Below are 56,003 nucleotides of genomic sequence, written 5' to 3' on the forward strand. Positions count from 1 at the left end.
GCGCCGCGACCCCGAATTCACGCACCTGCCGCTGACACGCGTCGAGTTCGCGGACATGCCACGGGGCGAGCTGCGCTACCTGGCCTGCTCACGGCAGGTCACGCCCCAGACGATGGAGCGACTCGACCAGGCCATCCGCAGCCTCGCCCCCGAGGTGCAGGCGGATTGAGCATGAAAAAAGCCGGCGCTGGCGCCGGCTCTTGTCAAGGCCAGGAGCTGACCGGGCTCAGAAGCCCAGGCTGGCCAGCAGGTCGTCGACCTCGCCCTGGTTGGTGACGACGTCGGTGCGGCCTTCGGGGCTGACGACCGGACCTTGCAGGATGTTCGGGTCGACCTTCTCGCGCTGGTCAGGCGGCACCACCTGCACGAGCAGCTTGACAAGGCTGTCCTCCAGGTCGTTGGCCAGCGTCACGACCTTGGCGACCACCTGGCCGGTCAGGTCATGGAAGTCCTGCGCCAGCATGATGTCGGTCAGGTGGTTGTCGATGCTCGTGGTGCGGGTCTCGACGTCCTTGACGAAGTTCATGACTGCGCCGCTGGCCACCGCGCGCACCGGGTCGGCCACGATGGCGGCAGCCAGTTCCTGCGTGGCCTTGCTGATGCCAGCATGCTCGACCTTGGCCTGGTCGACCGAGTTCAACACCTTCTCGGCCGCGGCGGCCGTCTTGGTGGCGATGTAGTTCAGGCGGCTGCGCGCGTCGGGCAGGCCGTCGGTAGCCACTTGCAGCTTGGGCATGACGCCGAGGCGCTGCATGGTGTCGTGCAGCGTGCGCGTGATCGTGCCCAGTTGCTGGAACACCTCGGGAGAGACGAGTAGCGGCTCCTGCGCCTTGGCCAGTTGGTCCAACTGTTCCATCGACATGGCAGTCCCCTTTTCAGTTTGTTGTCAGATCAGGCCGCAGCGGCCAGCTTCTGCATGATCTTGAGGACTTTCTCTTCCAGCGTGGCCTTGGTGAAAGGCTTGACGATGTAACCCGCGGCGCCCGACTGGGCGGCCAGCACGATGTCTTCCTTGCGGGCTTCGGCGGTGACCATCAGCACCGGCAGGTGCTTGAGGTTGGGGTCTTCCTTGATGGCCTTCAGCAACTCGAAGCCCGTCATGTTGGGCATGTTGATGTCGCTGACGACGAAGTCGAACTTGGCGCCCTTGAGCATGTTCAGCGCTTCGACGCCGTCCTCGGCCTCTTCGCAGTTGTTGTAGCCGATCTCCTTGAGCAGGCCGCGCACGATGCGGCGCATGGTGGAGAAGTCGTCAACGACCAGGAATTTCATGTCAGCGCTCATGGCGATCCTCTCTCGATGCAGGCGGGGATTTCAGGGGTCAGCCCGCAGTCTAGTTTCTAGCGAGCCGGCACCGTGGACTGAGTTTGCGGCATTTTGCCGCTAGGCGGCATTTGCGTGAGGCCGGTCCCCGGCACTTGTGTGCTGTCGCTCTCCGCGGGCGGCGCGTCGGTATCGGTGTCGTCGGTGACGTTCTTCAGCACCGCGTCCTCGGCGTCACGGTTCATGACGATGATGCTGATGCGGCGGTTCAGTGCGCCGTTGGGGTCTTTCGCGTCCAGCAGCTTGCTGGCCGCCAGGCCCTGCACACGCAGCATGCGCGCGTCGGCCAGACCACCGGCCACCAGCTCGCGGCGCGACGCGTTGGCGCGGTCGGCCGACAGCTCCCAGTTGCTGTAGCCCTTGTCCCCGCCCGGGAAGGGCTGGGCGTCGGTGTGCCCCTCCACCGTCAGGCGGTTGGGCACCTCGGTCAGCACACTGCCGAGTTCACGCAGCAGCTCGCGCATGTAGGGCTTCACGACGGCGCTGCCGCTGTCGAACATGGGGCGGTTGCTCTCGTCGACGATCTGGATGCGCAGGCCTTCCTTGGTCATATCCAGCCGAATCTGCCCGCCGAGGGCTGCCAGCTTGGGGTTATCGGCCAGCACCTGCTCGACCTTGGTCTTGAGCTGCTCCAGCCGCGATTTCTCCGCCTTGCGCTGCTCTTCCTTCAGCGCGCGCAGCGTATAGCTGGACTTCTTGGCATTGCTGTCGCCCTCCTTGACCTGGCCGGTCTCGCGCGTGAGGTCCTTGCCGCCGCCGCGGATGACGCTGGACGAGTCGCCCGAGCCCGAACCGCCCAGCATCGCCACCTTCAGCGGCGACTGGAAGAAATCGGCAATGCCCTTCTTGTCGCCCTCGGTCGTGGAGCCCAGCAGCCACATCAGCAGGAAGAAGGCCATCATGGCCGTGACGAAGTCGGCGTAGGCGATCTTCCACGCGCCGCCGTGCGCCGCGTGGCCGCCCTTCTTCACCTTCTTGATGATGATGGGCTGGAGCTTTTTCGCGTCACCGGCCATGTCAGGCTTTCATCACTTCTTCTTGACGTGACCTTCGAGCTCGGTGAACGACGGGCGGTCACCCGAGAACAACACCTTGCGGCCGAACTCGATGGCCACCTGCGGCGCGTAGCCCTGCATGCTGGCCAGCAGCGTGGTCTTGATGCACTGGAATTCCTTGCCGGCGTCCTCGACCTTCTGCTCTAGCAGGCCGGCCAGCGGCTCGGCGAAGCCGTAGGCCAGCAGAATGCCCAGGAAGGTGCCGACCAGCGCCGAGCCGATCATGCCGCCCAGCACGGCCGGCGGCTGACCCACCGAGCCCATGGTGTTCACCACGCCCAGCACGGCGGCCACGATGCCGAAGGCCGGCAGGCCGCCCGCCAGGCGCTGCAGCGCGGCCACGGCGGCGTGTTCTTCCTGGTGGTGGGTCTCGATCTCGCTGTCCATCAGCGATTCGATCTCGTGCGCGTTCAGGTTGCCCGACACCATCATGCGCAGGTAGTCGGTGATGAACTCGGTGACGTGGTGGTCGTTGCCCACGGTCGGGTATTTCTGGAACAGCGGCGAGCTGTGCGGGTCCTCGACGTCCTTCTCGATGGACATCAGGCCTTCCTTGCGCGCCTTCTGCAGGATGTCGTACATCAGCGCCAGCAGCTCCATGTAGCGGGCCTTGCTGTACTTGCTGCCCTTGAAGCACAGCCCCAGGCCGGCGGCCGTGGCCTTGACGACCTTCATCTGGTTGTTGGCCAGGAAGGCGCCGATGGCGGCACCGAAGATGGTGATCATCTCGAAGGGCAAGGCGTGCAGGATCACGCCGATGTTCCCGCCGTGGGCGATGAACACGCCGAAGATGCAGGCCATGGAGATGGCCCAGCCGATGATGACGAACATGCGGTGTGGGGTTGAGGGTGTTCAGGCCATATCGGCCCGATAGCGGGGGGCTTGAGAAAGTATGCCGCGCCAAGAGCCGCTTGAACGCATCAATTGGCTGGCTTTGGCGCCACATTCCGCCCCGGGCGGTAAAGCCACACGAACTGGCCGTTGCCCAACTGCCAACTGGCCACCGGCGCCACATCGGGGACGGCGAAATCCAGGCTGACCAGCCAGGCCTCGGGCGCCAGCTCCGCGCAGGCCTTGGCCCACACGGGCGGCATGGACTCGGGCCGCTGGAACACGTAGACCAGCGCGAACGGCGCCCAGTCGTCGGCCCACAGATCACCCCGGCGCACGGCGGCACCGCGCGCCCGCCAGCGTGCGGCCCAGGCCAGCGGCCGGCTCCATTCCACGCCTTCGACGCGGGCGGCCGGATAGGCCCGCAGCAGCTCGCGCAGGCCGTCACCGACGCCGCAGCCGGCGTCCAGCACGCGGGCACCCGGCAGCAGCGGCGCATGCGAAGGCAGCTGCGCCAGCGCCCCACGCGGCGTGGGGAACAGCGGCGCCTCGCTCCAGCTGCGGCGCGGATACAGCCACCACAGCAGCGCCAGCGGCGCCAGCCACAGCAGGCCCGAGGCCTCGCCCTGCCATCCCAGCCCCAGCACCGACGCCGGGAAGCCCAGCGCGACGATGAGCCGACGCCAGCGCTGCGGCTGCGGCCAGCCCAGCAGCGCCCCCAGCGCCGCACCCAGGGCCAGCGCCGGCCCGGGTGCCAGGCCCGCCGCCAGCGCGCCCGCATAAAGCAGCCAGGCCGCCAGCCAGGCCAGCAGCGCCGGCAGGGGCCAGGTAGTGAGCAGCTTCACGGCCAGGGGTGGGCGGCGCGCACGGCCGAGGCCTCGTCGGCGCGGCCCGTGCCGTCCAGCACGACGGCCAGGTTGTGGGCCGCCAGGAAGCTGCCCCGGCCCGCCACGGCGCCGGGCTGCTCGGGATGCTCGCCCAGCTCCAGGCAGCGCCGGAAGGCGGCCTCCACCATCGGCAGCAGCTCGCCCGCCTGCCCGGGTTGCGTGGCCGCCATGTCCAGCAGCAGGTCGCCCAAAGCGAAGAAGAAGTCGGGCGAATCCGCGCCCGCCGCCATCTGCGGCTGGGCGAAGTCCACGGCGTGGGCATGCTGGCCCAGGCACTTCAGGCCGAAGATGCGGCGCACCGCCAGATCCAGCCACCAGGGCGACTCGGCAGCGCCCGGCAGCTCGCAGGCATGGGCGAACGCGGCTTCGGCGACGTCGTGCTCGTCGTAGACGGCGCAGTCCTTGCCGAGCTGGTACCAGAGGTAGGCGTCGTTGGGCGCGTCCTGCAGCGCCTGCTCCAGCAGGCGCCGATTGCGGCCGCGCTTGGTCGCCAGGCGCTCGTCGACATAGCCGTCATGCCCCACGACCAGCGGCAGCCGGCGCACCGGCAGGCCGTGCTGCGGCTGCTCGTGCACGCGGCCGTCGTAGCGCACCGTGCCGGGCAGCACGCGGCTCAGCCAGGCGATGGCCTCGGCGGACCGGCCCGGCGACTGGTCGAAGCGGTCGCGCAACTGCAGCGCGCCGACGAAGCCCGGCGGCGTGTCACGCAGCGCCCGCAGCGCTTCGCCGCCAGAGATCAGCCATTCGTCGGCGTCCAGCACCAAGTGCCAGTCGGCGCCGGCGAGGTCCAGCGCGCGGTTGCGGGCGGCGGAGAAATCGTCGCACCACGCAAAAGACTCGACGCGGGCGCCGTGTGCACGCGACACGCGCACGGTGTCGTCACGCGAGCCGGTGTCCAGCACCAGCATCTCGTCCACCCAGGGCTTGACGCTGTCCAGCAGCCGGGCGATGCGCGGCGCCTCGTCGCGCGCGATCACGACAAGGGCCAGGCGGTGCGGCACAGCGGCAGCATTCATGCCCGCATTGTGGTCACGCGCGTGAGGGCCTTGGCGCGCTTCAAGGCCGGAATTCCCCCATTCCACCGGGTTTCGCCCCGGCGCCTGCAGGCCTAGAGTGGCAGTCTCTCCAACGTCCGCGAGGCTCCCCATGATCCCCCGCACCCTGCATGTGATCTGGGTCGGCGACGAATCCAAGCGCCCCGACAACTGCATCGCCACCTGGCGCCAGCACAACCCCGACTGGACCGTGCGCGTCTGGGGCAACGACGACCTGGCCAGCTACGGCTGGGTCAACGCCGCGCACATGCGCGACATGGCCAAGCGCGAGCTCAACGGCGTGGCCGACCTGATGCGCTGGGAGATCCTGTATCACGAGGGCGGCTTCGTCGTGGACGCCGACAGCATCTGCAAGCGCCCGCTGGAGCCCTGGCTGTTCGAGGGCGAGGCCTGCGCCTGCTGGGAGAACGAGCTGATCCGCCCCGGGCTCATCGCCGCCGGCTACGTGGCCTCCAAACCCGAGAACCCCTTCTTCGGCCAGATCATCCTGGACCTGCAGAAGGAGCCCACCGTTGTCGACCGCATGGCCTGGCAGAGCGTCGGGCCGCTGTTCCTGACCGAGCAGGTGCGCATGCAGCGCTACTCGGGCCTGACGATCTGGCCCAGCCACTTCTTCATCCCGCGCCACTTCACCGGCCATGAATACACCGGGGGCGGCCCCGTCTTCGCAGCCCAGGAATGGGGCAGCACGCTGGGCAAGTACGACGAACTGCACAAAAGGAAAGTGGCATGACACCTCCCGCACTCGCAGCCGAACGCAAGCCCGTGGACGACCTGCCCGTCTCCCCGCTGGAATACGCCCACCAGAAGTACTTCGTGCAGAAGGTCAAGGTCGGCGAGGACTTCGTCGGCGTGCCGCGGCTGGACGCCTTCGTCGCGCTGTGCGCCGACAAGCGCGTGCTGCACGTGGGCTGCGTGGACTGGCCCATCACCGACCTGAAGCGCTCGCTGCACCTGCAACTGGACGCACATTGCCAGCTCGACGGCTTCGACATCCACGGCGAGGCCTTCGCGCTGATGCAGCCCCACCTCAAGGGCCGGCTCTACAGCGACTGGGCCGACGTGACCGGCGAGTACGACACCGTGCTGGTGCCCGAGGTGATGGAGCACGTGCCCGATGTGCAGGGCTTCCTGAAGTCGCTCGACGCTGTCGGCGCACAGCAGTACATCCTCACGGTGCCCGACGCCTACTCGTGCTTCCGCCGGCACTTCGACTACAACGCCGGCGCGCAGACCTTCGTCGAGGTCGTGCACCCTGACCACAACTGCTGGTACACGCCGTACACGCTGAGCAACGTCATCCGCAAGTACACCCCCTGGCAGATCGACGGCATGTTCTTCTTCAACGGCATGTCGCTGCTGGTCGCCTGCAGCAGGCCCGCCGCCGAGTGACTCCCGCTTCCCTGCGCAGCCAGGCCGAGGGCCTGCGCCTTGCCGGCCGCGCCGCCGAGGCGGTGGACCTGCTGATGCAGGCGCTTGCCCTCGCGCCCACCGACACCGCCACCTACCTGCAGCTCGGCTTCGCGCTGCAGGCGCTGGGCCTGCACAGCCAGGCCGCCGAGGCCTTCCGCACGCCGGCCATCCTGGCGCCGGGCAGTGTGATGGCCGCGGGCTACCTGATCCACGCGACGCAGAAGGCGGCGGACTGGTCGCAATTCGACGCCGACCTGGCCGCGCTGCGCCAGGCGCTGGCCGACAAGCCCGACACGGCGGACGACGAGTTCGGCATGCCGTTCGCCTTCGTCGGCCTGCCGCACACGCGGGCCGAGCTGAAGAAGTCCGCCGCGCTGGCCAGCCGCCACGTCGCGCGCGGCCTGCGCCCGCTGCCGGCGCGCCCGGCCATGAAGCGCGACCGCCTGCGCATCGGCTACCTGTCGGCCGACTTCCACGCCCACGCCACGGCCGCGCTGCTGGTGGACCTGCTGGAAAGCCATGACCGCGAGCGCTTCGAGGTGCGCCTGTATTCACACGGGCCGGATGACGGCTCCGCACTGCAGCAGCGTGTGCGCGCCGCTGCGGAGCACGTCGTCGACGTCACGCCGCTGAGCCTGGCCGCCACGGCCGAGCGCATCCGCGCCGACGGCATCGACATCCTCGTCGACCTGAAGGGCCACACGGCCGGCAGCCGCCTGGCCGCCCTCGCCTGCCGGCCGGCGCCGGTGCAGGTGAGCTGGCTGGGCTTTCCGGGCACCAGCGGTGCCGGCTTCATCGACTACGTCATCGGCGACCCCGTCGTCACACCGCTGGCCGACGCGGCCGACTACAGCGAAGCCATCGCGCAGCTGCCGCACTGCTACCAGCCGCAGGACCGCCGCTGCACGGTCGGCCCGGCACCGTCGCGCGCCCAGCTGGGGCTGAAGGACGGCGCGCTGGTGCTGCTGGGTGCCAACGCCGTCTACAAGATCACGCCGGCGCTGTGGGCTGCCTGGATGGACGTGCTGCGCCGGCTGCCCGAAGCGCAGCTGTGGCAGCTCAGCGGCGGCGAACAGGCGGACGCGCGGCTGCGCGAGGCGGCCGGCGAGCTGGCCGACCGCATCGTCTTCGCGCCACCGGTGGGCATGGACGAGCACCTGGACCGGCTTCAGGTCGCCGACCTGGCGCTGGACAGCTGGCCCTGCAACGGCCACACGACAACCAGCGACGCGCTGGCCGCCGGCGTGCCCGTCGTCACGCTGCCCACGGACACCTTCGCCGGCCGCGTGGCCGCCAGCATCCTGCACGCGGCAGGCCTCGCCGACTGCATCGCGGCCGACGCGCCGACCTACGTCGACCGGATCTGCGAACTGGGCCGCGACGCCCGGGCCCGCGCGGCACTGCGGGAGCGCATCGCGGCGCGGCCGGCGGGGCTTTACGACACCACGCGCTTCGCCCGCGAGCTGGAAGCGCTCTACCTGCGGATGTGGGCCCGGGCGCTGGCCGGCCAGGCGCCGTCGGCCCTGCCGGCCGATCAGCACGCCGCCATCAGCTCGACTGCCAACAAGCCGAAGCCGCACGACGCGGCGCTGGAATCGGCCGCAGCAGCCTACGCCGTGGCGCAATACGACCAGGCCGCCAAGAGCTGCCGGCGCGCGTTGAACCTCGACCCGCACAACACCGCGGCGATGAGGATGCTCGGCAGCATCGCGGCGCGGCAGAAAAAGCACGTCGAGGCGGTCAAGTGGTTGACGATGGCCTGCAAGCAGGCGCCGACCGATGCCGCCACGCTGTACGAGCTCGGGCGCGCGCAACGCGCGGCCGGCGACCGGGCGGGCGCCCTTTCCAGCCTGCAGCGGGCCTTGGCCGTCCAACCCGACCTGCTGGAGGCGCTGCTGGAAACGGCCCGGCTGCGGGTCGAGCTCAAACAGCTCGACGACGCGGCGGCGGTCCTTCAAACGGCGATCAGCCACCACCCGCTGGAGATCGGCCTGTATCTCGAGCTGGCCCGGCTGCTGCGGGGATCGGGCCGGACCGCCCAGGCGGCTGAAGTCCTGCTGCTGGCGCAAAAGCAGGCGCCCGATGATGCGAATGTCTATGCCGACCTGGGCAGCGACCTGGCGGGCCTCGGCAACTGGGAGGGCGCGGCGACCTGCTTTGCGGCGCGCTGCGGCCTGCTGCCGGGCGACGCCGTCAGCCAGTACAACTGGGGCGTCGCGCTGCACGAACTGAAGCGCCCCGCCGAGGCCATCGAAGCCTTCGAGCGCGCCATCGGCCTGAACGCGAACTACGCCGCGGCCTATTTCGCACTGGCGCTGGCCTACAAGGACCTGGGCGCCCTGGACGCCGCGCTGATGGCCCTCGATCTGGCGGTGGCCGCCAAGCCCGATGACCCGCGCTTTCCGCTCGAGCGGGCCCGCGTGCTGCTGTCGCTGAACAATCCGGCGCAGGCGCTGCAGACGCTCGACGCGCTGCTGCTCACCCACCCGAAATCGGCCGAAGCGCTGAACGTGAAGGGCGTGGCGCTGAAGGGGCTGTACCGGCAGGACGAGGCGCTGGCGGCCTACGACCAGGCCATCGCCCTGCAACCCGGCCTGGTCGATGCCCGCAACAACCGCGCGAACCTGCGGCTGCTCAAGCGCAACTTCAGCGCCGCGCTGGCCGATCTGGACGAGGTGAAACGCCTGCAGCCCGACAGCCCCGGCCTGGCGGGCATCCGGCTGTACACCGCCATGCACATCTACCGGTGGACCGATTTCAGCGACACGCTGCCGGCGCTGGTCCGGGGCGTCGAGCAGGGCCAGGCCAGCGTCCAGCCGTTGGCGATGGAGTGCTTCATCGACGACCCCGACGTCCAGCAGAAGGCCGCCCGCGCCTGGGCGGCGTCCATTGCCCGCCCACAGGGCGTCTGGCAACGCGCGCCGGGAACCCGGCGGCCCGGGCGGATCAGGATTGCCTACGTCTCCGGAGACTTCAAATCCCATCCCGTGTCGTTCCTGATGGCGGAAGTCTTCGCGCTTCACGACCGCGACCGGTTCGAGGTCATCGCGCTGAACTACGGCGCGGCCTCGAACGACCCCATGCAGGACCGGCTGCGGCAGTCGTTTGACCAGTTCTACGACGTCGAGCGCCTGCCGGACCAGCGGATCGCCGAACTGGCTCGCAGCCTCGACGTCGATGTCGCGATCGACGTGTCCGGCTTCACCAGCGGCGCGCGCACGACCCTGTTCGCCTGGCGCCTGGCGCCCGTGCAGGTCATGTACATCGGCTATCTCGGAACCTCCGGCGCCGACTTCTACGACTACGCCATCGCGGACCCGGTGATCATGACGCCCGAGGTCCGCCCGTTCTACGACGAGAAGGTCATCACGCTGCCCTGGTACCAGGCCAATGACCGCCAGCGCCCCCGCCCGCACCCGCAGGCTTCACGCACGGACCTCGGCCTGCCGGAGCAAGGCTTCGTGTTCTGCTCTTTCAACAACCCCACCAAGCTGACGCCGGCCACGTTCGACGCCTGGGTCGAGATCCTGCAGCGCGTGCCGGGCTCGGTGCTGTGGGTGCTGGGGGAGGAAGAGGTGGCGAAGCACAACCTGCGCGAGAACGCCATCGCCCGCGGGCTGGACCCGTCGCGGCTGGTCTTCGCGAGCCGCAGCTCGCGGGAGACCTACCTGGGCAACTTCGCGTCGGCCGATCTGTTCCTGGACACCCTGCCCTACAACGCCGGCACCACCGCCAGCGACGCGCTGTGGATGGGCCTGCCCGTGCTGACGCAAAAGGGACGCTCGTTCGCGGCGCGCGTTGCCGCCAGCGTTCTGGAGAGTGCGGGCCTGCCCGATCTCGTCGCGGCAACGACCCGCGATTACATCGACCAGGCGGTGCAGCTGGCCACGCAGCCGGGCCTGTTGAGCGGGCTGAAGCGCCGGCTGCTCGATTCGCGGGCCACCTGCCGCCTCTTCGATGCACCGGCTTTTACCGCGCATCTGGAGGCCGCCCTGGCCCGGGCGGTGGACCTTCACGAAGCCGGCAGCGCGCCGATGGACATCGACATCGCGCCCTGACCGGCTCGGCAGGCGGCCGACGGGCCGCCCGACGCCGTCAGTGCATCTGGATCGCGCCCTGGGCGCGGCCCTTGCCGGCGCGTGCCGGCGGGTTGCACAGGCCGCAGATGAAGTGGCGCGACATCTCGTGCGGGTGGGTGACGAACTGGCCGTTGCACTTGGAGCACTTGGTCAGCGTCAGCATGCCGTTGTCGACGAACTTCACCAGGCGCCAGGCGCGGGTGACGGACAGCATGGCTTCCAGGCCCTGAGCCTGCGTCTGCTCCTGGTAGAGCTGGTAGGCCTTGATGACGGTGTCGATCTCGTCCATCTCCGCGGCCTTGTTCAGGTACTCGTGGATGTTCAGGAACAGGCTGGCGTGGATGTTGGGCTGCCAGGTCATGAACCAGTCGGTCGAGAACGGCAGCTGGCCCTTGGACGGCGACTTGCCGCTCACTTCCTTGTACAGGCGCAGCAGGCGCTCGTAGGACAGGTCGGTCTCGGACTCCAGCACCTGCAGGCGGGCACCGAGGTGGATCAGCTGAACGGCACGTTCGATCTGCTTGGCTTCGGTGAGGATGCTCTTGACGCGCATGGTGTGGGCTCCGGAATCTGTGACTGGGTGGGCAGCGAAGGGGTCGCGAGATCAGGCGTGCTCGTGGCGGCCGGCCATCAGGATCGAGGCGTGGAGACGGGACACCGACTCGTTCGCGCCCGGCTTGCTGTGGTTGGTCAGCAGGCCCCACACCAGGTCGTCGCTCATGCGGAAGGCGCACAGCAGCGTGTTGCCGGAAGCGATCTTCATGATCTGCGCCGGGCTCAGCATACCGATCAGCGTCGCGGTCTCTTCGCTGATGCCCAGGCGGTACAGTGCCTGTTCGCGGTCCGCGCGGATCAGGCTCTGGGCCAGCATCAGGTAGGACAGGTTGGCTTCACGGATCTCGGCGAGCATTTGGTCGGCGTTCATGGCGGTTTCCGTTTCAGAGGTAGAGGGGTGTTGCGGATCAGTGAAACGGATTGTGTTGACCCGCCTTCTCGAGCGATATCAGGCAGCGTCGGTGCCCGGCGTCACCCTGGCAGGAAGGCCTTGTCAGGCAAATTCCTACAGCTGCGTCGGGCCTGAAAACACCGAGGCCCCGGCAGCTTGCGCTGGCGGGGCCTCGTAGAGAAATGGGTCTGGCGTGTCAGCCGCGCTCGCGCTGCAAGCGCTCCAGCTCGATCATGGCCACGGGCACCAGCTCCGGCGCTTCGGCCTGCAGACTGTCGCGGCCGGCGCCCTGCTGCAGCTCCGTCAGCACGCCGATGGCGCGGTCCGTCTCGCCCAGGCCCGACAGCGCGAAGGCCAGCGTGTAGAGGCTGGGGCCGTGCAGCGGCTGCGCCTGCAGCGCGCGGTCGGCATAGCCGGCCGCGTGCTCCAGCTTGCCGGCGGCCAGCAGCAGCGCGGCCATGTCGGACAGCAGGTCGTGGCTCAGCGGCTCGTCCTGCAGCGCGTTGTAGAGCAGGCCCAGGCCGCCACCGATGTTGCCCTTGGCCGCTTCCGCGAAAGCGGCGTTGCGGGCTCGCGCCAGCAGCAGCTTGGGGTCGTTGCTGGGCGCGGCGACCGGGCGGTGGGCTTTCTTGGCGGTACGGGTGGCAGTCGTCAGGGCTCGCATGGCGGGGCTCCAGGCCGGCGCTGGGGTTCGGCCGGGTTGGATCGCACTTTAGGAAGCAGCGATGGCACCGATCCCTGGAAAAGCCGGGGTTTCGGGGCGCGCTTTACAAACCAGTCGTCGATCCAAGGAACAGGCTGTTGCAGCGCCTTTTATTCAAAAGATCACGCTCTTGACAAATCGACCTAAAGAAACATCGGCCGCGCACCGATAGCCATTCCAACGGCGCTGCAAACAGTTCCGTGGTCCGGCTGGAAGGCCGAAGGGGTGTGACATTGCTCACAGGCGACGACTCGCCCCAACGGACGACCAGCGTCGGGCGTCGCCGCAAAGGCCTGCCGCAAGGCGAGCTGGAGCGGACCGCACGGGTGCCACACCCGGGCACCTGGGTCTTCGTCCGGCGCTGTTGCCGGGTTATCTCTAGCTAAAGGAAGCGCAAATCATGGCCTCGGTCATCAACACCAACCTGCTGTCGCTGAACGCGCAGCGCAACACGTCGGCCTCGCAGTCCGCGCTGGCCACTGCCATGCAACGCCTGTCGTCGGGCTTGCGCGTCAACTCCGCCAAGGACGACGCCGCCGGCCTGGCCATCTCGGAGCGCCTGAACGCCCAGGTGCGCGGCTCCAACGTCGCCATCCGCAACGCCAACGACGGCATCTCGCTGTCGCAGACGGCTGAAGGCGCGCTGTCCAAGGTGACGGACTCGCTGCAGCGCATGCGCGAACTGGCGGTCCAGGCCCGCAACGCCACCAACACCAGCGCCGACAAGGACTCGCTGGACAAGGAATTCGGCGAACTGTCCAAGGAAATCCAGCGCGTGCTGGGCGGCACGACCTTCAACGGCCGCGCCATCCTGGCCACGTCGGACGCGGGCACGCAGACCTTCCAGGTCGGCGCCAACGTGACCAGCAACGACCGCATCGACGTCGTCACGACCGACATGACGACCGCGTCTGAAATCACGCAGGTGGCCGGCACGGACAACACCGGCGCAGGCCGTGCGGTCATCGACAACACCGCCAGCGGCACGGGCATCGACACCGTCATCTCCAACATCGACACCGCCATCAACAAGGTCTCTTCCGAACGCGCCAACCTCGGCGCTGCGCAGAACCGCATGGACCAGGTGATCTCGAACCTGCAGATCTCGGTGGAGAACCAGAGCGCTGCGAAGAGCCGCATCACCGATGCCGACTTCGCGCAGGAAACCGCCAACATGTCCCGAGCGAACATCCTCCAGCAGGCAGGCAACGCGATGATCGCCCAGGCCAACCAGGTGCCCTCGCAAGTCCTGTCCTTGCTTCGATGAAGCCGGGCCAGCACCGCTGGCCCTGAGTGAAGCCTCCGCTCCGAAGACGGAAAAGCTCACGCCACCAGCACAAGCACCTTGATCGCCCTCCCGCCTGGCGCGGGGGGCGCTTTTGAGGCGCCGTGCAAAAAGGATTCAAGTCAATCCATCGTCTCGACGATAAGCATCTCAACGGGTTCGCGATTCATTCGAGGACTACGTACCAGACGCCTCGTCAACGAAAGGATTGAGTCATGCCCCAAATCATCAACACCAACCTCGCCTCGCTCAATGCCCAGCGCAACACGGCGATGTCGCAATCGTCGCTGTCGGTCTCGATGCAGCGTCTGTCCTCCGGCCTGCGTGTCAACTCGGCCAAGGACGACGCTGCAGGCCTGGCCATCGCGGAGCGCATGAACGCCCAGGTGCGCGGCTCGCAGGTCGCGATCCGCAACGCCAACGACGGCATCTCGCTGGCGCAGACGGCTGAAGGCGCCCTGTCCAAGGTGGGCGACTCGCTGCAGCGCATGCGTGAGCTGGCCGTGCAGGCCCGCAACGCGACCAACACCAGCGCCGACAAGGATTCGCTGGACAAGGAATTCGGCGAGCTCGCCAAGGAAATCCAGCGCGTGCTGGGCGGCACCACCTTCAACGGCAAGGCGGTGCTGGCCACGACCGACGCGGGCACGCAGACCTTCCAGGTCGGCGCCAACACCACCGGCAACGACCGCATCGACATCGTCACGACCGACATGACGACCACGTCGGAAATCACGCAGGTGGCGGGCACGGACAACACCGGCGCCGGCCGCGCGGTCATCGACAACACGGCTGCCGGCACTGCGATCGACACCGTCATCGCCAACATCGACACCGCGCTGGACAAGGTCAACGGCGAGCGCGCGACGCTGGGCGCTTCGCAGAACCGCTTCGACGCCGTCATCTCCAACCTGCAGGTCGCGGTGGAGAACCAGAGCGCCTCGCGAAGCCGCATCATGGATGCCGACTTCGCCCAGGAAACCGCCAACCTGAGCCGCGCGCAGATCCTGCAGCAGGCCGGCAACACGATGGTGGCCCAGGCCAACCAGCTGCCCAACCAGGTGCTGGCCCTGCTGCGCGGCGGCTGATCGCCGCCCGCAACACCCGGCGCCGCACCCCGAGGGGTGGCGGCGCCGGGCTTTTGATTGGCGGTGGTTTGGCCCGTTGATCGGGCTTTTGGGAATCAGGCGCACTTTCAGAATTCAGGCCATCGGATTGCCTTTCATGCGATCCGGACCGAATTCCCGAGGAGTGCGTAAATGCCCCAGACCATCAACACCAACATCGTCTCGCTAAACGCGCAGCGGAACCTGAACGCCTCGCAGTCGTCGCTCGCGACGTCGATGCAGCGGCTGTCATCCGGCCTGCGCGTGAACTCCGCCAAGGACGATGCGGCCGGCCTGGCGATTGCCGAACGCATGAACACCCAGGTGCGCGGCATGAACGTCGCCATCCGCAACGCCAACGACGGCATCTCGATGTCGCAGACGGCGGAAGGCGCGCTGGGCAAGCTGGCCGAGAACCTGCAGCGCATGCGGGAACTGACGGTCCAGGCCCGCAACTCCACGAACAGCAGCTCCGACAAGGACTCGCTGAACAAGGAATTCGACCAGCTGGGCCAGGAAATCTGGCGCATCGTCAACGCGACGACGTTCAACGGCAAGCCCATCCTGGCGGACACCAGCGGCCAGCCGCAGACCTTCCAGATCGGCGCCAACACGACGACGAACGATTCCATCTCGATCAGCTCAATGAATTTCACGGATCCTGCCGCCGATCCGACAAATCCAACGCAGCCGAACCCCATTGCCACCCTGCTTGGCGGCGGCACCAGCCCCTTCCCAGCGCTGATCGACAACACGGCCGACTTCGCGACGCTGGGCACAGTCATCGACAACATCGACCTGGCGCTGACCTCCGTGAACAACGCCCGTGCCGTGTACGGTGCGACGCAGTCACGCTTCGACGCCGTGATCTCCAACCTGCAGGTCGCCGTCGAGAACCAGACCGCCGCCCGCAGCCGCATCATGGACGCCGACTTCGCCTCGGAAACCTCCAACATGAGCCGGGCACAGATCCTGCAACAAGCCGGTAACGCCATGGTCGCCCAGGCCAACCAGCTGCCGCAGCAGGTGCTGGCGCTGCTGAAGGGCTGACACCGCCGCCGGCTACGCAAAAAATTTACAAACCGGGGCCTAAAGTTCCGGATCGGCCGGCCGATATCCCCCTGGCATATCGGCCTTTTTTGCATTGCTGAGCCATGGCCACAATCTCATCTCTCGGTCTAGGAAGCGGTCTCGACGTCGAATCCATCATCACCAAGTTGATGGCGGTCGAGCAGCAGCCCATCACCGACATCAACAACAAGACGACCGGTCTCAAGACCAAGCTGTCGACATACGGCCAGATCCAGAGCGCCCTGTCGACGCTGCAGACGGCCGCCAACAAGCTCAACGACCCGACCACCTGGGCCGGCACCAAGGCGACCACGAGCGACAGCACCGCCGCCTCCGTGACCGCGTCCAGTGGCGCGGCGGTCGGCACGGCGTCGCTCAGCGTCAGCCAGCTGGCCGCGTCGCAGACGCTGGCTTCCACCACCTTTGCCAGCAACACGGCCACCGTGGGCCAGGGCACCCTCACGATCGAACTCGGCACCTGGGGCACCGACAGCACCGGCGCCGCCACCTTCACGTCCAAGCCCAACACGACCGCGGTCACCGTCACCATCGGCACGGGCCAGGACCAGCTGGCCCAGGTCCGCGACCAGATCAACGCTGCCGGCGCCGGTGTCACGGCCTCCATCGTGACCGACACCACCGGCTCCCGGCTGACCCTCACGTCGCGCAACACCGGCGAGAGCAACGCCTTCCGCGTCACGGTCAACGATGCCGACGGCAATGGCAGCGACGCGTCGGGCCTGTCGCAGCTGGCCTACGACCCCAGTTCGTCCGCCAGCCAGATGACGCAGACGCTGCCGGCCGCCAACGCCCGCGCCATCCTGAACGGCCTGCCGATCAGCTCGGAGAGCAATTCGCTGACCTCCGCCATCGACGGGCTGAACATCACGCTGCTGCGGACGATCCCGCCGACGGCGCCCGTCATGCTCAGCGTGACGCAGGACGCCGACGCCATCAAGAAGGCCGTCACCGACTTCACGACGGCCTACAACGCCGTCAACGCGCTGCTGCGCAGCCAGACCAAGGTCGACACGTCCACCCTCACGGCCGGCATGTCGGCCGATGCGATCGCGGCCGCACAGGCGGCGCGTGCGTCCAGCCTGCAGGGCGACTCCACGGCCATCGGCCTGCAGTACCGGCTGCGTGGCGTCGTGGGCGGCGCGACGTCGCTGGGCGGCTCGCTCTCGCGCCTGGCCGACGTGGGCCTGGCACCGAACTCCGACGGGAGCCTGCCGACCGCCGGCGCCAAGCTCGACTCCGCCCTCGCCAACATCGGCGACCTGAAGCAGTTCTTCATGGGCGTGGACAAGAACGACGACAGCAACGACGGCTTCGCCCAGCGCATCAGCCAGCTCGTCAGCGACGCCCTCAGCGTGGACGGCAGCATCTCCACCCGCCAGAAGGGCATCCAGAGCAACATCGACAGCAACAACAAGCAGGTTGCCGACCTCACCGACCGCTCCGCGAACACCGAGAAGCGCTTGCGCGCCCAGTATTCGGCGCTCGACACCAAGATGAGCCAGCTGAGCAACCTGTCCACCTACATGACCCAGCAGATCGCCCAGTTGAACAAGTGACGGCGCGCCCTGCGCTCCTGACTCAGGCGACCTGCGGGTCGCCTTTTTGTTGCCCGTTTTTTGCCCAACACAGCGGCGCGGCCGGCGCCGCTTTTCAATCCAGCAAAAAAACCTCACAGTTGCCGCCGAGTTCCGGGATGCTCCGGCTCAAGTTCTCCCGGGGGGAGGCCGAAAAACAGTCAACACGACACGCCACCCTCCCATCCCATGTACGGCAACATGTCTTCCCCCTTCGCAGCCCGCAACCAGAGCGCGTCGATGTACGCCAAGGTCGGTCTGGAAACCGATGTGCATTCCGCGACGCCGCACCGCCTGGTGACCATGCTGTTCGACGGCATCTTCGATGCCATGGCCCAGGCCACGCAGGCCATCCAGGCCGGCAACGTCGAACTCAAGGGCCGGTCGCTGTCCCGCGCGGTGCGCATCCTCGACGAAGGCCTGCGCGCCGGCCTCGACCTGTCGGCCGGCCAACTGGCCACCGACCTGCGCGAACTCTACGGCTACGTCTGCATGCGCCTCACGCAGGCCAACCTCAGGGGTGACCTCGCCGCCATCCAGGAATGCCAGCGCCTGCTCAGCCCCGTGCGCGAAGCCTGGGCCGCCATCGGCAACACTCCCGCAGCCCTGGGCGCGAACGCTGCCCGCGCCGCTTGAGTGCCGCCTCCCGCACACATATCCGGTGACCCTGCCATGAACTCCGAACTGCTGAACTACTACGAAGCCATCGAGCAGGCCAGCGCCGACATGCTCTCGGCCGCACGCACGGGCAACTGGGACGAAGTCGTCAAGCTCGAAGGCGCCTGCGTGCTGCTGATCTCGCAGCTCAAGGCCGCCGCCAACCAGGCCCAGCTCGCACCCGGCGAGTCGCAGCTGAAGACGCGCATCATGCAGCGCATCCTGCTCAACGACGCCGAGATCCGCCACCTCGCCGAGCCCTGGCTGGAAGACCTCGACCAGGTGATGAAGGGCAAGAGCCGGATGGTGCATTGAGCCCCTCGTCCGGACTCGCCTGCTGAACGCGGCGAGTCCAGCCGGTCCCCCGAGGGGACGGCGATGCAAGCGGCATCGAGCCGCCTGCACATCGCCCAAGGCGAGCCGGCTTGGGAGCGGCCCGGCGCTCGGCCCGCAAGCGTGATGCGTGCACGCACCGAGCCTCCGCCTCGCGACTACCATCACCGGCATGAGCGCCCCTGAAGCCGCCCCCGAAGAATTGCGGGTCACCGCCGCCGCCGAGATTGCGGCTTACCTGCAGCAGCTGCAGCGCGAGAACGCCGCCGTGCTGCTGAACGGCCCGCCCGGGCGCAGCCTGAGCAGCCGCATCTGCGCGCTGGACACCGGCGCCGACGTGCTGGGCCTGGAGATCGGCGCGGACCCCGACGGCATCAGCCAGGCGCTGGTGGCCGGTGGCGAGATCACCGCCGTGGCCTACCTCGGCACCATCAAGCTGCAATTCGAGCTGGGCGCCGCCGTCCTCGTCAGCGGCGACCAGGGCGCCGTGCTGCGCAGCAGCCTGCCCGAGCGGCTCTACCGTTTCCAGCGCCGCCAGTCGTTCCGTGTGCAGCCGGCCGGCAGCGTCTACCCGCGCGTCATCGTGCCGGGCGGCGAAGAGTTCGGCCGTGCGCTGCGCGTGCTGGACATCAGCGTCGGCGGCCTCGCCCTGGCCCTGCCCGCGAGCTCGGGGCTGCCGCTGCCGATCGGCCAGGTGGCCGCCGGCCTCGTGCTGGAGCTGGACCGCATCACGGCGCTGCGCATCGCGCTGCTGCCGCACCACGCCAGCCCCATCGCCGACGACCCGCAAGGCACGCTGCAGCTCGGCTGCGCCTTCGTCGACCTCGACACCGCCGCCAGCCGCGCCCTGCAGGTCTACGTGGACCAGACGCAAAAGCGCCGCCGGCTGCTGAAGCTGGACGCATGAGGGCCACCCGCAGCCGCGGCTTCACGCTGATCGAGGCGGTCTTCGTGCTGGCCGTGCTGGGCATCGTGCTGTCCGCCGCCGTGCCCAGCTACGCCAGCTACCTGGCCCGCCAGCGCCTGCGCCACGTGGCCGAGCTGCTGGAGATGGACCTGCGCCGTGCCCGCGAGCTCAGCGTGAACGAGGGCCGCGACATCCACGTCAGCTTCCACAGCGGACCGCAGTGGTGCTGGGGCGCCAGCCGCGCGTCGACCTGCGACTGCGCCACGGGCCTGCCTCGCTGCGACCTGGGCGTCGTCGACCACCGCGACTACAAGGGCACGCTGCTGCAGTCGGGCCAGAGCATCACCTTCCAGGCCGGCCTGGGCCGCGCGCTGGACTGGACACGCATCGGCATCTCCAACGACAAGAACCAGCAGCTCTACCTGGACCTCAATCCGCTGGGCCGGCCGACGATTTGCGGGTCGGATGCCCGCAAGGGTGCTTGCTGACCACCGCTGGAGCCCCACGGTTTTCGGGCCGAGCGCCGGGCCGCCCCAAGCCGGCCCGCCTGGCGATGTGCAAGCGGCTCGATGCCGCTTGCATCGCCGTCCCCTCGGGGGCTGAGGCTGGACACATGGTGCCCAGTGGGCGGCATGTGCCTGCTGAAGGGCTGCGGCACTGCCGCAGCGCGGTCTGCAAGACCGACCGGGTTCGCCGCGTACAGCGGGCGAACGTGGGCGAGGGGTCCGTCACACTTGCATGTTCATGATCTCGGAGTAGGCCGAGACGAGGCGGTTGCGCACCTGCAGCGTGGCCTGGAAGCCGATCTGCGCCTTCTGCATGGAGACCATGGTCTCTTCCAGGCTGACGGTCGGGTTGTCCAGCTGCACCTCGCGCTGCAGGCGCGTGGCCTCGTTCTGCTGGGCGCTGACGTTCTTCAGCGCCTGCGTCATCGCATCACCGAAGCTGGCGCCCGTCGTGGCCGCGGGCTTGGCCGACAGCGGCGTGCCGTTCACCGCCAGGCCCGCTCGGGCGGCGGCCTGGGCAAAGTCGAAGGGGCGCAGCTTCATGTCCATGGGGCAGGACTGTGGCAGCTCGTCACACGCGCGAAACAACGAGATACGCGGGCGGGGTCGGCTACTTCGGCGCTTTCTTGAGGGGGTGCGGCACGAATAATTTGCGCCATCGGCCGATTCCCGGCCTTCCCTGCCGTCTCGCCCTCCGATGGACACAGCCCTGAGCGCCCCCGCTGCCACCGCCCCGGTGATGATCAACCCGGTCGAGGCGCAGCCCACCTTCGTGCAGCGCCTGAACGGCCTGCCGCTGCGCAGCAAGTTGACCATGGGTGCCGGCCTGCTGGCGCTGGCGGGCGCCGTGCTGGCCATCACGCTGTGGTCGGCCCAGGGCGACTACCGACCGCTGTACAGCGGCCTGGCCGACAAGGACGGCGGCGAGGTCATCGGCCAGTTGGCCGCGCTGCAGGTGCCCTACAAGCATGAAGCCGGCGGCACCATCCTCGTGCCGGCCGGCCAGGTCTACGAGCTGCGCATGAAGCTGGCGGCCATGGGCCTGCCCAAGGGTGGCGGCACCGGCGCTGCGGCCGGCTTCGAGCTGATGGACAAATCCTCCATCGGCCAGACGCAGTTCGCCGAACGCCTGAACTTCCAGCGCGGCCTGCAGGGCGAGCTGGCACGCACGATCAAGGAACTGGCTGACGTGGCCGACGCCCGCGTGCACCTGGCCATCCCGCAGCAGAACGGCTTCTTCCGCGAGCAGCAGAAGCCCAGCGCCAGCGTCATGCTGACGCTGCGCGGCGGCCGCACGCTGGACCGCAACCAGATCGCCGGCATCGTGCACCTGGTGTCCAGCAGCGTGCCCGAGCTGAGCCCCAAGAACGTCAGCGTGCTGGACCAGACCGGCGCCCTGCTCTCGCAGACCGGCAACGACAACGCCACCGGCCTGGACACGCAGCAGCTGCAGTTCAAGCAGCAGGTCGAGGCCGGCTACAACAAGCGCATCTTCGAGCTGCTGGAGCCGGTCGTCGGCCGCGACAACCTGCGCGCCACGGTCACCGCCGACCTGGATTTCTCGCAGACCGAGGCCACCGCCGAGGAATTCCGCCCGAACCAGGGCCCCAACACGCAGGCCTCGGTGCGCTCCAGCCAGAACAGCGAGAGCACCAACGCCAACGCCGCGCCGCCCACCGGCGTGCCCGGCGCCGCCACCAACCAGCCGCCGGTGCCGGCCACCGCGCCCATCAACGGCGCCAGCGCGCCGCTGCAGGCCGCCCAGGGTGGCGCGGGCCAGAACAGCAGCCGCAAGGAACAGGTCACCAACTACGAGGTCGACAAGACCGTGCGCGTGACGCGCGGCTCGGTCGGCAACGTCAAGCGCCTGAACGCGGCCATCGTCGTCAACCACCGCACGGTGACCGACGCCAAGGGCAAGACGACGACGCAGCCGGTGTCGGACGAGGAGATCGCCCGCCTGACCGACCTCGTCAAGGAGGCGATGGGCTTCAACGCCGAGCGCGGCGATTCGGTCAAGGTCATCAGCGCCCCGTTCATCGTCGACAAGACCGAGCCTGTGGACGTACCGGTGTGGAAGCAACCCTGGCTGCTGGACATCGCCCGCAGCGCCATCGTGCCGCTGGCTCTCGTCGCCATCGCGCTGATCGCCGTGTTCGGCATGATCCGCCCCGCCATCAAGGCCGCCATGCCCAAGCCGCCGGAAGAGAAGCCCGAGACGGTCGACGAGGTGGTGGACGACCCCGAACTGCTGCCGGGCGTCGCGGGCATGCCCAAGCTCGAAGCGCCGCTGCACAACGACAAGCTCGACCGCGCCCGTGCCCTGGCGCGCGACAATCCGGTCGCCGTCGCCAACATCGTGCGCGACTGGATGGAAGGCCAGACGGCATGAAGTTGAGCCCCTCGTCCGGTCACGCCGCGCTGAACGCGGGCGTGCCCAGCCGGTCCCCCGAGGGGACGGCGATGCTTGCCGGATCGACCGGCAAGCACATCGCCATGGCGGGCCGGCTTGGGAGCGGCCCGGCGCTCGGCCCGCTGAGGACGGCACGACGCTTCGTGTAAGGTTTGATCATGGACGACAAGGGCATCGAGAACGCCGCAATCCTGTTGATGTCGCTGGGCGAAGAGGAAGCCAGCGAGGTCTTCAAGCATCTGTCGCCCAAGGAAGTGCAGGCGCTGGGCGAAACCATCGCCAAGCTCAAGGTCATCAAGCGCGCCCAGGTCGAGGAGGTGCTCGACAAGTTCGACTCGGTTGCCGAGACGCACAGCACGCTGGTCACCGACACCGACGAGTACGTGCGCGCCGTGCTGCGCAAGGCGCTGGGCGAGGACAAGGCCAACCTGCTGCTGGACCGCATCCTGCAGGGCAGCGACGTGTCGTCCATCGAGAGCCTGAAGTGGATGGACGCCGCCAGCGTGGCCGAGCTGCTGCGCAACGAGCATCCGCAGATCATCGCGGCCATCCTGGCCCACCTGGACTTCGACCAGACCAGCCAGGTGCTGAAGATGTTCACTGAACGCGGCCGCAACGAGGTGCTGATCCGCATCGCGACACTGGACGGCATCCAGCCGACGGCGCTGAAGGACCTCAACGAGGTCATGAGCCAGATCCTGGCCGGCGGCGAGCGCATGAAGAAGAGCTCGCTGGGCGGCGCCAAGACGGCGGCCGAGATCATCAACATGATGGGCTCCAGCGTCGAAGCCTCGGTGCTGGACTACATCCGCGAAGCCGACTCCGACCTCGCGCAGAAGATCATGGACAACATGTTCACGTTCGACGACGTGAACAAGATCGACGACAAGGGCATCCAGGCCGTGCTCAAGGAAGTGCAGAGCGAGAGCCTCATCGTCGCGCTCAAGGGCGCCAGCGCCGACCTGCGCGAGAAGATCTTCCGCAACATGTCCAGCCGCGCCGCCGAGACGTTGCGCGAGGACCTGGAAACGCGCGGCCCGGTGCGGCTGTCCGAGGTCGAGGCCGAGCAGAAGGAAATGCTCAAGATCGTGCGCCGCCTGGTGGACGAGGGCCAGATCGTGCTCGCGGGCGGCGGCGACGACCAATTCGTCTGACCATGAGGCCCCTCGTCCAAGGAGTACCTTGGCCGGTCCCCCGAGGGGACGGCGATGCTTGCCGGATCGACCGGCAAGCACATCGCCCAAGCGGGCCGGCTCGGGAGCGGCCCAGCGCTCGGCCCGCGATGCGGCAAGATGCGCCAGGGAACAATTGAAATGGTCACACGACAACCGCCCCGCCAGGTGCCCCCGCCCGACCGCCGCGAAGGCGATCGGCGCGCCAGCTACGCCCGCTTCATCCCCGGAGAGGAAGTCCAGGGCGCCAAGGCCTGGAACCTCGACAACCTGGGCGACACCGCGCCCTCCCCGTTCGCGCCGATGCGCCCCGGCACGCCACCGGCGCCCCCGCCCGCCGCGGCTGCGCCGGTGCAGCCTCCGCCGCCGCCCGAGCCCAGCGTGCAGGAGCAGTTGCACGCCGCCCGCCAGACCGGCTACCAGGACGGCTACCGTGACGGCATGGCCGCGCTGGACGCCTTCAAGCAAAGCTTCGCGCAGCAGATCAGTGCCCAGATCGGTGTCGTCGTGAAGAACTTCGACGCCGAGATGCAGGCGCTGGAAGGCGAAATGGCCCAGTCCATCGCCCGCATCGCCGTCGAGCTGGCCCGCCAGGTCGTGCGCAGCGAACTGGAGCAGCGGCCCGAGCTGATCGCCCGCGTCGCGCATGACGCCGTCGAGGCGCTGCAGCTGTCGGCCCGGCATGTGCGCATGCGCGTGCATCCCGACGACTTCCCGCTCGTGCAGGAGGGCGCCGGCCAGGAGCTGCAGGCGCGCGAGACCCAGCTCATCCCCGACGCTGACGTCGCGCGTGGCGGCGTCAAGGTCGATGCCGACATCGCCAGCGTCGACGCGACGATCGCGACGCGCTGGCAACAGGCCGTCTCGGCCATCGGCCAGCAGTCGATCTGGGAAGACCGCCGCGGCGCGGACGACGAATGACGTCCGCCCGCGCCGACCGCTGGCAGCGCTACCTCGCCGACCTGGAGACGCTGGCCGGCAACCCCGCGCCGCTGGAGTCGCAGGGCAAGCTGGTACGCGTCGCCGGCCTGGTGCTGGAGGCGACCGGCATCAAGGTGCCGCTGGGGTCGGTCTGCCGCATCCAGATGCCCAGCACCGGCAACAGCCCGCGCCGCGGCATGGCGCCGGTGAACGCCGAGGTCGTCGGCTTCTCGGGCGACCGCGCCTACCTGATGCCCACCGACGAGGTGCAGGGCCTGAGCAGCGGCGCGACCGTCGTGCCCCGCCATCTGCCGCCGCTGGCGCCGCAGCTGGGCCAGCCGCTGCACCCCTGGCGCCGCGGCGAGGACCGCGGCCTGCACCTGCCGATGGGCGAAGGCCTGCTGGGCCGCGTCGTCGATCCGCACGGCCACCCGCTGGACCGCGGCGGCGACCTCACCAACATCCACAACGAGCCGATGGTGCGCCGGCCCATCAACGCGATGGACCGTGACCCGGTGCGCACGCCGCTGGACACGGGCGTGCGGGCCATCAACGCGCTGCTGACCGTGGGGCGCGGCCAACGCCTGGGGCTGTTCGCCGGCACCGGCGTCGGCAAGTCGGTGCTGCTGGGCATGATGGCGCGCTACACGCAGGCCGACGTCATCGTCGTCGGCCTCATCGGCGAGCGCGGCCGCGAGGTGAAGGAGTTCATCGAGGACATCCTGGGCGAGCAGGGCCTCAAGCGCAGCGTGGTGGTGGCCGCGCCGGCCGATGCGCCGCCGCTGATGCGCATGCAGGGCGCGCACTACGCGACCGCCATCGCCGAGTTCTTCCGCGACTCGGGGGCCCACGTCCTGCTGCTGATGGACTCGCTGACCCGCTATGCAATGGCCCAGCGCGAGATCGCACTGGCCATCGGCGAGCCGCCCGCCACCAAGGGCTACCCGCCCAGCTGCTTCGCCAAGCTGCCGCAACTGGTGGAGCGCAGCGGCAACGGCCTGCCCGGCGAAGGCTCGATCACGGCCTTCTACACGGTGCTGACCGAGGGCGACGACCCGCAGGACCCGATCGCCGACGCGGCACGCGGCATCCTGGACGGCCACATCGTGCTGTCGCGCGAACTCGCCGAGGCCGGCCACTACCCAGCCATCGACATCGAGCGCAGCGTTTCCCGGGTGATGACCAGTGTTGCACCCCAAAACCAGGTCGATTCCGCGCGTCGGTTCCGCCAACTTCTGGCGAAATACAACAAGGCCCGCGACCTGATCCAGCTCGGTGCCTACGCGCCTGGCGCGGACCCCGAGCTGGATCTGGCCGTTCGCCTGCACGCCGACATGACGCGGCTGCTGCAGCAGGACATGCACAGCCCGGCACTTCTTCACGCCAGCGTCAACCAGCTGCAGGCCGTGGTCCAGGGCGCCTAAACCTGCGGGTCGGGCGCGCCGATATCGACTGAGTGCCGGGGTCTCTCCGGCGCTGCGCTGGAGACCTGAATGAGTGCCACTGCGACCGACACCCTGAGCCTGCTGCTCGAACGCGCCGAGGGCGAGCGCGACGCTGCCGCGCGCGCGTTGCACGCCGCCGGCCAGCAGGCCGAGGCCGCGCGCGCCCAGCACGGCCAGCTGGCCGACTACCAGCAGGACTACCGCCAACGCTGGACGCATAGCTTCACCCAGGGCACGACGATGAGCATCGTCGACTGCTACCAGAGCTTCGGCCAGCGGCTGGAGCAGGCCGTCACGACGCAGCACCACGTCGCCAACCACGCCGACCAGCGCCAGGTGCGTGCCCGCGAGGCGCTGCGTGAGGCCGAACTGCGCGTCGCCGCGTTGCGCCAGCTGATCGCCCGCCGCCAGGCCGAGGCCGCCAAGGCGGCGCAGCGCCGCGAGCAGCGCGCCGACGACGAGTTCGCCGCCCGCGCCCACCTGCGCCGTACCGCCCACGCCTGACCCCACCATGCTCAGCAGCGCCCAGAACATCGCCCCCAAGCCGGCCGCCTCGCTGCCGCCCGCCGTGCAGGCCTCGCAGCCCGCCAACACCGCCGGCAGCGCACCCAAGTTCGCCCAGTTCCTGACCGACCAGGCCAGCCTGCCGACGCCGCCTGCCCACACCGAGCCCGAACCCACCCCGCCGGAAGCCGCCGCGCCGGCCGCGCCCGCGCCGCGCCGCGCCACGGCCCAGCCGGCCAAGCCCGCTGCGCAGAAGTCGGCAAGCGAGGCCCCGGCCAAGGCCGACGCCAAGACCGACGCGAAGGCCGATGGCGCCGACAAGACCGATGCCGACAAGTCCACCAACGCCGTGTCGGCCGACGGCGATGACGACGACACGCCCGATACGTCCAAGCTGAAGGAGTTCACGCAGCTCATCGGCATGAACGCCGCCGCGCAGCCCGATGCCGCCGCAGCCGCGGCCGCGGCCAGGCCCGAGCTGCATCGCGGCCACGCCGCCACGGCCAGCACTGGCGCTGACGACGACGCCACCCAGGGCCGCACGGCCCTGCAGGCCGCCGGCGACAAGGGTCGCGCCAAGGACAAGCCCGAGATCGCTACGGCCAAGCCCGCCGAGCTCCACGCCGACAAGGCCGCCGCGCAGGCCGCGTCCGAGCCGCTGCAGGCCACCGCCACGAAGCAGTCTGCCGACCTGCCCGCCGCGGCGGCGCCCACACAGGCCACCCCCAGCTTCGCGGCCACGCTGGCCCAGGCGCTGCCCCCGCCCGCCGCGACGCCCGACACCGCCCCCACGACGACGTACTCCAGCGTCCAGTCACCGGTGAACGGCTCGGCCTTCGCACCCGAGCTGGGCGCGCGGGTCAGCCTGCTGGCCGTGGACGGCGTGCAACAGGCCGAACTGCAGCTCAACCCGGCCGACATGGGCCCGGTGGCCGTGCAGATCACCGTGGACGGCAACCAGGCGCAGGTGTCCTTCCACGCCGCGCACGCCGAGACGCGCCAGGCGCTGGAGCAGAGCCTGCCCGACCTCGCGGCGGCACTGCAGGGCCAGGGCCTGACGCTGTCCGGCGGCGGCGTGTTCCAGCAGGCGCAGCGTGACGTGGATCACGGTGAGCCGCAGTCCGGCAACGGCGGCACGACCCGCAGCGCACGCGGCAGCAACAGCCGCGTGGACGGCACGACCGCCAGCGCCGCGCCCGCGGCGCGCCGCTCCGTCGGCCTGCTCGACACATTTGCCTGAGCATGAAGCGGAAATAGCCACGCCACGCGCGGCCTAATCCACGCTTGCGGGAGTGGACCGAAGTCAATAATCGGGCATAGCAACGCCCACCACGTGCGGTGGGCGCCAAGTTCAAGGAGTTCTCATGGCGACTGCGCCGGCTGCCGAAGAGGCCGCGCCCAAGGGCGGCGGCAGCAAGAAGCTGATCATCATCCTGGCCGCCGTGCTGGTTCTGGTGCTGGTGGGCGGCGGGGCGGCCGTCATGCTGCTCAAGAAGAAGCAGGCTGCCGACGACAGCGAGGACGGCGCCGACACGGCCGAGGCCGCGCCCAAGGCCAAGGCGCACCCCAAGAGCGACCACCCGCCCACCTTCGTGCCGCTGGACCCGTTCACGGTCAACCTGGCCGACAAGGACGTGGACCGCTTCGCGCAGATCGGCATCACGCTGCAGGTCGACGACCCGCACTTCGCCGACCAGATCAAGGCCTACATGCCCGCCATCCGCAGCAATGTGCTGATGGTGCTGTCGCACAAGACCGCCGTCGAGCTGCTGACCCAGGAAGGCAAGGAAAAGCTGGCCAAGGACATCATGCGCGAGTCGGTGCGCCCGATGGGCATCGAGCTGGACGACGAGGACGAGGACGAAGCCCCCGCGGCCGCGGACGCGCCGAAGAAGAAAAAGAAGAAGAAAAAGGCCCACGTCGAGAGCCCGGTCACCCAGGTCCTGTTCTCCAACTTCATCGTGCAGTAGTCATGTTGACCCCGGCCAACTTCGTTGCCCGCCCCCCGAGGGGGCTGCGGCCCTCACCTTGGGGCGGCCCGGCGGTTCGGTCCGTATCGGATTCACCATGAATCAGCAGATTCTTTCGCAAGACGAAGTCGATGCACTGCTCCAGGGCATCACCGGCGAGAGCCAGAAGCTCGAGCAGGAGGAGGAGCAGGTCGGCGGCATACGCGAGTACAACCTCGCGAGCCAGGAACGCATCGTCCGTGGGCGCATGCCCACGATGGAGATCATCAACGAGCGGTTCGCGCGCAACATCCGCGTGGGCCTGTTCAACTTCATCCGCAAGAGCCCGGAAGTCGCCATCGGCGGCATCAAGGTGCAGAAGTACAGCGCCTTCCTGCGCGAGATCGTCGTCCCGACCAACTTCAACATCGTGTCGGTGAAGCCGCTGCGCGGCAGCGGCCTCATCGTCTGCGACCCGACGCTGGTGTTCGCCGTCATCGACTCGCTGTTCGGCGGCATCGGCAAGTTCCACGCCCGCATCGAAGGTCGCGATTTCTCCCCCACCGAGCAGCGCGTCATCACGCGCATCGTGGAAGTGATCCTGCAGGAGTACCACAAGGCCTGGAAGGGCATCTATCCGCTGGAGCTGGAATACCAGCGCTCGGAGATGCAGCCCCAGTTCGCCAACATCGCCACGCCCAGCGAGATCGTCGTGTCGACGTCGTTCACGCTGGAGATCGGCGAGACCAGCGGCACGATCTACTTCTGCATCCCGTACTCGACGCTGGAGCCCATCCGCGACGTGCTGTATTCGACGACGGTCGGCGACTCCTCCGAGCCCGACCGCCGCTGGATCAACCTGCTGAAGACGCAGATCCAGGCCGCCGAGGTGGAACTCATCGCCGAACTGGGCACGGCGCCGGCCACCGTGGAGCAGCTGCTGGCCTTCAAGCCGGGCGATTTCATCGAGCTGGACCTGGCGCCCATGATCCAGACCAAGGTGGACGGCGTGCCCGTCTTCGACTGCCACTACGGCACTTCCAACGGCAAGTACGCCCTCAAGATCGACAAGATGCTGACCGGCTCTCAAGAGAGCTGGCTGGGAGCCAAACATGAGTCCTGATTCACCCAGCCAAGAAGAACAAGACGCGATGGCGGCCGAATGGGCCGCGGCGCTGGCCGAGGCCGCGCCCGCCCCGTCGTCGGTCGCCTCCGAAGTGACCGAGGCGCCGGAGCAGGTCTCCACGCCCAGCTTCGCCAACTTCTCGCCGACGACGGCGGGCGGCCCTGCGGGCGACATCAACATGATCCTGGACATCCCCGTCCAGCTGACCGTGGAACTGGGCCGCACCCGCATCCCGATCAAGAACATCCTGCAACTGGCCCAGGGCTCGGTCGTCGAGCTGGACGCGCTGGCCGGCGAACCGATGGACGTGCTCGTGAACGGCTACCTGATCGCCCAGGGCGAGGTCGTCGTCGTGAACGACAAGTTCGGCATCCGTCTGACGGACATCGTCACGCCATCCGAGCGCATGCGCCGCCTGTCCAAGGCCGCCTGACCTTCGCGCCGCAGGCGCAGTCTTTCGACAACCAAGGGTTTGTCGGGCCATTTAGGGGGTTCGGCCGCTCAAGTCCGTCCGCAGAATGCCGAGGCATGAATGCTTCCGGCCTGCTCCCCTTCCTCTGGTTCCTTGCCATCGTCGCGCTGATCCCGGTCGCGCTGTGGCTGCTCAAGCGCACGCCCTATGGACGCGTGTTCGGCGGCGCGGCCACGGCCGGCGTGCTGCGTGTGGTGGCCCAGTTGCCCACCGCGCCCAACCAGCGACTGATTGTCGTCGAGGTCGGCCAGGGCGATGACCGCCGCTGGCTGGTGCTGGGCGCCACGGCGCAGAACATCACGACGCTGCATGTCATGCCGCCGCAGCCCGAACCGCCGGCGCCGGCCAGCTTCGCCAAGCTGCTGAGCAAGGAACGCGGCCATGCGTAAGGTCGTCGCGCTCGCGCTGCTGCTGGCCGCCGGCGGCGCCTTCGCCCAGGCCCAGACCCCGCCGGCCACACTGCCGCTGCTGGTCGGCCAGGGCGCGGGCGGCAGCTACTCGGTGCCCATCCAGACGCTGCTGTTCTTCACCGCCCTGGGCTTCCTGCCCGCGGTCATCCTGATGATGACGGCGTTCACGCGCATCGTCATCGTGCTGAGCCTGATGCGCCAGGCGCTGGGCACGCAGGCCGCGCCACCCAACCAGGTCATCGTGGGCCTGTCGCTCTTTCTGACCTTTTTCGTCATGAGCCCGACGCTGGACAAGGTCTACGCCGACGCCTGGCAGCCCTACTCCGCCGGCACGATCCAGTTCGACGAGGCCTTGAAGCGCGCCGAGGTGCCGATGCGCGGCTTCATGCTCAAGCAGACGCGCCAGTCCGACGTGGCGCTGTTCTCGCGCCTGGCCAAGCTGGACAGCGGCATCAAGCCCGAGGAAGTGCCCTTCAAGGTGCTGGTGCCGGCCTTCGTGACCAGCGAGCTCAAGAGCGCCTTCCAGATCGCCTTCCTGATCTTCATCCCCTTCCTCGTCATCGACATGATCGTGGCGAGCGTGCTGATGAGCCTCGGGATGATGATGCTGTCGCCGGTGCTCGTCTCCCTGCCCTTCAAGCTGATGCTGTTCGTGCTGGCCGATGGCTGGAACCTGCTGCTCGGCTCCCTCGCCGCTTCTTTCGTCACCTGACGAAGCGCCCAACCGACCGAGATTCATGGACGCACAACAAGTCTTCACCTTCGGCCAGCAAGGCCTGTACATGATGATGCTGGTGGCCGCGCCCATCCTCATCGTCGTGCTGCTGGTCGGCGTGCTGGTCAGCGTGTTCCAGGCCGCCACGCAGATCAACGAGGCGACGCTGTCCTTCGTGCCCAAGGTCATCGCCGCCGTGCTGACGCTGGCCATCGCCGGGCCGTGGATGATGACGACGCTGGTCGAGTACATCCAGCGCACGCTGCAGACCATTCCGCAAGCGGTCGGCTGACGACGTGTTCTCCGTCACCGAAGCCCAGCTGCTGGCGTGGTTGAGCCCGCTGCTCTGGCCTTTCATCCGCACGCTGGCGCTGTTCGCCGGCATGCCCACGTTCAGCCAGCGCAACGTGCCGCTGCGGCTGCGCATCGGACTGTCGCTGTTCATCGCCGTCGCGGCCCAGCCGTCGCTGCCGGACATCCCGCCCACGCCGCTGGACTCGCTGCCCGCCCTGACATTGCTGGTCGCCCAGCAGTTGCTGATCGGGCTGTCCATGGGCTTCGCGGTTCGCATCGTGTTCGCCGCGCTGGAGTTCGCCGGCGAGATCATCGGCCTGCAGATGGGGCTGAACTTCGCCGGCTTCTTCGACCCCAGCAGCGGCGCCCAGGGCACGGCCAGCGCGCGCTTCTTCGGCAGCATGGTGGCCTTTCTGTTCATCGCCATCAACGGCCACCTGCTGCTCATCAATGCGCTGGTCCAGAGCTTCCACACCTTCCCGGTGGGTGGCGAGCCGTTCGCCTTCCTGCGCATGGCCCGGCCCCAGGAGTGGGGCGCGGAGATCTTCACCATCGGCCTGTGGATCGCGCTGCCACTGGTGACGATGCTGCTGTTCGTCAACCTCGTCATGGGCGTCATCTCCCGCGTCGCGCCGCAGATCGGCGTTTTCTCGGTCGGCTTCCCGATGACGGTCAGCGTGGGCCTGATCGGCATGGTCGCCACGCTGCCGCTGATGCAGACGCCATTCACGGTGGCGCTGGAGCGGCTGCTCGCGGCGTTCAGCTGATCGCTGGCTGCAGCTACGACCGAATCCATCGTCGGTCGCCGTGAACGATCAGGCATTGGGGTCGCGAGAGAATCGCGGGCTCACCGCTGGCCCCGGCCCCTTCGACGGCCGGTGCCGTACGACACCCCATGACCGACGCTCAATACACGACCTTGCCGCACTGGCCCAACGCTTATCCGGCCAGCGGCGCCAGCGCCACGCTGAAACGCCTCAACGAGGATTTCATCGTGACCGAGCTGCCACTGCAACTGCCCTCCGGCGCGGGTGAACACCTCTGGCTGGACATCGAAAAGAACGGCGCCAACACCGCCTACGTTGCCGCGCAGCTGGCCGAGGCCGCCGGCGTGGAGGAACGGGACGTGGGCTATGCCGGCCTCAAGGACCGCTACGCCATCACCCGGCAGTGGTTCAGCATCTACCTGCCGAAGGGCGAGACACCTGACCTGACCCAGCTTCAGCACCCGGAATTCAAGGTGTTGAGTCAGAGCCGCCACGTGAAGAAGCTGCGCCCGGGTGACCTGCAGGGCAACCGGTTCCGCATCGTGCTGCGCGACGTGACCGGCGACCGCGACGCCATCGAGGCGAATCTGAAAGCGGTTGCGTCGCACGGCGTGCCCAACTACTTCGGCGCCCAGCGTTTCGGCTTCGACGGCGGCAATGTCGAGCAGGGCCGGGCCATGCTGGCGCGCGAGATCCGCGTGCGCAATCCGAAGAAGAAGGGTATCTACCTGTCGGCGGTGCGCTCCTTCGTCTTCAACGAGGTGCTGGCGCTGCGGATTCAGCAGGGACTCTGGGGCAAGAGCCTGCCCGGCGACGTGATGGACGAGGCGGGCCGCCCCACCGGGCCGCTGTGGGGGCGGGGTCGCGTGAGCACCACCGATCAGGCGCAGGCCCTGGAGAACGGGGTGGCGCAACGCCACGCCGCCCTGTGCGACGGCATGGAACACGCCGGCCTGGATCAGGAGCGCCGCGCCCTGGTGGCGAGCCCGGCGGAGATGTCATGGGAATGGCCGCAGGCCGATCAACTGGCGCTCACGTTCTGCTTGCCCGCCGGGAACTACGCCACGTCCGTGCTGAACGAAATCCTCCGCACGACGGAGCCTGACCGGCACACAGAGAGCGAGTCCGCGGCCGTCGACTGAGCGCCCGCTCACCGCGGCTGGGCTGGAGGCTTCTGCCGCTGTCCGGCAGAAGCTCCAGCCCGACCTCAAGCCTCGCGCAGCGCCGTCGTCACCGGCAGCGACGCCGCCCGCACGGCCGGGAACAGCCCGCCGACGAAGCCGATGGCCAGCGCCCACTTGATGCCTTCCCACAGCAGCTGGGGCGACACGGCGAGGCTGAAGCTGAGCTTGCCGACCGCACCGGCCGACATCGTCGACGCCTCGAAGCCGTTGAACAGCAGCCACGCCACCGCACCGCCGACGATGCCGCCGATCAGCGCGAGCAGCGTCGTCTCCAGCATCACGGCCACGACCACCGGCAGGCCGCGGAAGCCGATCGCGCGCAGCGTCGCGATCTCGCGCGCCCGGCTGGCCACGGCGGCGAACATCGTGTTCAGCGCACCGAACACCGCGCCCACAGCCATGATGGCGCCCACCGTGATGCCGATGATGCGCAGGATCTGCGTCATGCGCTCGGACTGCTTGGTGAAGAACTCCAGCGTCGTGCTGGCCTTGACCTTGAGCGCCGGGTTGTTCTCCAGCGACTCGCTGAAGGCCTTGATGGAGGCCGGCTTGTCGAGCTTGACCGTCGCCGAGTTGCGGCCGCTGCCGCGCTTGTAGGTGTCGCTGACGACATTGGCGTCGGCCCACAGCTCCGACTCCAGCGCGTCGCCCGACGCGAACACACCCACGATGGTCCACGGCTGATTGCCGAGCTTCAGCGTCGCGCCGACCTTGAGGCCCTCGAACTGCCGCACCGCGCCCTTGCCGACGATGATCTCGCGCAGGCCCGGCTGGAAGGTCCGGCCTTCGACGATCTTCGCGTTGGGCCGCACGGCGAAGGCCGCCTCGCTGATGCCGCGCACCTGGGCGCTGCCGGTATCGCCCGTCGGGCTGTTCCTCACCGGCAGGTTGGCCGCCACCACCGTCTCGGCCGAGACGATGGGCTCGCCCTTGGCGTTGCGCGCCACACCGGGCGCCTGCTCGATCTGCACGATGTCCTCGCGGCTCAGCGACGACGAAACCTCGTTGGCCGAGGCGCCGCGCAGCACGATGGCGGTGTCCAGGCTGCCCGAGTTGCTCTGCGTGCGAGCATAGCCCTCGGCCATGGCCAGCAACGCCACCAGCACGCCGACGACACCGGCGATGCCCACGACGATGACGGCCGACGAGCCTAGCCGCTGCGTCAGCGTGCTGATGCCCACCGAGGCGACTGAGCGGGTCTGCATGCCGGTGCGGAACAGGAACATCCACAGCGCCAGCAGCACGGCGAGGGCCAGCGCGCCGTACCAGGGCAGCGCCACCCAGCCGACCAGCAGCACGGCCAGCAGCAGCACGAGTCCGAAGTTCTTCAGGAATTTCATGGTCAGGCCTCCCGCCGGGCCGCCCCAAGGGAGGCTTGCGCCCCCTCGGGGGGCAGTGAACGAAGTGAACGTGGGGGTGTCATGTCAGGCCCTCCCTGCCAGGGCATCGGTGATGTTGATGCGCATCGCTCTCAAGGCCGGCATGGCGCCGACCAGCAGGCCGAACAGCAGCGCCAGGCCCGCGCCGATCAGCCAGCTCGTCAGGCCGGCGGCCGGCAGGTTCAGTGCGCCGCCGCTGCCTGCGCTGACGGCGGGGCCGATGACGCTGGCCAGGAACAGGCCCACGACGCCGCCGATCAGCAGCAGCAGCACCGACTCGGCCAGCACCATCGCCAGCACGCTCTCTCCCGAGAAGCCTAGCGTCTTCAGCACCGCGATCTCGCCGGTGCGCTCGCGCACCGCCTGCATCATCGTGTTGCCGGCCAGCAGCAGCAGCGTGAAGAACACGGCGCCCATGATGGAGGTGACGATGAGGTTGATGTCGGCCAGTTGCCGCATCCAGGCGGACATCGCAGCCGCCTCGGTCTGCGTGCGGGTCTCGTGGTCGGAGTTCTCGGAGATGGCGTCGATGGCCTTCAGCACGCGGTCGGCCTGGTTCACGTCCTTCACGCGCGTCACGTACCAGCCCACCTGGCCCTGGTTCCACGGCGTCGTGTCGTCGAAGTATTTCCAGTTCAGCAGGAACATCTGGTCGTAGAACGCCCCGGCCTTTTTGTCGGCGATGTGAATGACACCGACGATCTTGAACGACCAGTTCTGGCTGCCGTTGCGGTCCGGGAAGATGGTGGACTGCATCGGGACCTGATCGCCCACCTTCCAGCCGAACTTCTTCGCCAGGCCTTCGCCGACGATGGCGCCGTCCTTGGTCTCGGCGAACGCCTTGCGGTGCGCGGCCGAGACTTCCATCTCGGGGTAGACGTCGATGTAGTTGGGCGACACGGCGAAGCTGAAGACCGCGTTCTCGGGCTTCTGGTAGGCGCCGCCGAACCAGTTCGCGTAGGCCACGTCCTTGACGCCGTCGGTCTGCTCGATGCGCGCACCCAGCGACATCGGCAGCAGCTGGATGAAGCTGAGCTTGGCGCTGGTCTGCAGCCGCTGCGCGCCGTTGGCGCTCTTGCCGGCCTGGTCGAAGCCCACGCGCACGGCGTCCAGCAGGCCGAACAACAGGAAGGCCGTGATGATGGAGACCAGCGTCAGGAAGGTCCGGCCCTTGCGCCTGAACAGCGCCGCCCAGATCAGATGGAGGTATTTCATGTCCGCCTCCTGCCGGTCAGGCCATGGCCTCGGCTTCGGTCACCAGCGTGCCCTTGTCGAGGTGCAGCGTGCGGCTGGCACGGGCGGCGGCGCGCGGGTCGTGGGTGACCATGACGATGGTCTTGCCATGCTCGCGGTTCAGCGCCTGCAGCAGCGTCAGCACGTCCTCGGCGGACTGGCGGTCCAGGTCGCCGGTGGGTTCGTCGCAGACCAGCAGCGTCGGGTCCGACACGATGGCCCGCGCGATGGACACCCGCTGCTGCTGGCCACCGGACAGCTCGGTCGGCTTGTGCGACGCGCGGTCGGCCAGGCCCACCAGCTGCAGCGCGATGGCCGCGCGCTTGCGGCGCTCGGCCGAAGACAGCTTGGTCAGCAGCAACGGCAGCTCGACGTTCTTCTGCGCCGACAGCGTGGGCATCAGGTTGTAGAACTGGAACACGAAGCCCACGCGCGACGCGCGCCACTTGGCCAGCGCGCCGCCGCTGAGCTGGTCGATGCGCTCGCCGCCCACCGTGATGGCGCCGCCCGAAGGGGCGTCCAGCCCACCCATCAGGTTCAGCAGCGTCGTCTTGCCAGAGCCCGACGGGCCCATCAGCGCGAGGAAGTCGCCCTGCTGCACGTCCAGGTCGATGTGGTGGAGCACTTCCACCTTCTGCTTGCCGCGGGTGTAGACCTTGGACAGATCGCGGACCTCGATCAAAGCGCTCATGCTCATTCCTTGCTTGCGATGGTTGAACCCTGCTTCAGCTCGGCCGGCGGCGAGACGACAACCGTCTCGCCCGACTTCACCCCGTCGGTGGCAAGCCGGTACTTGCCCACGTCACTGCCCAGCTTGACCGTGCGCTTCTCGGCGCGGTTGTCCTGGACGACGAACACGACCTGCGCGCCGTCGCGCTCCACGACGGCCTCCGGCGGCAGCAGCACGCCCGGCACCGGCTTGGCCTCGGCCTGGGGCTTGGTGGCCAGGAAGCTCACGCGCACGCCCATGTCGGGCACGACACGGTCGTCCTTCTGGTCCAGCGCCACACGCACCTTCACGGTCGCCTTGCCACGGTCCGCGCTGGGGATGACGGCCACGACGTGGGCCGGGATCTTCCAGTCCGGGTAGGCGTCCAGCACGGCCTCGCAGGGCATGTCACCCTTGACCTGGGCGATGTAGGCCTCGTTGACGTCGACATTCACCTCCAGCGAGTCCATGTCGACGATGGTGCCCACGCCCGTGCGCGTGAAACCGCCGCCCGCGGACAACGGCGAGATGATCTCGCCCACCTGCGCGGCACGTGCCGTGACGACGCCGTCGAACGGCGCACGCACGGTGGCGTAGTCGAAGTTGACCTGCGCCTGCTTCAGCTGGGCCTGCGCGGCCTCGATCTGGCGCTGCGAAGCCTCGATCTGGGCCGTGTAGGTCTTGACGGCGGTGGCCGTCTGTTCCTGGTTCTGGCGTGTCGTCATGCCGCTGGCGGCGAGTTCGGCCTGCCGGCGTGCATCGGCCTCGGCCTGCGCCAGCTGCGCGCGCAGCTGGCCCTGGTTGGCCTGCGCCGTGCGCACCTGGGCCTCGGCAGCGGAGCGCGCGGCCTTCAGGCCCGTGTCCTCCAGGCGCGCCAGCACCTGGCCCTTCCTGACCTTGAAGCCCTCGTCGATGAGCACCTCGGTCAGCGTGCCCGTGATCTGCGCCGACACCGTAGCCATGCGGCGGGCCGTCACGTAACCCGTGGCCTGCAGCACGGCGTCGCTGCGGGCGCCCTGCCCGTTGGCGCGCACGGCAATGGTTTCCACGACCACGGGCTTGTTGCCCGCGATGAACCACCAGGCCGCGCCACCCGCCAGCGCGATGACGACGACACCCGCAGCCAGCCCCCAGATCCACTTGGGCGGCCCGCCGCCGTGGTCGTCGCGATGTGCGCCGTCGATGCGCAGCTCCTTCAGCAATCCGGTATCTATGACACGCTCCCGAAGTTGTGACCCAAGTCTTGGAACGGGCGGATTTGCGCATAGACAGCGCTGCCATGCCATAGGGCTTTCGACGAACGGCAGCCGGCGCTGTTGAAACGACATCCGGACGGATGAATGGCGACCGCAACAGATGAACGGCCCGCACGTCCGGCGCCGCCACGATCCCGGCGTGCATCCCGGCGCCTCGGAACGATGGCGTCGCTTCCGATCGCAGAGCGACAGGGTCACCCTGGCCGGGCCCAGCTCAACGCCGCTGGCCCTGCCCGACTTCACCCCGGACGCGGATGGCCGCCCCCCACGTTTGCAGCGCGCTGGAGCGAGAACGTCCCCACTCCAGCGGATGCCAGCCGAGGGCGCCAGGACCACAGTGGCACGCCACGCCGGCTGCGATCCGGCACTTCTCGGAGACGTCATGGCTTTGAAGCTCGCGGGCACGACCACGCACTACAAGATCTACTACGACGATTCGCTGAGCGCCGCGGACGGACTGCAGCGCGCCAATGCGCTGCTCGGCGTCTGCGAGAGCGACTACGCAATCATGTCCGACTGGTTCGGCGGCATCGCGCTGCCCTATGCCCTGCCGGTCGAGGTGCACATCGACACGGGTGGCTACGCATCGGCCGGCTGGGGGCCGCCAATCAGCCTGAAGCCCGGCAACGGCTCGTCACTCACCGTCGTGCGCTACCTGCTGGTGGCCGAAGTGGTGGAGATGTTCATGCTGGCGCAGAACAAGGGCTGGTTCGCGTCCGACGGCAGCAACGAGGGTTCGGCCGGCGAAGGGCTGTCGCGGGTGCTGTCGGCCGAGTTCCTTCACCAGATCGGCGTGCCGGGCAACATGGCCGGCTTCGACACCGCCCGCTTCTGGCTCAACAGCGACCGCACGGACTTCGTCAACAGCATCGACGAACACGACCACGCCCCCGACGCAAAGTCAGGCTGCGCCACGCTGTTCATCAACTGGCTGTCGTACCAGCTCGGCTACGACATCAAGCGTGTCATCGCCAACGCCGCGTCCACGCTGTCCGGCGTCTACAAGAACCTCACCGGCGACGCACGCGACCCGTTCCCGGCGTTCAAGGCGCAGCTGGATCGCGCGTTTCCCCGGCTCGATGCATCGGGCCACCCCATCGTCTCGGTCGTCCCCGGGCCGAATCCCGACAACCCCTACCCACTCGACTGGACCGCACAGGAGCCCCTCATGACCATCCGCATCTTCTGGCGCATGAATCCCGGCCGCAACGTCGTCAACCTGAACTGGCCTGCGTTGAGCGCAGACTCGGTGGTGTCGGTGCAGGCCAGCGAATATGCTGCCGGCACCCAGCAACTGCCCGACGGCACGGAGCAGCGCTTCGTCGGCTCGGCCAGCATCACGGTGGACAACATCACGCCGCACGGGCCGCCCTATGACCCGAACCGCGGCGTCACCTTTGTCGTCACGGTGGGCTGGGGTTCGCCTCTCAACGTGTGTACCGACATCACGCTGCTGGCCAACGCCCCGCAGCAAGTGCTGTGGATCGGCCCACGCACAGCCAGCGGCACGCAGGCTGGCACCGGCACACAGGGCATGGGCAATCCGACGACGCGAATCGCCGGCGGCGGCTTCGCGGCAGACAGCTACAGCGGCCCGGTCACGCACCACACCGCGACGGTAGGACCGTCAGGGCATGCAGCCGCGACGCACGCGCTGACCTCCGGGTCGCCGCCCGCAAAGGTGCAGACGAGCGTCGAAGCGGCGTAGCGGCTCGATGGCCCGCAACGCTCCGGGCTGGCTCAAGATGCTGCACGAATACGGCTTCATCGCGACGCCCGCTGCGGCCTGAGCACCGTCTGCCGCCGCGTCCCAGCGCCCTGGCCCGCTTCAGGTCAGGGATTGCTGCGGACGGTCAGAGGAGTCCGCCACATTGCGCAGGGCTCATGCCAGCCCCGCAACCCGCTTGACCACGGCGTCCGGCGCATGCCGCGGCCCCGCCTGCTGTTGAGAATTCAGCGGACTGCCGCGTTGTTGTTCAGGAATCAGCGGCCCGCGCGACGCACCGCGGCGGTGGAAGGTCGGTCAGCTTTCCACCAGCCCATTGCGGATGGCGTAGACCGTCAGCTCGGAGTTGTTCGTCAGCCCCAGCTTCTCGAGCATGCGGGCGCGGTAGACGCTGACGGTCTTGGGGCTGAGCATCAGCTCCTCGGCGATGTCCGACAGCCGCTTGCCCGACGCGATCATCACCAGCGTCTGCAGCTCGCGGTCCGACAGCTTGTGGTGGGCCTGCTCGGTGACGGGCGCCGTCAGGCTCTCGACCAGCATCTGTGCGATCTCGGGTGTCACGTACTTGCGCCCCTGGGCCACCGTGCGCACGGCCTGCACGAGCGTGGCCGGATCGCCCCCCTTGTTGACGTAGCCGTAGGCACCGGCCTTGAGCGCGCGGATGGCGTACTGGTCCTCGGGGTACATCGACACGATCAGCGTGCGCAGCGGCGAGCCCTCGTCCTTCAACACGTGCAGCACATCCAGCCCTGAGCGGCCGGGCATGTTGATGTCCAGCACCAGCACGTCGCAGGGGTTGTCCTTTCCCAGCGTGTGCAGCAGGCCGCGCAGCTCGGTGTAGTCGCCCGCCTCACCGACGACCTCGATGTCGTCCGCATCCGCCAGCGTGTCGCGGATGCCGCGACGGATCAGGCCATGGTCGTCGCACAGGATGACGCGGATCATGCACGCCCCCAGATCGAGTTGCCGTGGTCCTTGTCGAAGTCGGTCGCGTCGTCCAGCGCGTCGATGGCGTCAGCCTCCAACGGCACCGTCAGGATGAGGCTGGTGCCCCTGCCCGGCGCGCTGGACAGGTCCACCCAGCCGCCCACGGTGGCCGCGCGTTCGTGCAGGCCGCGGATGCCGAAGGAGCGTTCCTTGGCCAGGTCGCCCGCCTCGACGCCGCGGCCGTTGTCGCGGATCTCCAGCGTCAGCACGCCGGAGTCCAGGCTCAGCTCGATGTCCACGCGCGTGGCGCCCGAGTGCTTGGACACGTTGGTCAGCGCCTCCTGCGCGGTACGGTAGGCCACCAGCGGCACACCGGAAGGCAGCGCCAGCCGCTCCTCGCCGACGCGCAGCGCCGCCTCGATGCCCGTGCGGCGCTCGAAACGAGCCGTCATCCACTGCAGCGCGGCGACGAGGCCCTGCTCCAGGATGGCGGGGCGCAGGTTGTGCATGATGCGCTGGCTGGCGTCGATGGCCGAGCTGACCGTCTCCAGCGCCGCGGCGACGCGCTGACGCACCTCGGGCTCCTTGGCGTGGCGGTCGATCCAGGCGAGATCGAACTTCAGCGCCGTCAGCGACCCACCGACGTCGTCGTGGATCTCGCGGGCGATGGCGGCGCGCTCCAGCTCGACGCTGGTCTGCAGGTGGCCGGCCAGCTGGTGCAGGCGCTGCTTGGAGCGCACCAGTTCGTCGTCTGCCGCCCGGCGCGCACGCTCGCTGTCGACGGCGTCGATGGCGTTCAGCAGCGCGGGGGCGAGACGCGCGAGGTTGTTCTTCAGCAGATAGTCGGACGCGCCGTTGCGCATCGCGGCCACGGCGGCGTCCTCGCCGATCTCACCGGAGACGAGCAGGAAGGGGGTCAGCAGTTGCCTGTCCTTGACGGCCTCCAGCACCTCCAGGCCCGTGAAGCCCGGCAGGTTGTAGTCGGAGACGATGGCGTCCCACGGCCGGTCGAGCGCAGCCAACACGGCCGGCAGCACGTCCAGTCGCTCCATGTCGATGCGCAGCCCGGCGCGGGACAGCTGGGCGAGGATGAGTTGATGGTCGAGGTCCGAGTCCTCGACATGCAGCACACGCAGGACCCGGCCAGCCTGCTCCACACCAGAAATCGTCATGGGGCGCAGTATGCCGCGCCCTCGGCTGGCGTCGCAGCGCCACGCTCAACGCCTGCAGACCGGTAATTCCGCTCGTTCTCGCAACATCTCCCGGTCGACAGCTGCCGAAAATGAGGTGAACATGCCATGATTGATTTGCCCTGATCGCATTCACAGGGCCATGGGACAAGAAGCAGCATCCCCTCGCGGAGACACGATGCAGATAGACACCTCCACCGCAGCAGAATTTGACGGCGCCATGGCCCCCATGCCGCTGCTGGCGGCTGCGGAACTGCAGGACCACCTGATGACGGTGACCAACGACCTGGAGCGCCTGCAGCGCCTGCTGGACGATGCCGGCGAGGCCCTGTCCAACCATTTCTACAGCGCCTCCAACCAGGCCATGTCGCTGCTCAGCGGCAGCGACGGCAGCGCCGCCTCCGAGGGGCTGAAGCAGATCATGCAGGACATTGCCGGTGCCATCACCGCGCTGCAGTTCCAGGACATGGCGACCCAGCTGATCGCCCACACCAGCCAACGCCTGCGCAATTGTGCCGACCAACTGGCCCGCGACACCTTCGGCATGGACGACGAGGACGGTGCAGCCGTCGTCGAGATCGCGCCGTTGCGGCCCAACCCGGTCACGCAGGACGAGATGGACGCCGGCTCCATCGAACTTTTCTGAATCCCCCCGCCCAATCTCAGCCCCCAGGCAACCTGTTCCCTCGGAGAAAACTCAAATGCACTCAATCCTTGCTGTCGACGATTCGGCCTCGATGCGCCAGATGGTGGCCTTCACGCTCAAGAACGCCGGCTTCAACGTGGTGGAAGCAGTGGATGGTCAGGACGCCTGGGAAAAGTCCGGCACGCGCGATTTTGATCTCGTGCTGACCGACCAGAACATGCCGCGCATGGATGGCATCAGCCTCACCAAGAAGCTGCGCGAGAACCCCAAGTTCAAGACCACGCCCATCCTGATCCTGACCACCGAGTCCAGCGACACGATGAAGCAGGCCGGCCGCGCCGCGGGCGCCACCGGCTGGCTGGTCAAGCCTTTCGACCCGGCCAAGCTGATCGAAGTGATCGGCAAGGTCATCCGCTGAAGTCAGTCCCAGGGGAGCACCAGCCATGGGTGACATGACCACCGAAGGCGCCAGCATCAGTGCCGGCATCGACCTCAGCCAGTTCTACCAGGTCTTCTTCGAGGAAGCCGGCGAGAACCTCGACAACATGGAGCAGCTGCTGCTCAATGTGAACGTCGAGGCCGCCGACGACGAGGAGCTGAACGCCATCTTCCGCTGCGCCCACTCCATCAAGGGCGGCGCAGCGACGTTCGGCTTCAGCGACGTCGCCGAGCTGACCCACCAGATGGAGACGCTGCTGGACAAGCTGCGCCGCCATGAGCTGCAGCCCAACGCCGCGATGGTGGACGTGCTGCTGCAGTCCGGCGATGCGCTGCGCGCCCAGTTGGGCCGCCATCAGGGTTCGGGCGCCGATCCGTTCGACACGACCGAACTGCTGGTCAGCATCAAGAGCTTCGTCGAAGGCGGCGCCGCACCGGTCGCGGCCGCGCCCAAGGCCCCGCCGCCGCCCGCCCCGGCTCCGGCCCCCGCGGCACCAACCGCTGCCAAGCCTGGCACCCGTCTGCTGGAGCTGCAGGTCGGCCCATTGACCGACCTGAGCCTGGCTGACAACCTCGTCGAGCTGTTCAAGGAAATCACCGACCTCGGCACCATCGAGCCGCTGGACGCCGGTCAGAGCTCGGACGGCATGCGCCGCTTCAAGGTACTGACCAGCTCCACCGACAACGACCTGCTGGATCTCTTCACCTTCCACGTCGCGCGCGAACAGGTCAAGCTGACGCCGCTGGGCCCGGGCTTCGGTTTCTACGACGGCGCCCCCGGCGCCCCGCCGGCTGAGGCTCCGTCCGCCGACCCCGGCTACGGGTTCTTCGACGACGCCCCCGGCACGCCCGCCGGCGCCGCAGCCGAGGCTGCCCCCGCTGCCGCGCCCGCGCCGGCTGCCGCCATCGTGCCGGTCCGCCCGGCCACGCCTGCCAAGACCGAGGCCAAGCCCGCCGGCGGCGGCATGGACCAGACCACGCTGCGCGTGTCCATCGAGAAGGTGGACCAGCTCATCAACCTCGTCGGCGAACTCGTCATCACGCAAGCCATGCTGGCCCAAAACAGCCGCGAGCTCGACCCCGGCCTGTACCAGCAGCTGACGTCAGGTCTTGCCGACCTGGAGCGCAACACGCGCGACCTGCAGGAATCGGTCATGTCGATCCGGATGATTCCGATGTCGACCGTGTTCAACCGCTTCCCGCGCATGCTGCGCGACCTGGCCGCCAAGCTGGGCAAGAAGGTCGAACTGGTCACGCAGGGTGAAGCCACCGAGCTGGACAAGAGCCTGGTCGAGAAGATCACCGACCCGCTGACCCACCTGGTGCGCAACAGCTGCGACCACGGCATCGAGATGCCGGCGGACCGTCTCGCCCGCGGCAAGCCCGAGCAGGGCACGATCACGCTGGTCGCCTCCCACCAGGGCGGCAGCATCGTCATCGAGGTGCGCGACGACGGCCGCGGCCTGAACCGCGAGAAGCTCATCAAGAAGGCCCGCGAGAAGGGCATCGACGCGCCGGACAGCATGACCGACGCCGAATGCTGGAACCTGATCTTCGCCCCCGGCTTCTCCACCGCCGAGCAGGTCACCGACGTGTCCGGCCGCGGCGTGGGCATGGACGTGGTCAAGAAGAACATCACGTCGCTGGGCGGCACGGTCGAGATCGACTCCGCCGAGGGCTACGGCATGAAGGTGTCCGTGCGCCTGCCGCTGACGCTGGCCATCATGGACGGCATGAGCGTGGGCGTGGGCGACGAGTGCTACATCCTGCCGCTGTCCTCCGTCGTCGAGTCCTTCCAGGTGCAGTCCGACACGATCAAGACCGTCGCCGGCTCCGGCCGTGTCGTCGAGGTGCGTGACGAATACATGCCCGTCATCGAGCTCGAGAAGGTCTTCGACGTGCCGCGCTTCGATTTCGAGCACGTGTCATCCATCATGGTCGTCGTCGAGGCCGAAGGCGGCCGCGTCGCGCTGTTGGTGGACGAGCTGCTCGGTCAGCAGCAGGTCGTCGTGAAGAACCTCGAAGCCAACTACCGCAAGGTCAGCGACGTGTCCGGCGCCACCATCATGGGCGACGGCCGCGTGGCGCTGATCCTCGACGTCGGCAGCCTGGTGCGCCGTTCGCGCCACTAACAAACCCAACCACCACAGAGAGGTCCGCATGGAAGCCAGCAACGTCCCCGCCCTGCGCCAGCAAGGCGCCGTCACTGCCAAGTCCGTTGGCCCCAAGAGTGGCGAATACCTGACTTTCCGACTCGGGTCGGAGGAGTACGGCATCGACATCCTGAAGGTGCAGGAAATCCGCTCCTACGAGCAGCCCACCCGCATCGCCAACGCGCCCGACTTCATCAAGGGCGTCGTGAACCTGCGCGGCGTCATTGTTCCCATCGTCGACCTGCGCCTGAAGTTGGGCTGCCCCAGCGCCGAGTACAACAGCTTCACCGTCGTCATCGTGCTGAACGTGAAGAATCGCGTCGTCGGTGCCGTGGTGGACTCGGTGTCCGACGTGCTGGAACTGAACCGCGATGCCATCAAGCCGGCACCCGAACTGAGCTCGGCCTCGGTGGACACCAGCTTCATCACCGGCATCGGCTCCGTCGGGGAGCGCATGCTGATCCTGATGGACATCGAAGGGCTGATGAGCAGTGCAGAGATGGGCCTGATGGACGCGGCCATCGCCGCCTGAACGCCGGGGCGCCGCTGAGCGCCCCGTTTTCATCCGGCAGTCTCGCCAGGGTGCGAAGACTGCGGAGCGCTGTCAGTCCAGTAACTCGGAGGAGGCATCCATGAGTTCACACGACCGCTCCATCGCGCGACAGGTGTCGTTTACCGGCGCCGCAGCCGTCGCCGTCGTGTTGCTGATCGTCAGCCTGATCGTCGGCACGCTGCTGAAACGCTCGGCCACCGAGCAGGTCCAGACCTGGGTTGCCGACAAGACCGGCTCCCTGGTCGACGCCATGCAGGCCATGGACGACATCGCCGCCCAGCAGGCACAGCGCAGCTTCGGCTCCTTCCGCCAGGAATTCGGCCCCAGCTTCAACCTCGACGAAGCCACCGGCGACCTGCGCGACTGGGGCCCCAAGCTGAACGGCAACTTCACGCAGGTCGACAAGTTCGCGGCCGTGAACGGCGGCGTGGCCACGGTGTTCGCGGCCAAGGGTGAGGACTTCGAGCGCATCACCACCTCGCTGAAGAACGAGAAGGGCGAGCGCGCCATGGGCACGCTGCTGGACAGGCAGGGCGCGGCCTACGCGGCCATCAAGGCGGGCAAGTCCTACACCGGCCGCGCGACGCTATTCGGCCGCGCCTACATGACGCACTACGAGCCGATCCGGAACGAGGCGGGAAAGACCGTCGGCATCCTGTTCATCGGCTACGGCCTGGAAGCCTTCGAAGCTGCCATGGACCGCATGGCCGGCAGCGCCAGGTTCTTCGAGCACGGCGGCACCTTCATCGTCGCCATGCCCAAGGACCCCGCCAAGGCGACGTTCGCCGCGCACCCGTCCGCCAAGGGCAAGCTGGTCTCCAGCATCGCGCCCGGCTTCGAGAAGCTGCTGGCCGAGCAGAAGGGCGGCACCCTCGTGCTGGACGACGCCCCCGACGTGCTGGGCAACGGCCTCGGCGACAACTTCGCCATCGCCCGCAAGAGCGAGAAGTCCGGCTACTGGGTCGTCGCCCAGGTCTCGCGCGGCGAAGCGCTGGCCGCCAGCCGTGCCACGCTGTGGTTCTTCTGGGGTGCACTGGCCCTGACGACGGCCGGCCTGGGCTTCGGCCTGATGTGGATGATGCGGCGCTGGGTGTCGCAGCCCCTGGCCTCGCTACAGAGGGCGGTCAGCGCAATTGCCGACGGCGACCTGAACCAGCCCGTCAGCAGCGACCGCCGCGACGAGATCGGCTCGCTGATCCAGGACACCGAGGCCATGCGCCAACGCCTGGCGGCGACCATCGGCACCGTGCGCAACTCGGTCGACAGCATCGGCACTGCGAGCAGCGAGATCGCCACCGGCAACGTCGACCTCAGCCAGCGCACCGAGCAGACCGCCAGCAACCTGCAGAACGCGGCGTCGTCGATGAGCCAGCTGACCAGCACCGTGCGCCAGACGGCCGACTCGGCCCGCACGGCCAACCAGCTCGTTCAGTCGGCCGCATCCGCGGCGACGCGCGGTGGCGAAGTGGTCGGTGAGGTCGTCACGACGATGGACGAGATCAACACGGCCAGCAAGAAGATTGCCGACATCATCGGCACCATCGACGGCATCGCCTTCCAGACCAACATCCTCGCGTTGAACGCCGCGGTGGAGGCGGCCCGGGCCGGCGAGCAGGGTCGCGGCTTCGCGGTCGTGGCCGGCGAGGTGCGTTCGCTGGCCGGGCGCAGCGCCGAGGCGGCCAAGGAAATCAAGACGCTGATCGGCAACAGCGTGGAGCGCGTGGAGAACGGCGCCCGCCTGGTGCAGGCGGCTGGCACGGCGATGGGCGAGATCGTCTCCAGCGTGCAGCGGGTGCAGGACATCATCGGCGAGATCAGCTCGGCCGCGACCGAGCAGAGCGAGGGCATCGCGTCGGTGAACACATCGGTCGTGCAGCTCGACCAGATGACGCAGCAGAACGCCGCGCTCGTCGAGGAATCCGCCGCCGCTGCGGAGAGCCTCAAAGAGCAGGCGCAGCGACTCGTCGAGGCCGTGGCGGTGTTCCGCGTGGCCGGCAGCGCGGCCGCCATGCCGAGCAAGGCCAGCGCCCCCCGGCCGGCGCCGGTCGCCGCCCCCAAGGCTGCCGCGCCCAAGCCGGCTGCAGCGTCGCCCAAACCTGCGGCGCCGGTGGCTAAAGCTGCGCCGGCAGCGGCGCCCCGCCCTGCCCCAACGCCCAGGCACGCCGAACCGGAAGGCGACTGGGAAACGTTCTGACCCCAACGAAAAGGCCCGCGAATCGCGGGCCTTGCTTCATGGAGCACTGAAACGCGTCAGACGCGCTCGGCGACCCAGCCAGCCACGCTGTTCAGCGCCGCCGCCAAACCCGCGGGCTGCGTACCGCCGGCCATGGCCAGGTCCGGCTTGCCGCCTCCCTTGCCGCCCACCTGCTGGGCGACGAAGTTGACCAGCTCGCCGGCCTTCACCTTGCCGACGCTGTCGGCCGTCACGCCGGCCGCGAGCTGCACCTTGTCGCCGTCGACAGCCGCCAACACGATGGCCGCAGTCTTGAGCTTGTCCTTGAGCTTGTCCATGGTCTCGCGCAGCGTCTTGGTGTCGGCACCTTCGAGCTTGGCGGCCAGCACCTTCAGACCCTTCACGTCCACGGCCTGGGCCAGCAGCTCGTCGCCCTGGGCGGACGCCAGCTTGCTCTTGGCGGCAGTGAGTTCCTTCTCCAACTGGCGTACCTGCTCCAGCACGGCATGCAGACGTGAGCCCAGTTCATGCGGCGTGGTCTTCAGCGTCATGGCCGCGCCCTGAACGGTCGTTTCCAGAGACTGCAGATAGCTCAGCGCGTTGTCGCCGGTGACGGCCTCGACGCGGCGGATGCCGGCCGCGACGCCCGACTCGGCGACGATCTTGAACAGCCCGATGTCACCGGTCGCCTTCACGTGCGTGCCGCCGCAGAGTTCCTTGGAAGAGCCGATGCTCAGCACGCGCACCGTCTCGCCGTACTTCTCGCCGAACAGCATCATCGCGCCCGACTTTTGCGCATCGTCCAGCGCCATGACCTGCGCCGTGGCGCCGGCGTTGGCCAGGATCTCGGCGTTGACCAGGGACTCGACCTCCCGGATCTCCTCCGCCGTCATCGGCGCGTTGTGCGCGAAGTCAAAGCGCGTGCGCTCGGCATTCACCAGCGAGCCCTTCTGCTGCACATGGGCGCCCAGCACCTCGCGCAGGGCCTTGTGCATCAGGTGGGTGGCGCTGTGGTTGCGCACGGTCCTGGCGCGACGCTCGGCGTCGACGCGGGCGACGAACTGGTCGCCGACCTTGACCGTGCCTTCGACCACCTGGCCGTGGTGGCCGAACACGTCGGCCTGGATCTTCAGCGTGTCAGCCACGACGACGCGCGTCGTGCCGTTGCGCAGCTCGCCGGCGTCGCCGACCTGGCCGCCGCTCTCGGCGTAGAAGGGCGTGTGGTCCAGCACGATGACGGCGTCGTCACCGGCCTGGGCCGCGTCGACCTGCGCGCCGTCGATGTAGATGGCCGTGACCTTGGCCGTCTCGCAGACGAGATGCTCGTAGCCGTGGAAGGTCGTGGCCGCACCGCTGTAGGCCAGGCCCTGGGCCATCTTGAACTTGCCGGCCGCGCGGGCGCGGTTCTTCTGCTCTTCCAGCAGTTCGTGGAAACGGGCCTCGTCCACCGTCACGCCGCGCTCGCGGCAGACGTCGGCGGTCAGGTCGACCGGAAAGCCGTAGGTGTCGTGCAGCTTGAAGGCCGTGTCACCATCCACGTTGCCGCCCTTGGCCAACGCGGCTTCCAGGATTTCCATGCCGGTGGCGATGGTCTGGAAGAAGCGCTCCTCTTCCTGCTTCAGCACGTCGGTCACGCGCTTCTCGGCCTGGCGCAGCTCGGGGTAGGCATCGCCCATCTCGGCGGCCAGCGCGGCCACCAGCTTATGGAAGAACGGCGTGCGCGCGCCCAGCTTGTAGCCGTGGCGGATGGCGCGGCGGGCGATGCGGCGCAGCACGTAGCCGCGGCCGGCATTGCCGGGGATGACGCCGTCGACGACGGTGAACGAGCAGGCACGGATGTGGTCGGCGATGACCTTCAGTGACGGGCTCGTGGCGTCACAGTCGCCACCGCCCGCCGCGTCCACGGCCGACTTGGCCGCGGCGAGCAGGTTCACGAAGGTGTCGATCTCGTAGTTGGAGTGCACGTGCTGCAGCACGGCGGCCAGCCGCTCCAGGCCCATGCCGGTGTCCACCGACGGCTTGGGCAGCGGGTGCATCACGCCGTCTTCAGTCCGGTTGAACTGCATGAAGACGTTGTTCCAGATCTCGATGTAGCGGTCGCCATCCTGCTCGGCCGAGCCCGGGGGGCCGCCAGCCACGTCGGGGCCGTGGTCGTAGAAGATCTCGGTGCAGGGGCCGCAGGGGCCGGTGTCGCCCATCATCCAGAAGTTGTCGGACATGTAGCGCGCGCCCTTGTTGTCGCCGATGCGCACGATGCGCTCGACGGGCACGCCCACCACCTTGTTCCAGATCTCGTAGGCCTCGTCGTCCTCGCTGTAGACCGTGACCCACAGCTTCTCGGTCGGCAGCTTGAAGTGGACGGTCAGCAGCTCCCAGGCGTAGGAGATGGCGTCCTTCTTGAAGTAGTCGCCGAAGCTGAAGTTGCCCAGCATCTCGAAGAAGGTGTGGTGGCGCGCCGTGTAGCCGACGTTGTCCAGGTCGTTGTGCTTGCCGCCGGCGCGGATGCACTTCTGGCTGGTCGTGGCCCGCGTGTAGGCGCGCTTGTCAAAGCCCAGGAACACGTCCTTGAACTGGTTCATGCCCGCGTTCGTGAACAGCAGCGTCGGGTCGTCTCCCGGCACCACGGGGCTGGAGGCGACGATCTGGTGGCCTTTCGACTCGAAGAACTTCAGAAAGGTCTGGCGGATCTCGGCGGCTTTCATCCCGGGGCTTCCTGGAAAAGGTCAGTGACAAAGAGGGTCGATTGTAGAGAGGGGGCTTTACGTCGCCCGGGTAGAGTGGGTCTCGATACGACAGGAGAGCCCTTCGATGGACGCGAATTCCCCGCTGGACGCGCTGGACAACCCCGGCCTGCTGCGCACCCAGGCCCTGATCAACGGCGAATGGGTGAGCGGCGCCACCACCTTCGCCGTCACCGACCCGGCCACCGGGCGCGAGTTGGCGCAAGTGCCCAACCTGGGCCGCACGGACGTGGACACGGCCATCGCCGCCGCCGCCAATGCGCTCACCGCCTGGCGATCCAAGCCCGCCAAGGAGCGCGCCGCCGTGCTGGTGCGCTGGCAGCAGTTGCTCGTCAAGCACGCCGACGACCTCGCCCGCCTGATGACGGCTGAGCAGGGCAAGCCGCTGGCCGAGGCCCGTGGCGAGGTGGTCTACGGCGCCAGCTTCCTCGACTGGTTCGCCGAGGAAAGCAGGCGCGTTTATGGCGAGACCATCCCGACAACGGACCCGACCAAGCGCTACCTTGTCATCAAGCAGGCCGTCGGCGTCTGCGCGGCCATCACGCCGTGGAACTTCCCGCTGGCGATGATCACGCGCAAGGTCGCGCCGGCGCTGGCCGCCGGCTGCACGGTCATCATCAAGCCGGCCGAGGCCACGCCGCTGACGGCGCTGGCCGCCGCCGAACTGGCCCAACGCGCCGGCATGCCCGCCGGTGTGCTGAACGTGCTGACGGCCGACGCCGAGCAGTCCATCGAGGTGGGCAAGGCGCTGTGCGAGAGCGACGTCGTGCGCCACCTGTCCTTCACCGGCTCCACCGAGGTCGGCCGCATCCTGATGAGGCAGTGCGCCCCGACGATCAAGAAGCTCAGCCTGGAACTGGGCGGCAACGCGCCCTTCATCGTCTTCGACGACGCGGACCTGGACTCGGCCGTCGAAGGCGCGCTGGCCAGCAAGTACCGCAATGCCGGCCAGACCTGCGTCTGCGCCAACCGCATCTATGTGCAGGCAGGCGTGTACGACGCCTTCCTGGAGAAGTTCGCGGCCAAGGTCGGCCAGCTGAAGACGGGCAACGGGTTTGACGCCGGCATCAACGTCGGCCCGCTGATCGACGCGGCGGCGCTGCAGAAGGTCGAGACCCACGTGGCCGATGCGATCGCGCTGGGCGCCAAGGTGCTGACCGGCGGCAAGCGGCTGGAGACGGCGGCGGGCAACTTCTTCGAGCCCACACTGCTGGCCGACGCGACGCCGCAGATGCTGTGCTCGCGCGAGGAAACGTTCGGGCCGGTTGCGCCGGTGTTCAAGTTCCAGACCGAGGCCGAGGCCATCCAGCTGGCCAACTCGACCGAGTTCGGCCTGGCCAGCTATTTCTACAGCCGCGACATCGGCCGCATCTTCCGCGTCGGCGAGGCACTGGAGTACGGCATGGTGGGCATCAACACCGGCCTGATCTCGACGGCCGAGGTGCCGTTCGGCGGCGTCAAGCAATCCGGGCTGGGCCGCGAGGGTGGGCGCCAGGGCATCGAGGACTACGTCGAGGTGAAGTATCTCTGCCTGGGCGACATCCACCGCTGAGACGGCTTCGCAATCAAATCGATCACTGCGTTGCTTCGCCTTGCCGTGCTAGTGCACTGTCTGCAGCTGCGCGCCTTGTGCTCGCTCTGATTGCAAACCCGTCGACCCAGAAACGAAAAAACCGCGAGGCAGCTTTTGGCTGCACTCGCGGTTGCCGAAACGACTGACCGGGCCTCGTGCACCCGGCCGTCGAGGTACTTACGGCTTACTCGAAATCCACGCTGAAGGTCAGCGAGGTGAAGCGTGGGGCGCCAAGGTAGTAGAACTCCGTGGAGGCCGACTGGCTGCCAGTTCCAACCAGCGGCGTCGCTGCGGCGTTCGTGATGACCGACGACGCGCTGCGGTACTGCTTGTTGCCGATGTTGGCGATGTTCAGGCGCAGTTGCGGGTTCTTGACGAAGCCCCAGTTGGCGAACTTGTAGCCAGCGTCCAGGTCGAACGTGGAGTAGCTGGGGACGCGCTCCTGGTTCATCAGGTCGGCGTACTGCGCACCGTTGAACTTGCCCTTGAAGCGAGCGTAGATCGGGCCTTGCTCGTACTGCACGGACAGGGCGGCCATCTTGTCAGGCACCTTGGCAAAGGTCTTGCCCGCCGTCGGCAGAGCGCCCGCAGCGGACAGCCGCAGGTTGTCCTTCATGTTCTCGTTCTGCAGCGTCAGCGAACCGTAGGCAGAGAAGCCGTTGTAGACGCCGCTGCCGATTTCCAGTTCGAGACCGTGGCCCTTCGTGCCGCCGGCGTTCACGTAGGTGCTGACCTGCGTGTTCGGGTCCGTCGCGGAGACCTGGCGGTTCTTGAAGTCCTTCTGGTAGACCGTCGCGGAGATCGAGACATCCTTCGACTGGAAGCGCCAGCCGGCATCGATCATCACCGACGTTTCCGGCTTGACTTCCGCCAGAGGCTGGACCGCGCCACCGTTGATGGAGGCCACATAGACGCCGCTGGAGCTGACCATGTAGGCGTAGTTCGGCGGGGCGCGGAAGTTCTTGGAGACGTTCAGGAAGACGTGCTGCTGGCTGTTCAGGTTGAAGCGGGCGCCGAGCTGCGGCAGCACCTCGTTGAACGAGCGGGTGATGTTGAAGTCCTGATAGATCCGCGGACCGGCCGTGTAGACACCGTTGGCCAGCGTGTAGGTCGGCACACCCGTCTCGTTGGCGTAGTTGGTCACGTTGCGCTCCACATGGGGGAGACGCAGACCCAGGTTCAGGAACGCGCGGTCGTTCAGCAGCGTGATCTGGTCGTTCAGGTAGACCTGGTAGGCCGTGCTGATCGTCTTCGTGTTGCGGCCTTCGTAGCAGGTGCCGTCAGCGCGCTTGATGCAGCCATCCTGCAACCAGATGTCCGCCGGGGTGCCGTCGGCATTGATCTTGACGGCCGGCTGCGTCTGCAGATGCTGGGCGCGCTCGTACCACAGGCCCACCTTCAGGTAGTGGTTGCCCATCGTGGTGCTGATTTCGCCGGTGACGCCGGGACGGTTGGTCTTGGTCACGCTGGCACGCGCCACGGCGACCTTGTCCAGGGTGTCGCCATCGCCGTTGATGTCGACCGCGCCGCCGATGGGCATCGTGCTTTCCGTCAGGATGGTCTGCGACCAGCCACCGTTGCCGAAGCCGTACCACATGTAGGGCTGCACCTTCAGGTAGGTGTCCTGGGCGATCTTGAACGAGCCCGACACCGACGCGATGACGTTCTTGAACGGGTTCAGCGCCATGCCGTAGTAGATCGGGTTCTGGGCCACGTCCGTCTGGGCGCCGGGGCCCGGCGTCTTCAGCGGGGTGAAGGTGGCCGCGTAGTCATACCCGTAGCCGTTCGCGTTGAGCTGGGCCAGGCTGACGTTGTAGATGTTCTGGTTGACCATCCGGTTGTAGAGCACCGAACCGAGGATGTGGTTGTCCTCGTTCAGGTCCAACGAGAAGCCGGCGTCGATGTGGTCCTTCTTGGCCTTGCCCACGCCCTTCCACTTGTCGGCTTCGGCGTGCGAGTAGCTCAGGAACACCTTGGCCATGTCGTTGGCAAAGCGGCCCGAGTCCACGCGGACGAAGGTGCGGTTCAGGTTCAGGCCACCCAGGGTCTGGGAGACGCGAACGCGGCGCTGGTCGGTCGGGTCGCAGGTGATCAGGCTCACGCTGCCGCCCGTGGCGCCGCTGTGCGGCGATTCCAGCTCAGGCGAACCCTGGGCCACCGAAGCGGTACAGACGTTCTCCTTGTCGATCATTTCCTGGGCGTAGAAGGCATAGCCGCCCGAATCGTTGACCGGCACGCCGTTCACGGTGAAGCCGATCTGGTCCGAGCCGAAGCCGCGGATGCTGACGTCGCCACCGAACAGGCCGGTCGCGTCGTAGTTGTAGGTGCTCACGCCCGGCAGCTGGGCAATGCTCTGCAGCACGTTGCCGGTGGCCAGTTCCTTTTCCATCGCTGCCTTGGTCAGCGTGCTGCGGCCCTTGACGGAGTCGTCGTTGATCATCAGGCCCGTGCCCAGCTTGGCGCTGGAGCCCACGACCGTGATCGTGCCAAGACGCACGGCATCGTCCTTGGCGCGCGGAGCGGCCTCTTCCTTGGGCTGATCGGCCGTTTGCTGCGCGTACACCATGCCGGTGGCCAGTACGGTGACTGCCAGGGCGGTGGCGGTCTTGCAGAACAGTCTGCTCTTCATTCCTAGACTCCTAGTGGGCGCGCCGGGCGCGCGGGCTTCAACAGATTCGATGGGTGCCGTTCGTCACGCGACGATGGCTGTGAAAGGTCGTTTCGCGACCGTCCCGGAATTGTCATGACTTTCTGTGACAGAACTTTACGGGTAAGTCAGAAGTCGAAATTTTTAGAGAGAACGCCCTGTCGCCGGCACCAGATCAGTGCAACCCGAAGCGTCCGGATCGAGGGATCGACGGAGGCTTCGATGTGAATTTTTCCCAGGAGGGCCGAGGGCTTTCGCGCGCCGAGGGGCACCAACTTGGGTTCAACGCGCACATCAACGAGGTGCCCATCAAGCCATCAGAACTGTCGCGCAGCCGCGACAAACCGGCGTCACAGGTCCACTCCTAAGATCTACGGACCCGTCAAATTTCATCCGTCATGCACCTTCGCCCCCACGCCACGGCGCTCATCGCCCTCGCCGCAGCCCTGCTCGCCGGCTGCGCCACGCAGCCCGCCACGACCGAGCTGACGCTGCTGTCCATCAATGACTTCCACGGCAATATCCAGCCCGCCAAGCCGACACCGCTGATGCCGCGCCTGCCCGACGCAGCGACCGGCCAGCTCAAGGCCCAACCAGCCGGTGGCGTGGCCTACCTGGCCACGGCACTGGCCGACCTGAAGGCCAAGAACCCGGACGCACTGATCGTCGCCGGCGGCGACCTCATCGGCGCGTCGCCGTTGATCTCCGGCCTGCTGCGGGACGAGCCCACGCTGTCCGCCATGTCGCAGTTGGGCATCTCCGCCAGCGCCCTGGGCAACCACGAGCTGGACGCCGGCCTGCCCGAGCTGCTGCGCAAGGCGCACGGCGAGTGCGGCCCGACCGAATGCCTGTGGCCCGGCTTCAAGGGCCCCGGCTTCCCTTACCTCGGCGCCAACGTGCTGGACGCCCGGACCGGCGCGCCACTGCTGCCCACCCACGTCATCCAGCAGGCCGGCAAGCTGAAGGTCGCCATCGCCGGTGTCGCAACGAAGGACACGCCGCAGGTCATCGTGGCCCGGGCCATCCAGGGCATCCGCTTCGCCGACGAGGCAGACACGCTGAACGCGCTGGTGCCGCAGCTGAAGGCCGAGGGCGCCCAGGTGCTGATCGCCGTCATGCACGAAGGCGGCATGATGGGTGCCGGCGCCGCTGCCAACGATGCAAGCTACGCCTGCCCGACGCTGACCGGCCGCGTACACGACATCGCCCAGCGCCTGGACCCGGCCTACGCGATCATCATCGGCGGCCACACCCACCAGGCCTATACCTGCAAGATCAATGGCCGCCTTGTCGTGCAGGCCGGCAGCTATGGCGGCTGGATCACCGAAAGCCACCTCAAGCTCGACGCCGCCGGCCGCGTGCTGGATGCCAGCGCCGTCAACCACCCGGTGCTGCAGTCGGCCTACGCGCCCAACCCGGCACTGGTCCAGCTGGTGGCCCGCGCCGCCGCGCTGACCGAGGCCGCCCGCACCAAGCCCGTTGCAACGCTGCCGCGCGGCGCCGTGCGCAGCCCCAAGGCACCCAACGGCGACGCC

General features: G+C 68.1%; 53 protein-coding genes (2 of these 53 cut by a window edge). 35 read left to right on the forward strand and 18 right to left on the reverse strand.

Annotated elements, in window-relative coordinates:
* On the forward strand, positions 1-169 hold the end of the coding sequence (locus ACG04R_RS11880) for a substrate-binding periplasmic protein (RefSeq protein ID WP_394410097.1). It extends 575 nt beyond the left edge of the window; 169 of the gene's 744 nt are visible here — the last part of the coding sequence; its start codon lies off the left edge, out of view; the stop codon is at positions 167-169.
* A 57-nt stretch (positions 170-226) separates the two neighbouring features.
* Here the strand turns inward: ACG04R_RS11880 and ACG04R_RS11885 are convergent, their stop codons facing one another.
* The 6 genes from ACG04R_RS11885 to ACG04R_RS11910 all read right to left on the reverse strand — a co-directional run bounded on the left by ACG04R_RS11885 (position 227) and on the right by ACG04R_RS11910 (position 5,112).
* The gene (locus ACG04R_RS11885; RefSeq protein ID WP_394410100.1) at positions 227-862 is read right to left on the reverse strand and encodes a protein phosphatase CheZ; all 636 of its coding nucleotides are present in this window, start codon (positions 860-862) and stop codon (positions 227-229) included.
* 29 nt (positions 863-891) lie between these two features.
* Positions 892-1,284, reverse strand: coding sequence for a chemotaxis response regulator CheY (gene cheY, locus ACG04R_RS11890; protein ID WP_119043331.1), 393 nt, complete (start codon positions 1,282-1,284; stop codon positions 892-894).
* A 56-nt stretch (positions 1,285-1,340) separates the two neighbouring features.
* Positions 1,341-2,339, reverse strand: a complete 999-nt coding sequence (motB, locus tag ACG04R_RS11895) for a flagellar motor protein MotB (RefSeq protein ID WP_394410104.1) — start codon at positions 2,337-2,339, stop codon at positions 1,341-1,343.
* 12 nt (positions 2,340-2,351) lie between these two features.
* The gene (gene motA, locus ACG04R_RS11900) at positions 2,352-3,209 is read right to left on the reverse strand and encodes a flagellar motor stator protein MotA (protein ID WP_394410108.1); all 858 of its coding nucleotides are present in this window, start codon (positions 3,207-3,209) and stop codon (positions 2,352-2,354) included.
* An 89-nt stretch (positions 3,210-3,298) separates the two neighbouring features.
* The gene (locus ACG04R_RS11905) at positions 3,299-4,054 is read right to left on the reverse strand and encodes a class I SAM-dependent methyltransferase (protein WP_394410111.1); all 756 of its coding nucleotides are present in this window, start codon (positions 4,052-4,054) and stop codon (positions 3,299-3,301) included.
* Entirely contained in the window at positions 4,051-5,112 is a 1,062-nt protein-coding gene (locus ACG04R_RS11910; protein WP_394410114.1) for a glycosyltransferase family 2 protein, read from the reverse strand. The genes ACG04R_RS11905 and ACG04R_RS11910 overlap by 4 nt, the downstream gene beginning before the upstream one ends.
* A gap of 130 nt (positions 5,113-5,242) precedes the next feature.
* Here ACG04R_RS11910 and ACG04R_RS11915 point away from each other — a divergent pair, with 130 nt between their 5' ends.
* Genes ACG04R_RS11915 through ACG04R_RS11925 form a run of 3 tightly spaced genes read left to right on the forward strand, consistent with a single transcriptional unit; the run spans position 5,243 to position 10,622 of the window.
* On the forward strand, positions 5,243-5,884 hold the full coding sequence (locus tag ACG04R_RS11915; protein WP_394410117.1) for a glycosyltransferase family 32 protein: 642 nt from the start codon (positions 5,243-5,245) through the stop codon (positions 5,882-5,884).
* The gene (locus tag ACG04R_RS11920; protein WP_394410120.1) at positions 5,881-6,543 is read left to right on the forward strand and encodes a class I SAM-dependent methyltransferase; all 663 of its coding nucleotides are present in this window, start codon (positions 5,881-5,883) and stop codon (positions 6,541-6,543) included. Before ACG04R_RS11915 ends, ACG04R_RS11920 begins: the two co-directional genes overlap by 4 nt.
* On the forward strand, positions 6,540-10,622 hold the full coding sequence (locus tag ACG04R_RS11925) for an O-linked N-acetylglucosamine transferase family protein (RefSeq protein WP_394410123.1): 4,083 nt from the start codon (positions 6,540-6,542) through the stop codon (positions 10,620-10,622). The genes ACG04R_RS11920 and ACG04R_RS11925 overlap by 4 nt, the downstream gene beginning before the upstream one ends.
* A gap of 37 nt (positions 10,623-10,659) precedes the next feature.
* On the opposite strand, the gene flhC is transcribed toward ACG04R_RS11925, so the two are convergent.
* From flhC to ACG04R_RS11940, 3 genes are all read right to left on the reverse strand, one after another.
* Complete coding sequence (flhC, locus tag ACG04R_RS11930; protein WP_394410126.1) at positions 10,660-11,196, reverse strand: flagellar transcriptional regulator FlhC; 537 nt, start codon at positions 11,194-11,196, stop codon at positions 10,660-10,662.
* A 51-nt stretch (positions 11,197-11,247) separates the two neighbouring features.
* Complete coding sequence (flhD, locus tag ACG04R_RS11935) at positions 11,248-11,568, reverse strand: flagellar transcriptional regulator FlhD (RefSeq protein WP_394410129.1); 321 nt, start codon at positions 11,566-11,568, stop codon at positions 11,248-11,250.
* Positions 11,569-11,785: 217 nt separating this feature from the next.
* Positions 11,786-12,253: a hypothetical protein gene (locus tag ACG04R_RS11940; protein ID WP_394410132.1), complete on the reverse strand. Its 468-nt coding sequence runs from the start codon at positions 12,251-12,253 to the stop codon at positions 11,786-11,788.
* A gap of 439 nt (positions 12,254-12,692) precedes the next feature.
* On the opposite strand from ACG04R_RS11940, the gene ACG04R_RS11945 reads away from it, so the two are divergent.
* The 8 genes from ACG04R_RS11945 to ACG04R_RS11980 all read left to right on the forward strand — a co-directional run bounded on the left by ACG04R_RS11945 (position 12,693) and on the right by ACG04R_RS11980 (position 19,734).
* Entirely contained in the window at positions 12,693-13,559 is an 867-nt protein-coding gene (locus ACG04R_RS11945) for a flagellin N-terminal helical domain-containing protein (RefSeq protein ID WP_394410135.1), read from the forward strand.
* A gap of 233 nt (positions 13,560-13,792) precedes the next feature.
* Complete coding sequence (locus tag ACG04R_RS11950) at positions 13,793-14,665, forward strand: flagellin N-terminal helical domain-containing protein (protein WP_394410138.1); 873 nt, start codon at positions 13,793-13,795, stop codon at positions 14,663-14,665.
* Between the two features lie 171 nt (positions 14,666-14,836).
* A complete protein-coding gene (locus ACG04R_RS11955; RefSeq protein WP_394410141.1) occupies positions 14,837-15,733 on the forward strand; it encodes a flagellin N-terminal helical domain-containing protein in 897 nt (298 codons plus the stop codon).
* A 104-nt stretch (positions 15,734-15,837) separates the two neighbouring features.
* Positions 15,838-17,331, forward strand: coding sequence for a flagellar filament capping protein FliD (gene fliD, locus ACG04R_RS11960; RefSeq protein ID WP_394410144.1), 1,494 nt, complete (start codon positions 15,838-15,840; stop codon positions 17,329-17,331).
* Between the two features lie 219 nt (positions 17,332-17,550).
* Positions 17,551-17,985 carry a flagellar export chaperone FliS gene (gene fliS, locus ACG04R_RS11965; protein WP_394410147.1) on the forward strand — a complete coding sequence of 145 codons (435 nt, stop codon included), beginning with the start codon at positions 17,551-17,553 and terminating at the stop codon, positions 17,983-17,985.
* A 36-nt stretch (positions 17,986-18,021) separates the two neighbouring features.
* Positions 18,022-18,321 (forward strand): flagellar protein FliT, encoded by a 300-nt coding sequence (locus tag ACG04R_RS11970; RefSeq protein ID WP_394410150.1) that lies wholly within the window; start codon positions 18,022-18,024, stop codon positions 18,319-18,321.
* A 190-nt stretch (positions 18,322-18,511) separates the two neighbouring features.
* Positions 18,512-19,246: a flagellar brake protein gene (locus ACG04R_RS11975; RefSeq protein WP_394410153.1), complete on the forward strand. Its 735-nt coding sequence runs from the start codon at positions 18,512-18,514 to the stop codon at positions 19,244-19,246.
* The gene (locus ACG04R_RS11980) at positions 19,243-19,734 is read left to right on the forward strand and encodes a pilus assembly FimT family protein (RefSeq protein WP_394410156.1); all 492 of its coding nucleotides are present in this window, start codon (positions 19,243-19,245) and stop codon (positions 19,732-19,734) included. The genes ACG04R_RS11975 and ACG04R_RS11980 overlap by 4 nt, the downstream gene beginning before the upstream one ends.
* A 240-nt stretch (positions 19,735-19,974) precedes the next feature.
* Here ACG04R_RS11980 and fliE read toward each other — a convergent pair whose 3' ends face one another.
* On the reverse strand, positions 19,975-20,301 hold the full coding sequence (gene fliE / locus ACG04R_RS11985; RefSeq protein WP_394410159.1) for a flagellar hook-basal body complex protein FliE: 327 nt from the start codon (positions 20,299-20,301) through the stop codon (positions 19,975-19,977).
* Positions 20,302-20,449: 148 nt separating this feature from the next.
* Here fliE and fliF point away from each other — a divergent pair, with 148 nt between their 5' ends.
* The 15 genes from fliF (at position 20,450) to truD (ending at position 33,082) form a co-directional block, all read left to right on the forward strand.
* Positions 20,450-22,144 carry a flagellar basal-body MS-ring/collar protein FliF gene (gene fliF, locus ACG04R_RS11990; RefSeq protein ID WP_394410162.1) on the forward strand — a complete coding sequence of 565 codons (1,695 nt, stop codon included), beginning with the start codon at positions 20,450-20,452 and terminating at the stop codon, positions 22,142-22,144.
* Positions 22,141-22,314 carry a hypothetical protein gene (locus ACG04R_RS11995; RefSeq protein WP_394410165.1) on the forward strand — a complete coding sequence of 58 codons (174 nt, stop codon included), beginning with the start codon at positions 22,141-22,143 and terminating at the stop codon, positions 22,312-22,314. Before fliF ends, ACG04R_RS11995 begins: the two co-directional genes overlap by 4 nt.
* Positions 22,315-22,323: 9 nt before the next feature.
* Positions 22,324-23,319: a flagellar motor switch protein FliG gene (gene fliG / locus ACG04R_RS12000; protein ID WP_394410168.1), complete on the forward strand. Its 996-nt coding sequence runs from the start codon at positions 22,324-22,326 to the stop codon at positions 23,317-23,319.
* 159 nt (positions 23,320-23,478) lie between these two features.
* Positions 23,479-24,258, forward strand: coding sequence for a FliH/SctL family protein (locus ACG04R_RS12005; protein WP_394410171.1), 780 nt, complete (start codon positions 23,479-23,481; stop codon positions 24,256-24,258).
* Positions 24,255-25,682 (forward strand): flagellar protein export ATPase FliI, encoded by a 1,428-nt coding sequence (fliI, locus tag ACG04R_RS12010; RefSeq protein ID WP_394410174.1) that lies wholly within the window; start codon positions 24,255-24,257, stop codon positions 25,680-25,682. Before ACG04R_RS12005 ends, fliI begins: the two co-directional genes overlap by 4 nt.
* Positions 25,683-25,751: 69 nt before the next feature.
* Entirely contained in the window at positions 25,752-26,207 is a 456-nt protein-coding gene (gene fliJ, locus ACG04R_RS12015; protein ID WP_394410177.1) for a flagellar export protein FliJ, read from the forward strand.
* Between the two features lie 7 nt (positions 26,208-26,214).
* Positions 26,215-27,447 (forward strand): flagellar hook-length control protein FliK, encoded by a 1,233-nt coding sequence (locus ACG04R_RS12020; RefSeq protein ID WP_394410180.1) that lies wholly within the window; start codon positions 26,215-26,217, stop codon positions 27,445-27,447.
* A 124-nt stretch (positions 27,448-27,571) separates the two neighbouring features.
* Complete coding sequence (locus tag ACG04R_RS12025) at positions 27,572-28,177, forward strand: flagellar basal body-associated FliL family protein (RefSeq protein ID WP_394410185.1); 606 nt, start codon at positions 27,572-27,574, stop codon at positions 28,175-28,177.
* A 97-nt stretch (positions 28,178-28,274) separates the two neighbouring features.
* On the forward strand, positions 28,275-29,279 hold the full coding sequence (gene fliM / locus ACG04R_RS12030; RefSeq protein ID WP_394410189.1) for a flagellar motor switch protein FliM: 1,005 nt from the start codon (positions 28,275-28,277) through the stop codon (positions 29,277-29,279).
* On the forward strand, positions 29,269-29,715 hold the full coding sequence (gene fliN, locus ACG04R_RS12035) for a flagellar motor switch protein FliN (protein WP_394410192.1): 447 nt from the start codon (positions 29,269-29,271) through the stop codon (positions 29,713-29,715). Before fliM ends, fliN begins: the two co-directional genes overlap by 11 nt.
* Positions 29,716-29,810: 95 nt before the next feature.
* Complete coding sequence (locus ACG04R_RS12040) at positions 29,811-30,143, forward strand: FliO/MopB family protein (RefSeq protein ID WP_394410195.1); 333 nt, start codon at positions 29,811-29,813, stop codon at positions 30,141-30,143.
* Positions 30,136-30,876, forward strand: a complete 741-nt coding sequence (gene fliP / locus ACG04R_RS12045) for a flagellar type III secretion system pore protein FliP (RefSeq protein ID WP_394410198.1) — start codon at positions 30,136-30,138, stop codon at positions 30,874-30,876. Before ACG04R_RS12040 ends, fliP begins: the two co-directional genes overlap by 8 nt.
* Positions 30,877-30,901: 25 nt before the next feature.
* On the forward strand, positions 30,902-31,171 hold the full coding sequence (gene fliQ / locus ACG04R_RS12050) for a flagellar biosynthesis protein FliQ (protein WP_394410201.1): 270 nt from the start codon (positions 30,902-30,904) through the stop codon (positions 31,169-31,171).
* 4 nt (positions 31,172-31,175) lie between these two features.
* Complete coding sequence (gene fliR, locus ACG04R_RS12055) at positions 31,176-31,940, forward strand: flagellar biosynthetic protein FliR (protein ID WP_394410204.1); 765 nt, start codon at positions 31,176-31,178, stop codon at positions 31,938-31,940.
* A 128-nt stretch (positions 31,941-32,068) separates the two neighbouring features.
* Positions 32,069-33,082: a tRNA pseudouridine(13) synthase TruD gene (gene truD / locus ACG04R_RS12060; RefSeq protein WP_394410207.1), complete on the forward strand. Its 1,014-nt coding sequence runs from the start codon at positions 32,069-32,071 to the stop codon at positions 33,080-33,082.
* A gap of 65 nt (positions 33,083-33,147) precedes the next feature.
* Here truD and ACG04R_RS12065 read toward each other — a convergent pair whose 3' ends face one another.
* From ACG04R_RS12065 to ACG04R_RS12080, 4 genes are all read right to left on the reverse strand, one after another.
* Positions 33,148-34,464, reverse strand: a complete 1,317-nt coding sequence (locus ACG04R_RS12065; protein ID WP_394410211.1) for an ABC transporter permease — start codon at positions 34,462-34,464, stop codon at positions 33,148-33,150.
* A gap of 84 nt (positions 34,465-34,548) precedes the next feature.
* The gene (locus tag ACG04R_RS12070; protein WP_394410214.1) at positions 34,549-35,718 is read right to left on the reverse strand and encodes an ABC transporter permease; all 1,170 of its coding nucleotides are present in this window, start codon (positions 35,716-35,718) and stop codon (positions 34,549-34,551) included.
* A gap of 16 nt (positions 35,719-35,734) precedes the next feature.
* Positions 35,735-36,433 (reverse strand): ABC transporter ATP-binding protein, encoded by a 699-nt coding sequence (locus ACG04R_RS12075; RefSeq protein WP_394410217.1) that lies wholly within the window; start codon positions 36,431-36,433, stop codon positions 35,735-35,737.
* Positions 36,430-37,647 (reverse strand): efflux RND transporter periplasmic adaptor subunit, encoded by a 1,218-nt coding sequence (locus ACG04R_RS12080; protein ID WP_394410220.1) that lies wholly within the window; start codon positions 37,645-37,647, stop codon positions 36,430-36,432. The genes ACG04R_RS12075 and ACG04R_RS12080 overlap by 4 nt, the downstream gene beginning before the upstream one ends.
* Positions 37,648-38,083: 436 nt before the next feature.
* Between ACG04R_RS12080 and ACG04R_RS12085 the strand changes: the two genes are divergently transcribed.
* Entirely contained in the window at positions 38,084-39,409 is a 1,326-nt protein-coding gene (locus ACG04R_RS12085) for a hypothetical protein (RefSeq protein ID WP_394410223.1), read from the forward strand.
* Positions 39,410-39,724: 315 nt separating this feature from the next.
* Here the strand turns inward: ACG04R_RS12085 and ACG04R_RS12090 are convergent, their stop codons facing one another.
* Together ACG04R_RS12090 and ACG04R_RS12095 are read right to left on the reverse strand one after the other, a co-directional pair.
* Positions 39,725-40,372: a response regulator gene (locus ACG04R_RS12090; RefSeq protein ID WP_394410226.1), complete on the reverse strand. Its 648-nt coding sequence runs from the start codon at positions 40,370-40,372 to the stop codon at positions 39,725-39,727.
* Positions 40,369-41,526 carry a hybrid sensor histidine kinase/response regulator gene (locus ACG04R_RS12095; protein WP_394410229.1) on the reverse strand — a complete coding sequence of 386 codons (1,158 nt, stop codon included), beginning with the start codon at positions 41,524-41,526 and terminating at the stop codon, positions 40,369-40,371. Before ACG04R_RS12095 ends, ACG04R_RS12090 begins: the two co-directional genes overlap by 4 nt.
* A 196-nt stretch (positions 41,527-41,722) precedes the next feature.
* Here ACG04R_RS12095 and ACG04R_RS12100 point away from each other — a divergent pair, with 196 nt between their 5' ends.
* From ACG04R_RS12100 to ACG04R_RS12120, 5 genes are all read left to right on the forward strand, one after another.
* Entirely contained in the window at positions 41,723-42,190 is a 468-nt protein-coding gene (locus ACG04R_RS12100; RefSeq protein ID WP_394410232.1) for a hypothetical protein, read from the forward strand.
* Positions 42,191-42,245: 55 nt separating this feature from the next.
* On the forward strand, positions 42,246-42,608 hold the full coding sequence (locus tag ACG04R_RS12105; protein ID WP_394410235.1) for a response regulator: 363 nt from the start codon (positions 42,246-42,248) through the stop codon (positions 42,606-42,608).
* Between the two features lie 25 nt (positions 42,609-42,633).
* The gene (locus tag ACG04R_RS12110; protein ID WP_394410238.1) at positions 42,634-44,760 is read left to right on the forward strand and encodes a chemotaxis protein CheA; all 2,127 of its coding nucleotides are present in this window, start codon (positions 42,634-42,636) and stop codon (positions 44,758-44,760) included.
* 28 nt (positions 44,761-44,788) lie between these two features.
* Positions 44,789-45,313, forward strand: coding sequence for a chemotaxis protein CheW (locus tag ACG04R_RS12115; protein WP_394410243.1), 525 nt, complete (start codon positions 44,789-44,791; stop codon positions 45,311-45,313).
* A gap of 100 nt (positions 45,314-45,413) precedes the next feature.
* Positions 45,414-47,528, forward strand: a complete 2,115-nt coding sequence (locus ACG04R_RS12120) for a methyl-accepting chemotaxis protein (protein ID WP_394410247.1) — start codon at positions 45,414-45,416, stop codon at positions 47,526-47,528.
* Between the two features lie 56 nt (positions 47,529-47,584).
* On the opposite strand, the gene alaS is transcribed toward ACG04R_RS12120, so the two are convergent.
* Positions 47,585-50,209, reverse strand: coding sequence for an alanine--tRNA ligase (alaS, locus tag ACG04R_RS12125; protein ID WP_394410250.1), 2,625 nt, complete (start codon positions 50,207-50,209; stop codon positions 47,585-47,587).
* 106 nt (positions 50,210-50,315) lie between these two features.
* Between alaS and ACG04R_RS12130 the strand changes: the two genes are divergently transcribed.
* Positions 50,316-51,800 (forward strand): NAD-dependent succinate-semialdehyde dehydrogenase, encoded by a 1,485-nt coding sequence (locus ACG04R_RS12130; RefSeq protein ID WP_394410253.1) that lies wholly within the window; start codon positions 50,316-50,318, stop codon positions 51,798-51,800.
* 205 nt (positions 51,801-52,005) lie between these two features.
* On the opposite strand, the gene ACG04R_RS12135 is transcribed toward ACG04R_RS12130, so the two are convergent.
* Positions 52,006-54,450, reverse strand: a complete 2,445-nt coding sequence (locus ACG04R_RS12135) for a TonB-dependent receptor (protein ID WP_394410256.1) — start codon at positions 54,448-54,450, stop codon at positions 52,006-52,008.
* A gap of 416 nt (positions 54,451-54,866) precedes the next feature.
* Here ACG04R_RS12135 and ACG04R_RS12140 point away from each other — a divergent pair, with 416 nt between their 5' ends.
* Positions 54,867-56,003, forward strand: partial view of a bifunctional metallophosphatase/5'-nucleotidase gene (locus ACG04R_RS12140; protein WP_394410258.1) — the 5' portion only. Its footprint extends 534 nt past the window's final position; 1,137 of the gene's 1,671 nt are visible here — the first part of the coding sequence; it begins with the start codon at positions 54,867-54,869; the stop codon falls past the right edge of the window.

Origin of the sequence: Pelomonas candidula, assembly GCF_043555985.1 — a bacterium.
Lineage (GTDB): Bacteria > Pseudomonadota > Gammaproteobacteria > Burkholderiales > Burkholderiaceae_C > Pelomonas > Pelomonas candidula.

Excerpts from the sequence above, each read along its gene's own strand:
- ACG04R_RS11885 (WP_394410100.1), bottom strand. The coding sequence starts at position 862 with ATGTCGATGGAACAGTTGGACCAACTGGCCAAGGCGCAGGAGCCGCTA.
- cheY (WP_119043331.1), bottom strand. The coding sequence starts at position 1,284 with ATGAGCGCTGACATGAAATTCCTGGTCGTTGACGACTTCTCCACCATG.
- motB (WP_394410104.1), bottom strand. The coding sequence starts at position 2,339 with ATGGCCGGTGACGCGAAAAAGCTCCAGCCCATCATCATCAAGAAGGTG.
- motA (WP_394410108.1), bottom strand. The coding sequence starts at position 3,209 with ATGTTCGTCATCATCGGCTGGGCCATCTCCATGGCCTGCATCTTCGGC.
- ACG04R_RS11910 (WP_394410114.1), bottom strand. The coding sequence starts at position 5,112 with ATGAATGCTGCCGCTGTGCCGCACCGCCTGGCCCTTGTCGTGATCGCG.
- ACG04R_RS11915 (WP_394410117.1), top strand. The coding sequence starts at position 5,243 with ATGATCCCCCGCACCCTGCATGTGATCTGGGTCGGCGACGAATCCAAG.
- ACG04R_RS11920 (WP_394410120.1), top strand. The coding sequence starts at position 5,881 with ATGACACCTCCCGCACTCGCAGCCGAACGCAAGCCCGTGGACGACCTG.
- flhC (WP_394410126.1), bottom strand. The coding sequence starts at position 11,196 with ATGCGCGTCAAGAGCATCCTCACCGAAGCCAAGCAGATCGAACGTGCC.
- flhD (WP_394410129.1), bottom strand. The coding sequence starts at position 11,568 with ATGAACGCCGACCAAATGCTCGCCGAGATCCGTGAAGCCAACCTGTCC.
- ACG04R_RS11940 (WP_394410132.1), bottom strand. The coding sequence starts at position 12,253 with ATGCGAGCCCTGACGACTGCCACCCGTACCGCCAAGAAAGCCCACCGC.
- ACG04R_RS11945 (WP_394410135.1), top strand. The coding sequence starts at position 12,693 with ATGGCCTCGGTCATCAACACCAACCTGCTGTCGCTGAACGCGCAGCGC.
- ACG04R_RS11950 (WP_394410138.1), top strand. The coding sequence starts at position 13,793 with ATGCCCCAAATCATCAACACCAACCTCGCCTCGCTCAATGCCCAGCGC.
- ACG04R_RS11955 (WP_394410141.1), top strand. The coding sequence starts at position 14,837 with ATGCCCCAGACCATCAACACCAACATCGTCTCGCTAAACGCGCAGCGG.
- fliD (WP_394410144.1), top strand. The coding sequence starts at position 15,838 with ATGGCCACAATCTCATCTCTCGGTCTAGGAAGCGGTCTCGACGTCGAA.
- fliS (WP_394410147.1), top strand. The coding sequence starts at position 17,551 with ATGTCTTCCCCCTTCGCAGCCCGCAACCAGAGCGCGTCGATGTACGCC.
- ACG04R_RS11970 (WP_394410150.1), top strand. The coding sequence starts at position 18,022 with ATGAACTCCGAACTGCTGAACTACTACGAAGCCATCGAGCAGGCCAGC.
- ACG04R_RS11975 (WP_394410153.1), top strand. The coding sequence starts at position 18,512 with ATGAGCGCCCCTGAAGCCGCCCCCGAAGAATTGCGGGTCACCGCCGCC.
- ACG04R_RS11980 (WP_394410156.1), top strand. The coding sequence starts at position 19,243 with ATGAGGGCCACCCGCAGCCGCGGCTTCACGCTGATCGAGGCGGTCTTC.
- fliE (WP_394410159.1), bottom strand. The coding sequence starts at position 20,301 with ATGGACATGAAGCTGCGCCCCTTCGACTTTGCCCAGGCCGCCGCCCGA.
- fliF (WP_394410162.1), top strand. The coding sequence starts at position 20,450 with ATGGACACAGCCCTGAGCGCCCCCGCTGCCACCGCCCCGGTGATGATC.
- ACG04R_RS11995 (WP_394410165.1), top strand. The coding sequence starts at position 22,141 with ATGAAGTTGAGCCCCTCGTCCGGTCACGCCGCGCTGAACGCGGGCGTG.
- fliG (WP_394410168.1), top strand. The coding sequence starts at position 22,324 with ATGGACGACAAGGGCATCGAGAACGCCGCAATCCTGTTGATGTCGCTG.
- ACG04R_RS12005 (WP_394410171.1), top strand. The coding sequence starts at position 23,479 with ATGGTCACACGACAACCGCCCCGCCAGGTGCCCCCGCCCGACCGCCGC.
- fliI (WP_394410174.1), top strand. The coding sequence starts at position 24,255 with ATGACGTCCGCCCGCGCCGACCGCTGGCAGCGCTACCTCGCCGACCTG.
- fliJ (WP_394410177.1), top strand. The coding sequence starts at position 25,752 with ATGAGTGCCACTGCGACCGACACCCTGAGCCTGCTGCTCGAACGCGCC.
- ACG04R_RS12020 (WP_394410180.1), top strand. The coding sequence starts at position 26,215 with ATGCTCAGCAGCGCCCAGAACATCGCCCCCAAGCCGGCCGCCTCGCTG.
- ACG04R_RS12025 (WP_394410185.1), top strand. The coding sequence starts at position 27,572 with ATGGCGACTGCGCCGGCTGCCGAAGAGGCCGCGCCCAAGGGCGGCGGC.
- fliM (WP_394410189.1), top strand. The coding sequence starts at position 28,275 with ATGAATCAGCAGATTCTTTCGCAAGACGAAGTCGATGCACTGCTCCAG.
- fliN (WP_394410192.1), top strand. The coding sequence starts at position 29,269 with ATGAGTCCTGATTCACCCAGCCAAGAAGAACAAGACGCGATGGCGGCC.
- ACG04R_RS12040 (WP_394410195.1), top strand. The coding sequence starts at position 29,811 with ATGAATGCTTCCGGCCTGCTCCCCTTCCTCTGGTTCCTTGCCATCGTC.
- fliP (WP_394410198.1), top strand. The coding sequence starts at position 30,136 with ATGCGTAAGGTCGTCGCGCTCGCGCTGCTGCTGGCCGCCGGCGGCGCC.
- fliQ (WP_394410201.1), top strand. The coding sequence starts at position 30,902 with ATGGACGCACAACAAGTCTTCACCTTCGGCCAGCAAGGCCTGTACATG.
- truD (WP_394410207.1), top strand. The coding sequence starts at position 32,069 with ATGACCGACGCTCAATACACGACCTTGCCGCACTGGCCCAACGCTTAT.
- ACG04R_RS12065 (WP_394410211.1), bottom strand. The coding sequence starts at position 34,464 with ATGAAATTCCTGAAGAACTTCGGACTCGTGCTGCTGCTGGCCGTGCTG.
- ACG04R_RS12070 (WP_394410214.1), bottom strand. The coding sequence starts at position 35,718 with ATGAAATACCTCCATCTGATCTGGGCGGCGCTGTTCAGGCGCAAGGGC.
- ACG04R_RS12075 (WP_394410217.1), bottom strand. The coding sequence starts at position 36,433 with ATGAGCATGAGCGCTTTGATCGAGGTCCGCGATCTGTCCAAGGTCTAC.
- ACG04R_RS12085 (WP_394410223.1), top strand. The coding sequence starts at position 38,084 with ATGGCTTTGAAGCTCGCGGGCACGACCACGCACTACAAGATCTACTAC.
- ACG04R_RS12090 (WP_394410226.1), bottom strand. The coding sequence starts at position 40,372 with ATGATCCGCGTCATCCTGTGCGACGACCATGGCCTGATCCGTCGCGGC.
- ACG04R_RS12095 (WP_394410229.1), bottom strand. The coding sequence starts at position 41,526 with ATGACGATTTCTGGTGTGGAGCAGGCTGGCCGGGTCCTGCGTGTGCTG.
- ACG04R_RS12100 (WP_394410232.1), top strand. The coding sequence starts at position 41,723 with ATGCAGATAGACACCTCCACCGCAGCAGAATTTGACGGCGCCATGGCC.
- ACG04R_RS12105 (WP_394410235.1), top strand. The coding sequence starts at position 42,246 with ATGCACTCAATCCTTGCTGTCGACGATTCGGCCTCGATGCGCCAGATG.
- ACG04R_RS12110 (WP_394410238.1), top strand. The coding sequence starts at position 42,634 with ATGGGTGACATGACCACCGAAGGCGCCAGCATCAGTGCCGGCATCGAC.
- ACG04R_RS12115 (WP_394410243.1), top strand. The coding sequence starts at position 44,789 with ATGGAAGCCAGCAACGTCCCCGCCCTGCGCCAGCAAGGCGCCGTCACT.
- ACG04R_RS12120 (WP_394410247.1), top strand. The coding sequence starts at position 45,414 with ATGAGTTCACACGACCGCTCCATCGCGCGACAGGTGTCGTTTACCGGC.
- alaS (WP_394410250.1), bottom strand. The coding sequence starts at position 50,209 with ATGAAAGCCGCCGAGATCCGCCAGACCTTTCTGAAGTTCTTCGAGTCG.
- ACG04R_RS12130 (WP_394410253.1), top strand. The coding sequence starts at position 50,316 with ATGGACGCGAATTCCCCGCTGGACGCGCTGGACAACCCCGGCCTGCTG.
- ACG04R_RS12135 (WP_394410256.1), bottom strand. The coding sequence starts at position 54,450 with ATGAAGAGCAGACTGTTCTGCAAGACCGCCACCGCCCTGGCAGTCACC.